This window comes from Anabaena sp. CCY 9402-a (genome assembly GCF_963920945.1).
Lineage (GTDB): Bacteria > Cyanobacteriota > Cyanobacteriia > Cyanobacteriales > Nostocaceae > Trichormus > Trichormus minutissimus.
Window position 1 is genome coordinate 1 of record NZ_CAWUDL010000045.1, and the last position, 54,572, is coordinate 54,572.

Below are 54,572 nucleotides of genomic sequence, written 5' to 3' on the forward strand. Positions count from 1 at the left end.
AGATTCTTCGAGAGTTTGGTACAAACTATGTAATTAATTTTGTTTAGCTACTTACTGAATTAAAAGTAAGAAGTTAGACATGATTATTGATTTGGGAATACTGAAAATTAGGGTGATAAATTGCTGGAATATTTTGAATAATTCCTAGTTTTAATCTCTCTCCTAAATACAGTCTTTCCTGGTTTCTACTAATTATGAAAACTGCTCAAGTTACTTACGCAGGTCGGATTAACGTTGAAAGAGGTGATAACCCTAGAGAGTTATATGCCCATCAAAATGAAGCAATCCAATTTTTGGATGACATCAATAAAAATCCCTTTGAAGGTTTGTTAGTTCTTCCCACAGGTGGCGGAAAAACATTGACCGCAGTTCACTGGCTACTACGTAATTTTATTAACAATCAGAAAAAGGTTCTATGGATTGCTCATCGTCATGAATTACTTGACCAAGCACTTGAAACTGTTAAACTTAGTGCTTATCCATCAGTGTTGAATAATGTATCAGGGTTTAGATTTCGCATCATCTCAGGTCATCCTAAACATGGAAGACCTGTACACATTGAACCAAGTGATGACATTATCATTGCCAGCAAAGATAGTCTAAACAGTGGTCTTGAACACTTGTTAAATAACTGGGTTCGTCATTTACCAGAAGTGCTTTTAGTAGTAGATGAGGCGCACCATGCAACAGCTAAAACCTACCGTAAACTAATTAATGCGGTTAAAGATGAGATGAAATCACGAGGTCATGAAAATGGCTTTAGAATGCTAGGTTTGACAGCTACCCCTTTCCGCACAGATGAGGGGGAGCAGGGGTTACTAAAATTAGTTTTTCCAGGTGACATAATTTTCAAAGAAGACCTAAGAAATCTAATTAATAAAGGAATACTTGCTGAACCTATTTTTGAAAACCTAGAAACAAAGATACCTATAAAGAAAAAATTGACAGCAAGGGACATCAAAACTATTGAGGACTTTGACAAACTGCCAAAAGATGTCGCTGAACAGATTGCTAAGTCTTATGAACGAAACAGGATAATTGTTAGTCATTATCTTAACAATCGGAAAAAATATAAACCTCTTCTAATTTTTGCGATTGATGTCATACACGCAATTGCGTTGAACAAACTGTTTAGAGATGAAGGGATTAATTCCGATTACGTGGTTGCCGCAGTTAAAGATGCAAACACAGGTGCTTCAATTGATGTAAAAAATAATAAAGAGAAAATACAAAAATTCAGGAATGGAGAACTTGAAGTATTAATTAACGTAGAAATATTAACTGAGGGAACAGATTTACCTAACGTACAAACTGTTTTCCTCACACGACCTACTGCATCTACAATATTAATGACACAAATGATAGGTCGAGCTTTACGTGGTCAAAAAGCAGGTGGCACGGAAAAAGCTTATGTAATCAGCTTTATTGATGAATGGGAAGACAAAATTAACTGGGTTAATCCAGAAAAGCTTCATGTGGGAGAAGGGGATTTTCGTCCTGATGGGACACTTCCATCTAATAATAGAACGGCTAGGCTTATATCTATTGAGATGATAGAGGAATTCACTCGTATCATGGATGAATCAATTGATACCACTGGGCTAGAAGCTCTAGAGTTTTTAAAGAGAGTTCCTATCGGAATTTATCGTTTTTCTATTCTCGAAACGGCTCAAGAATCTGAAGCATTTGAGCCTATTCCTAGAAATTATGAGGTGTTATTATATGACGACACAGAAGAAACATACGATAACTTTGTAAATGATTTAAAAATTCTATTTCAAGGGATTGATTTAAAAGACAGAGAAATATTAACTAAAGCAGAACTTGAATATCTATTGCAAACTGCAAAGCAAATTTATTTCCCTAACTGCCAAACTTTACTGGGCTACAGAGATGAAGATGTAGAAAATATCTTGCGTTTCTATGCGCACACTGGAGAAAAACCAGAATTTCTAGCATTCAGCGAGAGAAGAAAATGTGATTTATCTATCGTAGCAAGGCATATTTACGATAATTCTTTAGGTGGTAGAGCAAAATCTGACTATATTGACTCTCTCTGGAATGATCGGAAGTCTTTTTGGCAAGTTTTATTTAGTTACAACAAGCTATATTTTAGGAAGCAATTGGATATTGAAACCCTTAAAATTGAAGGGTTATATCCTAATATTGAAGTATCAATACCAACTGTAATTCATGATAATGTGCCAATAGAGAAATTAACTCTATATGAAATTAAAGAGCGCGATATTGATGAATACATGAAAATTAAAAAAGCTGTGTTTGCAAAACATACAGATGCAAAAGGCTTTATAACTTGTGCAATTACTAGATTTAGAAGCCAGATGAGACGAGATTTCCAAATTGATCACATTAAACCCATGTCTGAAGGTGGTTTAACCACAGTCAATAATCTACAAGTTCTATCACGTAAAGCCCATACAAAGAAGACAGCTTCAGAGAATACAAAGCGATAATCCTTATTCCTCACTTCTTGTAAAAGTCAATAATTGAGAATATTCTCAAATGCACCAAAAAAAACTCCATCTTCAATGAGATGGAGTTTTGACGTATTAGAGATAAGGAAAATCTGATGTTGATTTTAATTCGCAGTCCGTTTTTGCTGTTTCAGGATGAATATAGCGGCCGCACCAATAGCTAAAATCCAGCCGCCGGAAGGTTCGGGGATGCTGGTGCTGGTTTTCAAGGGATTATTGGGTTTGGTGAGGGTTTCTTTACCATCTTCTATTTTGCGGTCAAAGCGATCGCTAGCGGCTTCGGCTTCTTTAAGTAACCGTCTTTGTTCATCGTTGACTAATACCAACATAGAAGAGTATGGACTAACAATCTCATACTTTTTGGCGATCGCGTGAATTGCATCTAAGCTTTTGAGATTGTCTAACTTGATTTGTTTACTCAAGCTTAAAATTAATTGTCGGGCGGCTAATGGTTGTAAACCTGCTGGCTGTTGAGGGTTATTTACCTCTGCGGTATCAGTTTTTTGCAGATACCACGCATAATTATCTACTACACTCACAACAGAGTCACCTAACGCTGATTTCGTAGCAATTCGTTGCAATACCTCTGCAATATCTTCCGAGACTCCACCGCCAGTATCTTGGATCGATTTGATCATCCCATCGTTGTAGGCTGCGGGTAATCCACCTAAATGCACCATCCATAGAGGCGCAGGTGAGGCAACTACAATCTTATTCTTACGGGATAACTCATAACTCCCCTCATCACTAATGAGTAATACTGCATCATAGGCTGTGTCACCGCGCAGTTGATTAAACTGTTCCAACATTTGTTGGGGTTGAAGTGTACCGTAAAAGGTAGTTTTTTCTGATTGGAATTGTTGGATATCATCTAGCCGTTGGGGTGCTGCACCCTTAGCGACACTGATGTATAAATCAGCATCATTATTAGTTAAATCCTTGTCTGCAAAGCCATGCTGTTTTAACCAATCCCAAGTTTGTGCTAATTCCTTGGTATGACTACCCATACTGCGGGAAGTATCCAAAACTAAGGCGATGCGTTGGGTTTTGGGTAAAGCATAATCTTTTGGGGATAAAGGCTTGGCGATAATGCGATCGCCATTTTCTAAGTTCACTTCATGGAGTGCAGGCTGTACTTTACTACTGGCGGGGACAAATTCTTCTAACCAATCATCCTGTTTAAAGTTGATAGCTTTACCGTTACGGGTACGTTTAGTATCCTGACTCCAGAAAATATTGCGTTTTTCCCCTAAATCTGGCATCGCCCAACCTTGATCTTTACCCATCACCTTGTAAGTTAGCCATAGGTGCATTTCCGTGGGGCGAGGTGGTTGTCCTTGGATTTGTAGCACATTATTGGGAGGGATGGGAAAAGCCCTCAAGCGATAATGTCTTGGCCCTACTTGTTCCAGTAAAGCAGGATCTACAGGGCGTTCTCTTCGCACCTGGGAATTGTAAACTTTTTGGGCAGCACCGCGAGGAGAAACAGTGAAAGGGAAACGTTGGGATAGTTTGTTAGTATCTCCCAACCATAATCCGGTAATTACAGCACTTTCTGGTAAAGAAAAGGAGTAAAAAACTTCTTGAACTTCTCGAGTTTGGTTTTTGTAAACTTCGTATAACTCCACATCAGCCCAATCACCATCTTCTTTAACTGTGACTTGTTGTGATGCTAACCAAACTTTTTTCTCGTTGATATTTAATAAACCAGCCTTAACTTCTTGCTGGTTAAAAGTAGATTGTACAGCATGACTAACTGCTGCTTTTTCTGCTTTTTGTAGTGGGGTATCAAAAAATTCTGCATAAAGTTTTTCGGCTTTTTCAGCATCTTTTTCTGAACCTTGATATAAAAATGGTGACATCAAGAAGTTATAGCCATTTTGGATGTTATTAGCTACTGATTTGTCTAAGCCTAGTACCTGCCGATACATGGCACTGATATGATTATTTTCTTCTCTACTACTGAGATAGCGATAAGAAGATAAATAAGCGTTGACTAAACCATCGCGAATTTCGTTTGATTTAGCTAAAATGGTTTGGCGATTGCGCTCATTATTAGAAGAATTAGCTAATAGAGAAAAAGCCAAAACTTGAGGCTGTTGTTGTAGAGATATAAAGGTGATAAAAAAAGCAATTACAACAGCACTAGCACCGACTAAAGTCTTTTTATTTCCGTAATCTCTAGCAAAAGCTTGTAAAATTCTAGAGCCAGAATTCACATACATCGCTGCTAGTGCGGAAGGCATGAAAATAAACAAAGTGGCACTAAAGGCAAAGAGAAGTAACCAAAGAGCTACTAACCATAAACTACCAATTAACGAAAAATCAGTCAATAAATACCATAAACCTTTTAACCATTCAAATTTAACAAACTCCTGCACCAAAAACGCTGCTAAAGGCAAGGCATAAAATAGTAAGATTACACCTGCATAAATGCCGAATAGCAGCATTAAACTATGTGCTAGCATTTGCACCCATTGCAGAGCATTTTTTCGTCTAGAAGCATACCCAAAAAATAATTCTCCGCAAAATGCTGCAATACATATACCAATTGTGGCGATAATCTGGGTACTAGCGGGTGTCAATTCCCGAATGACAAACAACCGCAACAAACACAAAACAAATAGTGGTGCTTCTACCCCATAAAATAAGCGGATGAGTTGTAGGGGTTGTGTGATGAAAAACTTACCTCCAATAAGAGAAGAAATTGTTGGTATGGCGATTAAGGTAACTAGAGTTAGAGAAAATTCTGCGGGGATATCACCCTGTAAGGTGGCTTGGAATAATGGTACAGCTATCCAAGGCATTATCCCGAAATAGACAAACATTAAAAATGTTAAGTTCCACAGCCAAAATATGGCGTAAAAGGTAGTATTCCAAAAAATCTTCACAGCTTGATACCCTCCTATTAGCAGTTATTAATGCTTCTACAGAATCCAGTTGTCACATTCCCAGTTTTGGATCGATAAATTAGATAAATGTTTACAGTGTTGTCAGAAAACAAGACTGTAACTTTATAGTTCCCAAAAGTTGGGGAGAGTGGAAATTTAAACGCAGTGGGGAAGAGAGGTAAGTGCGGAGGTACGCGGAGGGTTGACTACGAATTTCATGGAATGCGGAATGCTGTACTTACTTAATTAGCGATCGCCTCATGAGTTTGATTCACTATTGCTGCGTCATACTCCAACAAAACACCCACAGACGCATCTGAATCATGGGTTTGTGATCAAGCTTTGCTGTTAGACTGCAAGGGATAAGGGGAATCATAGAATCAACAAAAGTCCTTTTAGGTAGTGAAGATTCTATGCTGAAAATTAAGTTAGGAATTGGGCAAAGGATTAGTCTAGGATATGCTATTACCCTAGGTATTGCTGTTTCTGGAACGGTGGCTGGTTTTGGTATTGGTCGTCACTATTACCAACAAGCTAGCGAAAGGAAACAACACACCCGCAATGAAATTGAATTACTGCATCGCTTGCAAGCTGGTGTTCTTCAGGCGCGTACCCATCAACAACAACTCATTCCCTTAGTCAAAAACCCAGAAAGTTATAATGAGGAATATGCTCATTTGCTGCACCATGAATCTGAAATAAAAAGTCATTGGGCTGAGTTAAAGGCTTTTGTGAAGATAAAGTCTAAACCTGCGGGAGACATAAACCTTACAGAAATACCAAAATTTTTGCAAACTTATAATGATATTCCACAACAGTATTTTCAAGAACTAGAATACCGGAGAAAGCAGATACAGACATTAAATTTGAATACACCAAAAGATATTGAACAAGCTCAAAAAATATTAATTGAATTTACAAATAGTGATTTAGCACTTAATTTTGATGGCATTTCTGATGATTTAGTAGATATTATTAAAAATTCTTATTTAACAACAAAGCAAACTAATGAATTGCATGAACAATCCACCAAATTATCTCAACAAATTGTTCTTACTAGTATTACCTTATCAGTGGGTATTTCAATTCTCTTAGCACTTTTTACTAGTCGAGCGATCGCTCGACCTATTCAAACATTAACTAATATAGCTAGACGTTCTACAGAAGAGTCGAATTTCAATTTACAAGTGAATATTGATAGTAATGATGAAATTGGTGTGCTTGGCAACTCTCTCAATCAATTAATTGCTACAGTTAAACAACTATTAAACCAGCAACAGGCAGCGAACGAACAACTAGCAGCTTATAACGAAACTCTAGAACATAAGGTAGAGACAAGAACCGAAGAACTCAGCGAGAAAAATATCCGTTTGCAACAACTACTAGAGGAATTACAACGTACTCAATTGCAAATGGTGCAAAGCGAAAAAATGTCTGCTTTGGGGCAAATGGTAGCAGGGATAGCCCACGAAATTAATAATCCAGTTAACTTTATCCACGGCAATTTGGCTCATGTCCAAGAATATGCCGGAAATCTCTTAAATTTTGTACAATTGTACCAAAAATATTACCCTGAACCAGTATCAGAAATAGTAGATGAAGCAGAAAATATCGAACTGGAATTTATCCAGGAAGATTTACCAAAAATGTTGGATTCAATGAAAATTGGTACAGATCGGATTCGCCGGATTGTGCTGTCATTAAGGAACTTCTCTCGTCTTGATGAATCAGCATTCAAAGCGGTAGATATTCATGAAGGTATTGATAGCACTTTGCTGATTTTACAACATCGCTTGAAAGATACACCAGAATACCCCGCTATTCAAGTCATTAAAAATTATGGTAATTTACCTTTGATAGAGTGTTATCCTGGGCAACTCAATCAGGTATTTATGAATATTTTAGTCAATGCTATTGATGCTCTAGAAGAACAACAAAGTAGGCAACAAAAGAATCAGATTACTATTAGTACATCCATTAAAGATGCTCAGTGGGTGCAAATTGCGATCGCTGATAACGGTTCTGGTATCCCTGAAGATGTTCAAAGCAAAATTTTTCAGCCATTTTTTACTACGAAGCCATCCGGTAAAGGTACAGGAATGGGAATGTCTATCAGCCTGCAAATTATTACCGAAAAACACGGGGGGAAATTAGATTGTTTCTCTACTATTGGTCAGGGAACAGAGTTTATTATTCAGATTCCTGTAAGCCAAAATTTCACACTTGCTACCGTTAAGGAATGCTAAGTAATATAAATTCAATAATTTATCTAAGCTAAACGCTGAACGATAGGAATTTCAATGACAAATTCTATGCCTTTTGGTTGATTAGAATTACAATATAGCTTTCCAGAATGTTTCTCCACAATAATCTGGTAACTAATCGATAATCCTAGTCCTGTACCCTGACCCACAGGCTTAGTAGTAAAAAATGGATCAAACAATTTGTCACGAATATTTTCTGGAATACCTATACCATTATCAATAATCCGAATTTGTATCCAAGATTCATTTAGTTGATAAGTGCAAATACGAATTGCAGAAGGGTTATTTTTAATTTCATCACTTGTACGTTGCAAGTTATATTCATGTAAAGCATCTATGGCATTAGCCAGAATATTCATAAATACCTGATTCAGTAAACCAGGGTAACATTCAACCAATGGTAATAAAGCATATTCTTTGATTATCGAAATTTCTGGATTTTTGTCCATAGCTTTCAGACGATGAGATAAAATCATCAAAGTACCATCAATACCTTCATCAATATCTACTGCTTTGATTTCCGCTTCATCCAGACGAGAAAAATTACGCAGAGATTTAACAATTTTCTCAACTCTGTCAGTACCAATTTCTATAGATTTAAGGATTTTGATAAAATCTTCTTGAACAAATTCTAAATCCATCTCTTTGATTTGGGATTGAATATGATCTGGAGGTTGGGGATAATATAGCTGATAATTATGTATAAGCTTTAATATGTTAGATGAATATTCTTTTACATAGTCAATATTGCATTTAACAAAAGTGATTGGATTATTGATTTCATGGGCAATCCCAGCTACCATCTCACCTAATGAAGACATTTTTTCTGTCTGAATTAATTGGATTTGTGCTTGTTGTAATCTTTGTAATGTTTGAGTGAGTTGAGTATTTTTATTTTGCAATTCTTTGGCTCTTTTTTCTACACGCACTTCTAATTCATGATTGATATTTGTTAATGCTTTTTGAGCAATTTTACTAGATTTTAAATAGTTCTTTAATAAACGCAAAACTAATAACCATGAAGGGATAAGGAAAGCTAAACTAATAAAGGAAGCACAAATTGACCATAATAAATATCGGCGATATTGGAATATTCTATTATATATCTGAAGAGAAATATTTTTATTTATTCTATCAACTCCTGATGCGTATTTTTGCTTCTCTAATTCGTATTTTTGACTTAGCAAAAGGGATTTAGCTGCTAGTTTTTGACCTGTTCTAACTAAATCAAAAGATTTATATTCCATTGCCACCAAACGCTGATTCGCAGCATCAGTCTCTTGTGCATCTTGATTATTATAAGCTTGGGGAGCAAGTTTAATTGATTCTTTAATGGCTGCATCTAGTAAAGGTTCAAATTTACGATATCTTATTTCCCAAATGGAATCACCTGTAGCAGCATTCATGCGGGCTGACATCGTAAGAACTTCATCATAATAAGTAATTTTTTCATTCAAACTTCGTAGTTTTAATTCGTTTTCAAGAAGATTATTAAAATCATTATAAGCTCGCCAAGTAATCCATGTTTGAGGTAAAAATAAAACTAGAGCTAGAGTTAGTATAACAGTGATAGTAATTAACTGAGATGGAAGGAGTTTAAATGGAAGCCGAAATAATTTTAAACATATTGATTTAATATTTGTTTTTTGAAACATGATAAAAATCTATATTACTTTTCTAAAAATAGTGATTCTAGATGAATAGTTGTCAAAGGATTTAGGTTGAACTCATTATGAAGAAATGAATATAAATTCTATCTGCGATCGCATAAAAATCAAATTTTTCTAGGAATTGCAGTTACTACTTCCAAAGGAAGTATTATTATTGTTTAACCATAAATAATATTGTCTGTTTTAATAATTATACGCACCTCCGTATTTTTTCTTAATCTTGCGAGAAAGTTAAACAACAAGAATCAAGGAATAAAGGAAGAAACATCTTCTTAAATTATCTTTTCCATGAAAAACACAAGCAATTTTTATATAAAAATTATTAAAAATGTGAATTTTTAAGCTAGCAAAAGTAGTAAATAATGACATAGAACAACCCTTTCTCTCTTAACTCAAACTTATATCTGGCTGAGGATTCCAGAAACCATCGCGTTCTGGTAATAAGTTGTCATCAAAATTTTATTGGAAATGCGTCACTAGTTGCGGATTCCGTGTGCGTCAAGATGGTACAATCACCATAGTTGAAGGATCATCAAGCACTCAAGAAATTCACTTACTGCCTAGTAAGCAGACACTAATAATAAAAATGACGCACTCACCAAAATCAGGAAATGATCAGGAGTCAGCGAACCGTCGTTTATTAAATCTTCTCCTTTCAAGACGTACCAGCCTAGTTGTAGGAATTATTTTGCTCACTGGAATCGCATCTGGTACTTGGTGGGTAAGACAATATGTATACAACGATTTAGCCCCGTTAGTAGAAACAAATCTGGAGCAATTGCTGGGGCGACCGATAAAATTAGGTAAAATTGCAGCTTTTTCACTCTCTAGTCTGAGATTTAGCTCTCTATCGATACCAGCAACTTCTACAGATCAAGATTGGGTGAAAGCAGAGAGCGTTGATGTGCAGTTTTCACCCTTACAAATATTACTTACCCGAACATTACCATTAAATGTCACATTAGTTCAGCCCAAGGTCTACATCCAACAAGGTCAAGATGGTAGTTGGGTTACGGCTGATGTTAAGAGTGGAGAAGGTCAAGGTGCTATTCAAATTGAGTTACAAACACTCAAGCTTGTTGATGGAAATGTAGAGTTATTCCCAGCATCCACATCAATTAAGCCGAAAGGTTCTGTAGTTATAGATAAATTTAGTGGTATTGCGCGATTTTTACCTAAAAACACAGGGGTTGGTTATGAAATAAATGGTCAACTTACCAGAGGAGGTACAGTTAATATCTCTGGTGAAACAGAATTGAAAACACAAGCAACTAGCCTCAAGGTTGTAGCACAAAGTTTACAAGCATCTGATGTCAGTCGCCTAATTCAATTGCCAATTGTTTTACAAGCAGGACGTATAGATGCCGACTTAGGACTGAAAATCCTCTCCAATTCCGCAGATATAGTAATTACGGGGACAGCTACTCCTAGTGGGGTGACTGCTCAAATCCAAGATATTCCCCAACGGTTTACTAATACTAATGGTAACTTGATATTTAAAGGTCAGGCGATCGCTCTAGATAATCTCACGACCAACCTTGGTCAAGTACCCATCGTAGCAAATGGAACAGTTAATACACAAACAGGTTTTAACATCTCAGCCCAGGTAAAACCAGTCAGTGCGAAAAATATCTTAGACACGCTCAAAGTAGATTCACCAGTGATAGCTACTGGCGAAGTGCAAGCAGATATTAGGTTGCAGGGGACACTTCAGCAGCCAATTCTTAGCGGTACAGCCAGCAACACCAAACCAATTCAAGTTGACCGTGTTCAATTTAAAACCGTCAATACTGATTTTCGTTTAAGTATATCTGAAAATGTTTCCCGAATTGCTGTCTCAAATTTAACACTAGTCCCCGCCGCAGGTGGTGAAATTACAGGAAGCGGTGAAGCTACTCTGGGTGATCAAGTAAATTTTAAGATTCAAGCAGCCGATATATCCGGGGATATACTAGCACGTAGCTATGGCTTGACTCCTCCCATCAACGTGGGTAATGTCTCAGCAGAAGCAGAAATTACTGGCTCATTAGATAAACAATCTTTGGCACTGAACATTTCTAGTGTAGAGGTGAAGCCGCCAGCCGGGGGACAAATCGTGGGGAGTGGTCAAGTTCAGCTAGCACCCCAAGGGAATGTATTATTCAATATTAAAGCCCAAAATTTACCAGGGGATGCGATCGCTAAAACCAACACCCCTGGAGCTACAATCAAAGTCGGCTCTATATCAGCCAATGCGAGAATTTCCGGTACTCTTGGCAATCTGCGGACAGTAGCACAACTGCAAGCACCTACCGCTACCTATCCAACTACGGGGCGAGTTGTGATTACTCAACAAGGGCAGAATATCCTATTGCCAAGTGCTGTTTTTAACGTAGTAGGTGGTACAATTACAGCCAATGGTCAGCTGACTCAACAACGCTGGCAAGCTGCTGTCAATGCCCAAAGTTTACAATTAAATCGTTTTCAGGAGATACCACCACAGTTTCAGGGAGTTGTAAATAGTGCATCAGTAAATTTGTCAGGAAGCACTACGGCTTTTCAACCTGCAAATATTCAAGCTACAGGAGAGGCCAGCTTGAGTTTAGCAGGAGGTGGCGTTAATCTGAGAGACATTAACCTCAATGCTGGTCGCTGGCAAGCCGTTGTCAACGCTGACCAAATACAACTCAACCGTTTCTCACCACAACTCCAAGGACGGCTGAACAGCGATATCAAATTGACAGGGACAACAGAGTCTTTCGAGGTTGCAGATATTCGCGCAGCCGGACAAATCCGCGCTTCCCAAGTCGTACCCCAGTTAGCGCAACCGCTAACAGCCCAATTTCAGTGGAATGGACAGCAGATTATAGTCCAACGTGCGAGTATTCCAGGATTTAGTGCTAGTGGTGCGATCGCTGTACAATTACCCCAGACGGGTACACCCCAAATTACTGGGTTTAATTTAAATGTCCTAGCAGAGAATTTTAACCTGCAAAACACTGGCTTGCAAGTCCCTGGAGATATAGCAATAGCAGGGTTACTTGATTTTAATGGGCAAGTGACAGGGACTCTGGAAACTCCCAAGGCTACTGGTAATATCAGGTTGCGGAATTTCAATGTCGGTAACTTAGCATTTGACCCAGTTTTAACTGGAGACGTGAATTTTCAAGGAGGACAAGGAGCAAGACTGCAACTTGCAGGGAGACAAGACAAAATAGCAGTTAATCTGGGCGCAGATTATCTCCCCACCTCATTTTTACTCAAGCGCGGACAGGCGATTAGCACAGGTAGAATCGTAGCAGATAACTTAATTGTCAACGCCCAACAGTTTCCTATAGCTCTGGTTGGTGGCTTTTTACCTGACAATCGCTTGAAACCTCTAGGGGGAGAACTATCGGGAAATTTAGTTGTTAACCTGAATAATTATGCAGCAAGTGGAGACATAGAGATAATTAAACCCCGTGTTGCTAGAGTCTCAGCAGAAGAATTTCGAGCTAATATCAACTATGCCGATGGGACTGCTAGCTTAACTAATGGTCTATTGCGGTTAGGAAACAGCAGCATAGCTCTCAGTGGAAATTTGCAAACCGGTAATGACCCCAAATTTCAAGTACAAGCTGATTTAGAGCCAACTAAAATTGAGCAAATCTTGCAAGCATTTAATATCTTCGACCTCCAAGACCTTGGTAGTGGGTTGGAGTCTCCAACGTTAGCCGGAGCAGAGGTACTCGACACTACACCTGTGAGTTTACCGAATGCAGACTTGCAAACACAGTTAGAGTATTTTTCCCAAATTGAAACATCGGTAGCACAACAACAGCAGCAAGAGAAAGAACAAGCAACCTCTTTACCTACCCTTGCAGAATTAACAGGTGCTTTGAGTGGGGGAATTACAGCCAGTGGTTCATTAAAATCTGGTTTGAATGTCGGCTTTAATTTCCAGGGTAATAACTGGCGATGGGGTGAATATTCGATTAATCAAGTCACAGCTAAAGGTAATTTTGCAGATGGTGTAGTTACACTCTCACCATTAAGTCTGGGGATAAATCAAGGATTAATCGCTTTTTCTGGACAGTTAGGAACAGAACAACTATCTGGAAACTTAAATGTAGCAAGTTTACCCCTGTCACTTTTACAGCCTTTTATCGAGCAATACCCTGTAGATGTCACAGGTCAAGTCAATGCTGTAGCTAACTTGCAAGGTAGTTTAAATGACCCTAAAGTTAATGGTGAAGTTTCGTTAGCTAATGCCACTGTAAATCAGCAACCTGTGCAAACAGGACAGGTAAAATTTAATTACAACAATGCTCGTCTGGGTTTTGATAGCACCTTGTTATTGACTGGGACACAACCCCTATCAATTACAGGTAGCGTACCTGCACCGCTACCTTTTGCGGCAGTGCCATCAGATAATAATCAACTCAGTGTCAACGCCAGTTTGAATAATGAAGGATTGGCACTGTTAAATGTATTTACCAATAATCAAGTTAGTTGGGTAGATGGTGAAGGCCAAGTAGATGTTAATGTTCAGGGTACGTTAAAAGAGCCAATTATCAATGGAACTACCAGAGTTAATAATGCTACTATTCGCGCTCAAGCTTTATCCGAACCCCTCACAAATGTCACAGGAACACTGCTATTTGATGGTAGTACGCTAAATGTAGAGGGTATTCAAGCCAATTATAATCAAGGGCTAGTAGCTGTCACAGGAATTTTACCTATTTTTACTCCTCAGCCAGACGCATCCAATCCCCTAACCGTATCTATAGAAGAACAACTAGATTTTCAAGTTCCAGGATTGTATCAAGGTGATGTTAGCGGTAATGCCGTAATTCGGGGAACAGCACTAAAACCTGTAATTGGTGGAGAGATAGAACTGAGTGATGGTCAAGTCATTATTGGCAAATCTGCGGCTGATAGCTCAAACCCAGCAAACACGACTGCAACTACACCAGAGCCTACTTCTATTACTCTCAATACACCAGAGGCTAGCAGTAATCCAGTTACAACAGAGGTTAGCACTACACCCAACTTACCTATAGAGTTTGCAGATTTACGATTGGTTCTGGGGGACGATATTCGGGTTACAACTGAGTCTCTACTCAGCTCCATACCAGGAGCATCGGCATTTAGTCAACCTGTACTGAGCTTTGATGCTAAAGGCGACCTGACTATCAACGGTACTCTAGCCAAGCCCCTCCCTCAAGGAGTCATCCGTTTGACAGGAGGACGAATCAGCTTATTTTCTACAGAGTTTACCTTGGCGCGGGGCTATGAACAAACAGCGACGTTTACTCCCAGCCAAGGACTTGACCCTAGCTTAGATGTCCGACTGGTGGCAATTGTATCTGAGACATCGGCAACAGGTAGTCAAATCTTAGAATCACCTTTGTCTTCGGAAATTAGCGATATTTCCGCTAACAACTTTGGGACTTTACGTACCGTTCGCGTCCAAGCAAGGGCGACAGGTAAGGCCAGTGAATTAGCAGACAATTTGGAATTGACGAGTGAACCTCGCCGAAGTCAGGGAGAAATTGTTGGTTTGTTGGGTGGCTCGATTCTTAATTCTCTCAGTCAGCCAGGAGATTTAACACAAGGATTGACTAATTTCGCCGGCTCTACTGTTTTAGGTGGTTTGCAAGGAACTATCACTGCTATCGGACAGGCGGTTGGCTTTAACGAATTTCGGATATTTCCTACCCCTGCTACTAGTCAAGAATCAACTACATCTTCAGTTCTCAACTTGTCAGCAGAGGGTGTGTTTAACGTCAACCGTAACTTATCTGTCTCCTTATCACGCGCTTTTGCTACCAATGAGTCTTTCCGTTACAATGTGCTTTATCGTCTCAATGACGAAATTCTTGTACGTGGCGCGACTAATTTGGGAAATGAAAATCTATTCTTATTTGAATATGAAGCCAGATTTTAGCATCAGTAGCATTAACAATTCAAAATTCAAAATACTCTACGAGAAGCAAGCTACAAAATTAAAGACAGTTGGAGTCGAGGATTTAAACCCCAACTCAACTAATACTACGTGTAGACGTAAGTAAGTCAGTGGTAATAAACCCAACTATGTTAAGTAATGTAAGGTTCTTGTGATCGAGTTCGTAGTAAGGACTTTAGTCCGAAAAGAAGGACTAAAGTCCTTACTACAAACCTTTGATTATTTACGCCGTTCTACTTAGGGGTCTTAAACTCTTGAATTTACGATAATATTTGATATCCAATACTTTAATTTAAAGAATTTGATACACTAGCTTAAATTTAAAAATATCCAAGCTGGTGGCTTTGGGCTGATAAATAAACTATGAGTAAAGAGTTATTTTGTATCGAAAATTTGCGTGTCGCCTATCCGCAGCGTAACGGGGAAGAACTACAGTGGGCAGTTGATGACGTATCTTTTACCTTACAACCTGGTGAAAAAATGGGGTTAGTTGGTGAATCGGGTTGTGGTAAGTCTACCTTGGGACGGGCGGCAATGCGTCTGCTACCAGCCTCTAGTCAAGTGGAAGGGCGGGTAACGTTTCAAGGAGAATCGGTATTTGATTTAACACCAACCCAATTGCGGAAATTTCGGGGAGAAGCGGTAGCATTAATTTTCCAAGATCCGATGACGCGGCTTGATCCTCTGATGACGATTGGGAATCATTGCATCGAAACTTTGCAAGCGCACTTACCAGAGTTATCAGCCAAGGAAGCGAAGGAACAAGCACTGGCTACTTTAGAGAAGGTGAATATTCCCGCTAGTCGGTGGAATCAGTACCCCCATGAGTTTAGCGGCGGGATGCGTCAACGGGTAGCGATCGCATTAGCTTTACTTCTTAATCCTAAATTAATTGTCGCAGACGAACCTACCACTAGCTTAGATGTCACTGTCTCCGCCCAGATTTTACAAGAATTAACCCGCCTTTGTAGTCAGGAAAATATGGCACTGCTGCTAATTTCTCACGATTTGGCAATGGTGGCGGAATATTGCGATCGCATTGGGGTAATGTACCAAGGCAAAATGGTAGAAATGGGTTATACAGATACTGTCTTTAAGAATCCCCAACATGAATATACGCGATCGCTTTTGCAAGCAGCGTTACACATTCAATCCGTTGATGAGGTGGGGACTGGCGACTGGGGACTGGGGAACTCGGGGCCCCCTCTGGGGATAAGGGGTAATGGAGAAAATCACACTCAATCCCCAATCCTGCGAGTAACGGAACTTAAGCAGTATTACACTATCGAACCTAACTTTATAGAACGACTGTTTAAGGCGGAAAGTCAAACTATTAAGGCTGTAGATGGGATTAATCTGGAATTGTATCCAGGGGAAATTCTGGGATTAGTGGGTGAATCTGGATGTGGTAAAAGTACACTATCGCGGACAATATTACAGTTAATTCGTCCGACATCTGGGAAAGTAGAGTTTTTAGGACAAGATTTAACTAAGCTGTCCCGTTCAGAAATTCGTGCTTCCCGGCGACAAATCCAAATGGTGTTTCAAGATCCTCATGCTTGTCTTAACCCAGCTATGACGGTGGGACAAAGTATAGGCGATCCTTTATTAATTCATCATCTAGCTGATGCAGCTAAAGCCAAAGAACAGGTGTTATGGATGTTGGAGAAAGTCGGCTTAACACCAACGGAATTATATTATCAACGTTATCCATCAGACTTGTCTGGGGGACAGCAGCAACGGGTAGCGATCGCGCGGGCTTTAATTACTCGTCCTAAACTATTAATCTGCGACGAACCCGTGAGTATGTTAGATGCGAGTGTACAGTCCCAAGTGCTGGAATTGATGTTGCAATTAAAAGATGAGTTTGAGTTGACCTATTTGTTTATTACTCATGACCTGTGGTTAGCGAGATTTTTGTGCGATCGTATAGCCGTGATGCACGGTGGTAAAATTGTCGAACTTGGCCCCACCAAACAAATATTTGCTAACCCACAACATCCCTACACCCAAACTCTCCTAGCTGCTGCTCCCCTACTAGCACGAGCTTAGAAAAATCAACCGCATTGCGCCAATAGTAGATCCAAGAGGAGTATATATTTCTAGTAGCCAATCGCTACGCGAACAACCACCTCACTCCCTGAACAATCTGACGGTTGATATTGGTGGATAGGTGTTTCGTCGTCGTCTGGTCATTCATCCCCCGCTCGGCGTAGCCCCAGACGTGAGGCTTCTGCCCGTTTCAACGAAATCCTTTGTGGGCAAGCTTTTCAAGACTTAACGGAAAAATTGATTTTGAGGATTTAGTGAATGGCGGCGGTATGATTGTGCGGGTTAATTTAAGCTTTGCCTAAGAAAGTTATCAGTCATAGAGATAACCCGTCTTAATCTGTCGGAACTCAGTTTCACATTGCTTTAGCGAATTAGTACCACCAAAATCTAGGGCTAAGATTATATATTGACAATTATTATTGATAGTATTGATCTTTTCAATGGGTCATATAATAATTTTTTTAGGAAAATCGCCTGTAAAGCTTGATTTAGCAAGCATCTAGCCTGAAAAAAAGTTGGCACTACCGTTATAAATATCAACAAAGACTTGCATTAATATTGAATTTGAGTTTTAATTAAATTAATTGTCTCAAAAATTATCTAACTTGCAAAAGTTAAAAAGAGTTAGTAGGATAGCTACCTATTTTTCTCACTTATCTGTTAAAAAGTTGGAAAAATTGAGTAAGAGAACCTGTAATCCGGGCATTTCAAGCATAAGTAAATACTCACAGCGCAAGTAATAACCTAGCTAGTGAGATACATAATTCATAGAGTCTAACAAGATACTCTACCCCTAGATATCTATATTTTTTTAGAAAATTATTGAGAATCTTTATTGATAATATTTTTAAAGGTGTAGATCAGTTGCACAACATCTAAAAAAGGATTCGCACACAAAGTTTTAGTTAGAGGTAGCCAAGAAGAAAATCAAAAATTTTTAGTTAATAAAAAATTAACGGAACTACCTTTAGGAAGATTTGATCACAAAAATGTTAATTTTTTTATTATGCTGGTCACATATCTTTCTTTCAAAACTTTGAATACCCCCATTATGTAGATATAAATACACAGTTGATTATGCTTTGTGGAGATTATTTAGTAAAAAAGTTTAGCCAGTATGTTAGATCGAAAACTTCCTGAAAGCTAAATATTGAGTCTTCTGTACTAGATAAGATTAAACACTTTTCTACTTCTATTCTAGAATTATTCTTAATAGGGAAGACGTTTTTGAGAAATAATGCTATAAAGTGGCTACCAGGGTTTAATCAAATAATGGGGTTAGTGTAAAAATTGTAGTTTCTACTACAACTAATTCCAGCAAAATATTGTCTATAAATATCGTTATTCAGTATAGATTAATGGATAGTTTTTTTTGTTCTGATTCTACACGCGAACTGGGAGAAGATGTTATTGGTAGTGCGACTGACTACCAAACTTATATTCTTGTTGAATGCCCTTTACCTTGGGTATCAAATGCCTTTAATTCTAAATGGGTTCCTCGTAATTTACAGATTTTGGTAGAAGAGGTTAAGCAAGCTAAATTATCAATCAGATTTCTCTTAATTGCTAATGATTTAACCCACAAAGTAGAACATACAACTCTTTTGATTTATCAAAAACAAGAAGGATTGAGTTCTGGATATATTAAGCATGAATTTAGAGTGCCACATATCGAGCAGGTAGCATCAGTTGTCAAAAAATGGTTATGGGGAAAAGTGCCTAGTTATGAAATAGATAACAGTATCAGTAGAGATATTTTAATATGTACCCACGGCAGTCATGATAAATGCTGTGCCAGATATGGTAATCCTTTTTATTTCTATGCTACAGATACTATTGCTAATTTAAACTTGAAAAACGTGCGGATCTGGAGATCCAGTCATTTTGGTGGACATCGATTTGCGCCCACAGCTATAGACTTACCACAAGGTAGATATTATGGGTGTTTAGATGAGCATTCATTCCAGGCACTTTTGACACATACTGGTGATATTCAAGGCTTAAAGAAAGTGTATAGGGGCTGGGGAATTTTGCATCCTGCATTACAAGTTTTAGAGAGAGATTTAATGTTGAGTCAAGGATGGAATTGGTTTAACTATAAAGTAGCAGGTAAGATTTTAGAGCAAAGTTTAGACAACAATACAATTTTAGGTGAGCTAACTTTTAGCAACAAAAGTGATTCGCTGTACACCTACCAAGCTAAATTGATTAAGGATAATACCAAGACAATCACAGTCAAAAGTTCTTGTAATGCTACCCAAAGTTCAGTTTTTGTAAAATATACTGTAGCTGATCTCTGTTTAGTTGCTGAGAATGTGCTGACTTTTAGTAAATAAATTTTACTCTCTCTCTTAAAAGGGTTTCATCTACCAAGCATCGGTCTTTCAAATGCTTTAACAATTCAAAATTTAAAAGTAAATTGCGTCTCTACATAAGTGCTTTAGCAATTCCTTTTTCCCCTTGCCACCTGAAGCGAAAGGTATGAAGATTAACCCCAAATTCACCGCAAACAACGAATCGCTACAAGCAGACCTCTAGCTTTATTTAAAGTCTCCTCATATTCCTTTTCTGGTTCAGAATCAGCTACTAAACCTGCACCAGCTTGTACTGTGACTGTATTATCTCTAACTACCATCGTGCGAATTGCGATCGCACTATTTAATTGTCCTTCAAAATCGTAATAACCATACACTCCAGAATACACACCCCGGCGACTCGGTTCTAATTCATTGATAATTTCCATCGCCCGAATTTTCGGTGCGCCGCTAACTGTCCCCGCAGGGAAGCAAGCTTTTAATAAATCCCAGGCGGTTTTATTGGGTGCTAATTTACCTACCACATTACTCACAATGTGCATAACATGAGAATAACGCTCAACTACCATTAATTCATCAACTTTGACGCTACCACTTTCACAAACTCGCCCCAAATCATTTCGTCCTAAATCGACTAGCATGACGTGTTCAGCAATTTCTTTAGGGTCTTGCAATAAGTCTGTAGCAAAAGCTAAATCTTCCTGAGTTGTTTTACCCCGTGGACGTGTCCCCGCAATGGGACGGACGGTGGCTATGACCTCACCCTCTGCATCCCGTTCTGCTTTCACCATAACTTCGGGACTAGAACCAATAATTTGCCAGTCTTGGAAGTGAAAATACGCCATATAAGGCGAAGGATTAATTTGACGCAGGGAACGATAGAGAGAAAAGGGGTCGCCTGTGTATTGTGTAGAAAGACGCTGAGAAATGACGACTTGAAAGATATCACCAGCTTTGATGTAATCTTTTGCTTTTTGGACACTGGCGCAAAATTCTGGGCGGGTAAAATTGCTGCTATATTCTGGTGCTTCCCCGACCTTAGCTTGGCTGGGGGGTGTCCACTCCAAGATGGTTTTTTGTGGCGATAAGGGTAAAGATAACTTACTTACCATCTGGGTAACGCGATCGCACGCTTGTTGATATGCTGATTTTATATCTACTGCTGGATCACGTAAATCAGCATAGGCGATCGCCCAAATTTTCCGCTTTACTTGGTCAAATATCAATAGATGGTCTACCTGCATCCACAACCCATCCGGGATGTTGCGCTCATCTTGGGGATGCACTGGTACACGCGGCTCAATCCAACGAATTAACTCATAGCCCCAAAAGCCAAATAACCCCCCAATTCCTGGCGGTAATTCTGGTAGCTTGACTGGTTGAAAAGGCGCAAGACAGTTAGCTAAAGCTGTAAACGGGTCGCCTGCAAACAACACCTGAGAACCGTCGCGGTGTGTCTGGGTGGTAGTGTCGCCCCTGGCTTCTAAAATCCACAGTGGATCACAACCAACTAAACTATAACGCCCGATTTTTTCCCCACCTTCCACCGACTCCAGCAAAAAGCTGTAGGGCTGTCCTGCACAAAACTTGTACCAAGCGGAAACAGGTGTATCTAGGTCTGCTACCCATTCCTGATACACGGGGATGAAATTACCTTGTGCAGCTAGCTGAGAAAATTCAGAAAAATCGGGAAAAATCATAGGCATATTGGCGACAAATCAAGTCAAAAGTCAAAAGTCAAAAGTCAAAATTAAATAACTAGAGACAGAGGACTGGGGATTTTAGATTTCGGATTGAATAATCTAAAATCCACTCATTGCAAATCCACTCATTGAAAAGCTGTGGATTGGGGACTTGGCTAGTGCTGAGTAATGAGTACCGAGTGCTGAGTGAAGTTCTTAACTCAGCACTCAGCACTCAGGACTCAGCACTAATTTGTCCCCAGTACCTATTCCCTACGCATCATGGGTAGCTTTACCAGAAAACTTGAGTTGTGCAGGGCTGGGATTTTCCCCGATGCTGCGGGGAACGTGACGTACTATCTCACGACCAGGGTTCACTTTTTCTGGGAATACGCCATCAGCTGGGTGAATGAATGTGGTTTCACCACTGGGCAGAATCCGGTAAATTTTGTAGTCTGTGATTTTGAATTTACGGAGTTGACCGCCTAAAGCGATACCATATTCTTTCCGAGCTATGTACAACAAGTTTTGACCTTCGTGCATGGTAGCTGCACCACCGGTGGGTAGTTCAAAAACTTGAGCCTTGGGGCTAGTCCAAGTGATAGCGTATTTTTCTTCTACTTCTGCTTTGGTGAGCAAGCCACCAGTGCTGCCAGCAAAGAGTGGAGTTTTGCCAGAAAGTGTTTCTGCCATAAGGGATTCTCTCAACGTTTTTAGGGCATCGTAACACCGCTATCATGATCATATTGCGATCGCGTCACAGTCTGTAACAGTCTTTGGTGAGTGCTGAGTGCTGAGTGCTGAGTAATGAGTAATGAGTAATGAGTAATGAGTAGGTAGGCATTGTATTTTGCTCCCCCTGCTTCTACTGCTTCCCCTGCTTTCTTTTACCCCAGTACCCAGTCCCCAATCCCCAATCCCTATTTCCTATTCCCCACTTTCTTGACTTTCGGCTTCTTTTCCTCTTGGCTACCCTGAACAATGGGGATGGTGAAATGAAACTGACTGCCTTGATCTTTACCGCTTGACTCTGCCCAAATTTTCCCACCCCAACCGTTAACGATTTGGCGGCAAATAGCCAAACCTAGACCTGTCCCGCCCGCCGTGCGCCGTAATGCCCCTTCTTCTTGGTAGAAACGGTCAAAAACAATTTCTAGGCGATTAGGTTCAATGCCGCGCCCTGTATCAGTCACGGTGACTTCTACTACCATGCGATCGCTGTTGTAGTCGGCACTGATATGTATTTGACCTTGGGTGGGGGTAAATTTACAGGAGTTATCCACCAGTTTGGCTAAAACTTCCACTAACCAATCACCGTCAGCTCTCACTAGCGGTAAGTTTTCGGGAATGTCCGCCGTGATTTGGGGGGGTTTTTCGACTGTGGGACGCGTGCGAATACGGCTGAGTGATAAATCTACACATTCTTGTAAACTTAGGGATTCTGGATGCCATTCCACGCGACCGCTTTCTAGGTTAGAAAGGGTTAAGAAATCTTGTACTAGTTTTCGCATCCGTTCTGAGTCAGCCAAAGCCGTGTTAAGCATGACTTGCTGCAATTCCAGAGGCATATCTGGCTCAGTAGCGAGACTTTCAAGGCACACTTGAATGGTAGATAAAGGGGTGCGGAGTTCGTGGCCGGTGATGGCTATCAGGTTACTGCGGGTACGATCTAATGCTTCTAGCTGTTTATTGAGTTCTTCTAAGTTGGCGTAGGCTTCAGCCTGAATTAAAGCAGATCCAATGTGGGTAGCGATCGCCTCTACTAAATCCAGTTCCCCTTGTTGCCATTGGTGCGGCGGTAGAGAGCAATAATGTAGTTCCACAATCCCTAATAGCCGTCCTTGAAACAATACTGGTTCGATCAACCACGAACGCACGGCAAATTTTTTGATGATTGAGGATAGTGTGACTGAATTAGTGACACGAGAATCATTCAAGGTATCACTGACACAGACACCCTCACCATGATCTACCACTTCTTGAAATAGGGGATTACTATTTAACTCCCAGGTTTGCCCAGCAATAGATACCACCCCAGGCATTAAAAACTCATGTTCGATAGCAGCTTGAGCATCCGAGGCTTGAGCGCGGTAAATTAAACAACGACTTGCCCCTAAGTGTTGCCCTAGTTCTTGGGCAGCGATTTGTAGTACCTGATGGGGGTCTAGCGATCGCCGAATTGCTGTACTAATTGAGTTGACTAAGCGTTCTTTCCTCGCTTGGGCAGCGATGGAACGGTAAGCTTTATGCAGTTTGTACTGACTAGCTTGTAGGTAGGTAACTAGACGTTGGACAAAGGGGTCTGTGTCGATGTCACAAGCATATTCACTAATGACATTGGAGACGTAAGCTTTGCTATCTCCTATGCCAAATCTTTGCCGCGCTTTCTCAACTTTACCCGCTAAGTTTGGTCTATACACCGCAATCCTGTCTAATAGCAACTGCGCGGCTTTAATACTGACTCCCCGTTCTGATGTCCAAATTCCTTCAAATCGCCGCCCCGTATCCATATCCAAACTAGGAAGCCAATCAGGGACTTGCTGATTTTTAGCGATCGACCCCAAGCTTTCACGGCAAACTAAGCAAGTAGCATAGTTATCAGCAATTACTACCAAATGCCACTCTTGACTTAAAGCATCATCTGGCTCAAAGGCTACCTTTTCATAGTATTCGGAGCTATTAGCAAAATCAGTTTCCGGCGCAGACAATACGTATATTTGGTTACTTCGCTGCGCCAAACGCTGATAGCGATGAGCTTCTTGACGATAGAATCTCTCTCTCTGAAAGCTAGCAATTATTAGAGGCTTGTCTAAAGTCGCAGCCAACACCTGATCTTCCATTGCGTGGGAGAGGGCCGTTAATGAAGCTTTAAAGTATAGCTGGGGCCGCAGGTAAGGTAGGGACTGTAGCAGATCACTCAGCACGGAAGTCGAAATGCTCATGAATATCTTTTAAAAAGCCCAATCTGAACAAGATCCACGTCACAGCTGCATTTTACAAGTTACAGCTGAATCTCAATTTAAGTAGACAGGTGCAAAATGTAAATAATTTTGAACAGCACTTTCTCTCAAGGCATTGGCAGTAAATTTACTCCCACCTTTCAGGAGTGCTTGTAGCCTTCTCTACATATTTAAAAATCTAACGTTAGAAATAGACCAACAACAGCAATATATTTTGTCGTTCTAGCCTTGATGTGTCTTAGGGTATAGACACGTCACAGCTACTTTGGTCTTCACCCAAGTTTTCTTGATCCATTTGCTGGCATCGTGATGTTTAAAAAAAAGAGGCTACTAAGCTCAATATACATTCTCGAACACCTCTCCTATCAAGCTATTGGGAAGTTTGTTAGCTAAAAGTTATTCATATACACAAAATCTTACTTTCCCAGAAAGTTGAAGACAATCCCTCACGATACACCTTAATCACTGATAAATGCTCACTGTTCACTGATTTAAAGATGAGGCTCTGGAGGAAGTTCTGCCTAAATTTGGATATTGTTGTATCTTGGTTAAGTATTAACACCAATTCCGAATACTATTAGCTGTCTCGGCAGAAACTAACTGAAAATTACAATTTTTCAGCCTTGACTTCAGATTTAAACAATATACATTGGTAAAGATTTGTTATGTATGTTGGATTAACTAGTCATTAGTCAAAAGTCAATCGTCAATACTACCAAGCTCTTTAACTATTGGCTCTAGACTATTGACTACAGGACTGTTTGCCTGTTGATGCTGATACGATCGCAAAAATTTAGACCTGTACACGGAATTTTGGCTAATGACACCGGATACCCTGACAACCCCAGAAAAAGTTTTATTGGATGGAAAAACTTTTATCCCCGCCGAACAATTACCTATCCCAGAGTGGCCTTGTGTGGTAAGTGAAAGACCACAGCCAACTCTGACGGTTAAGGATGATGATCTATTCTTGGTGACAGACACAATGGGGAACATTTCTGGCTGTTCCCTCAATGATGGTGGTAATCCCAGTATGGGGCTGTTTTGCTGTGATACGCGTTTTTTGAGTCGTCTGGAGTTGCAAATTGATGGGCGATCGCCTGTACTCCTCAGTGGTACGGCAGAAAAAGGTTTTGCACTGGCGATTTTGTGTACTAACCCCAAAATAGATGACCGTATGACAGCTGATAGTATCGGTATTCGCCGGGAAATGGTACTGAATGGTGCTTTATTTGAAGAAATTGAGGTAGCCAATTACAGCACCACCAGTATCAGTTTTGAACTAAGTATTAGCTTTGATGCCGATTTTGTCGATTTATTTGAAGTCCGGGGTTATGAGAGAGAAAAGCGGGGGAAACTTTTACGCCTTGTAGAACCTATATCGGAAGACTTAGCCGCTTTTCACCCTGATAGCCATACCCAAACTCAGCCCTCAGCAGCAAAGGAAAATGTTTTAGCCTTGGCTTATCAAGGTCTAGATGGTTTGATAATGGAATCCCGCATTCAATTCCAACATCGCCAACCAGACTATTTCAAGGGATACACTGCGGTTTGGCGGTTAGAAATGGCTTCTCATTCTACCCAAAAGCTAGGCTATCGGGTGAATCTTCTCACCAATAACACTTCTACTTCTACAGTGAGTGCAGCTGTGACTTTAGGACAGGCTAAAGCAGCTGAGATGATGGAGGAACAGCACTGGGTACAACAAATTACCAGTATTCGCACCGATAAAAGTATTTTGAATCGGTTAATTGAACGTGCTGAACAAGATATGTATTTGCTCCGCCAGTCTTTTGGTGAAAAGAAGACTGTCTCGGCTGGTGTTCCTTGGTTTTCCACACTGTTTGGGCGAGATTCGCTGATTACAGCTTCCCAAACCCTGATGCTGAATCCCGAAATTGGCAAGGAAACCTTGATGTTACTGGCAGCTTACCAGGGTAAAGTGGAGGACGATTGGCGGGAGGAAGAACCAGGTAAAATTCTGCATGAGTTGCGCTTGGGGGAAATGGCAAGATGTCAAGAAATTCCCCACACACCCTATTACGGTACAGTGGATGCTACTCCCCTATGGTTGATGCTGTATGCCGAATACTACGCTTGGACTCATGATCTAGAAACCTTAGAGCAACTTTGGCCCAATGCCTTAGCAGCGATGGATTGGATTGATCGTAATCTTCAACCAACTGGTTATCTGAGTTACCACCGCAAATCTAAACGGGGACTAACGAACCAAGGTTGGAAAGACTCTGGTGACTGTATTGTAGACCGCAAGGGGGAACTAGCCAATGGTTCTATTGCCTTGAGTGAGGTACAAGCTTATGTTTATGCTGCCAAAACCCGTCTAGCAGATATTGCTAGAACGAAGAAACGACTTGACTTAGCAGAACGCTGGCAAGAAGATGCTAAAAATCTCAAGATGCGTTTTAATCAAGATTTTTGGATGGAAGACCAAGATTTCTGTGCTTTGGCTTTAGATGGCGATGGTAAGCACGTTGATAGCATTACTTCTAATCCTGGTCATTGTCTGCATTTGGGGATATTTACACCAGAAAAAGCGTACAGTGTGGCGGAAAGATTACGCGCACCCGATATGTTTAATGGCTGGGGTATCCGGACTTTGAGTAGTTTGTCCCCAGCTTATAACCCAATGGGTTATCACATTGGCTCGATTTGGCCTCATGATAATGCTTTGATCTCGATAGGACTGCGATCGCTGGGTTTGATTGATCAAGCTTTGGAACTATTTCAAGCTTTGTTTGACATGACGAATCAGCAACCTTACCAACGTCCCCCCGAACTTTTCTGCGGATACGAACGTAATGGCGATCGCACCCCTGTACAGTATCCTGTTGCTTGTACTCCCCAAGCTTGGGCTACTGGTAGCATTTTCCAGCTATTGCAAATGATTGTTAATTTAGTACCTGATGCGCCTAATAACTGTCTGCGAATTATTGACCCTGCTTTGCCAGAATCAATAAGTCGTCTGTCACTACACAATCTGCAAGTCGGTACTACTATCCTCGATTTGGAATTTGAGCGTTCTGGTAGCACTACCGCCTGTCGTGTTGCTAGAAAACGCGGCAATTTGCGTGTGGTAATTGAAGCATAAAAAGTAGGTAGAGCGTGATGATTTTGCTGATCACTACTCTCTACCTACTAAGACTTGAAGTATATTGACTATATAGTAGGAAATTTACCTGTTTAATCTACCTCTCTTTTATGCCCTGGAGAAGATTCATAAAGTGCATCTAGTTGTTGACGCGCATCTTCAACATTGATAGAACGCATTACCAATAAAGGCTCTTTGATCATATTGCCTGTGCTATCTAATAACTCTGGATGGGGTACGAAGTTGTTTTTAGATCCCAAATAACCAAAGCCGCCTTGATTGCCAGTTTGTGAGTTTCTGACTGGGTAATTGCGATCGCGATCAAAACTGAACATGATTAAATTACGAATCAAGTTAGCAACAGCTATCACCGCAAGAATAGTAAAAGCGAGAATGTAGAGTAGGTGTAACATCAATTTTTCCTCCAGGGCAGCAAATTTTAAAAAGTTTTAAAACTTCATATTTTAACGGTTCATCTCGCCAAAGTTTGATTCATCGGCAAGGAAAGATATCTGATGCATCTTGAGCGCATCTATTTATAGGTAGGTTAATTTGTCAACATTTATTTAACTTATCGTAGCATACGATACATTAATTGTTGATAAAAACAATGTTAAGGATTTTTGGCAATTTTTACGAGTTGTATCCCTTCATAGATATCTATCTATGTGGCTTGCTCAGAATGAAAGCGTCTAACTACACTCCAGCACTCAGTTACCAATTGATGCCAGGGCGTTAATGTTGCCATATCAATCCCGACTTGTCCTTCGGTGACGTTAAACAGCATCTTTGCTGTCTTTAGTTCTTCCTGGGCTTGCTGAATCCGTATTAGCAAATCAGACTGCTCTTGTTCGTGCATAAATGAGAGCCGCTCCTTTTCCAGAAAGTCACGCGATCGCTCAAACCAATACTGAAAATCGTCTAACAAGGGTTCTAAAACAGTTTTGAGTATATGGGTATCCGGTAATTCCGAGTTTCGCATAAATGAGAGATATACTTCTAATTTCTTTACTAATATTAACTTCTTTTACAATTCTTAACATTACTATAAGCTATTTCTTCAGAAAGATTTCTCAAAAATCAGTAGTGTATGTGACAAAACTGTAGTATTCCACCTCCATAAGTCAATACAGTTCAGTGAAGAGAATAGTAGTTAGGGAGTTTCTCACCCCAGAGTAGGCGATGAGCTACGGTGGGCGGAACGCCAGCGCAGTAGAGCGATAACCTTGTGTTATATTTGGGTAGCTTTTTCACAAATGTAATTGTCAAATTTACAATTACCTCGCCAATGGTTCAGCAGCCAATGTCGCCTAATCAAGCTCCCAACACATCAGCACAACCTGAAAAAATGTATTTACCGCGTACCAGCGAATCAGAAAAATTAAAGAAGATTCGCCATACTGCTTCCCATGTGATGGCAATGGCAGTGCAGAAGCTGTTTCCCAAAGCGCAAGTGACAATCGGCCCCTGGATTGAAAATGGCTTTTATTACGACTTTGATAATCCAGAAGCATTTAGCGATAAGGATCTCAAAGCCATCCAAAAAGAGATGGTGAAGATTATCAACCGTAAACTGCCAGTAGTTCGGGAAGAAGTCAGCCGCCAGGAAGCAGAACGCAGAATTCAGGAAATCAAAGAACCCTACAAATTAGAAATCCTGGGAGATATTAAAGAAGAACCAATCACAATTTACCACCTGGGGAATGAGTGGTGGGATTTGTGTGCGGGGCCTCATGTAGAAAATACCAGTGAACTAAACCCCAAAGCCATAGAACTAGAAAGTGTTGCGGGTGCTTACTGGCGTGGGGATGAAACTAAAGCCCAACTACAACGGATTTATGCTACTGCTTGGGAAACCCCCGAACAGCTAGCTGAGTATAAGCGGCGCAAGGAAGAAGCCATACGACGTGACCACCGCAAACTCGGTAAAGAACTAGGATTATTTATATTCTCTGACCAAGTAGGGCCGGGTTTACCCTTGTGGACACCCAAAGGCACTTTGTTACGCAGCATTTTAGAAGACTTTCTGAAACAAGAACAACTCAAGCGGGGTTATCAACAGGTTGTTACACCTCATATTGGCCGAGTGGATTTATTTAAGACTTCTGGACACTGGCAAAAATATAAAGATGACCTATTCCCCATGATGGCAGAGAATGAGGAAGCGGCAGCACAGGAGCAAGGCTTCGTTCTCAAAGCCATGAATTGCCCCTTCCACATCCAAATATATAAGAGTGAGTTGCGCTCTTACCGGGAATTACCAATTAGGCTGGCAGAATTTGGTACAGTTTACCGCTATGAGCAATCAGGAGAATTAGGTGGTTTAACTCGTGTACGCGGGTTCACTCAAGATGATGCTCATATCTTTGTCACGCCAGAACAGTTAGACCAAGAATTTCTCAATGTTGTAGATTTGATCTTGTCGGTAATTAAGACCTTAAAGTTAGGTAGCTTTAAAGCCAGACTCAGTTTCCGTGACCCAGATAGTGATAAATATATCGGTTCTGATGAAGCTTGGAATCAAGCCGAAAATGCCATTCGTCGAGCAGTCGAAACCTTGGGGATGGATCATTTTGAAGGTATAGGTGAAGCTGCTTTCTATGGGCCGAAATTAGATTTTATCGTCAAAGATGCCTTAGAAAGAGAATGGCAGTTGGGAACTGTGCAGGTAGATTACAACCTACCAGAACGCTTTGATTTGGAATATGTTGCTGAAGATGGAACTCGCAAACGTCCAGTGATGATTCACCGTGCGCCGTTTGGTTCTCTGGAACGCCTGATTGGTATCTTGATTGAAGAGTATGCGGGGGATTTCCCCTTGTGGTTAGCACCAGTGCAAGCTAGATTGTTGCCTGTTGGTGAAGCACAGTTAGACTTTACCAAAGATGTGGCTACTAAGATGCGGCTGTTGGGTATTCGTGCAGAAGTTGATACTAGTGGCGATCGCTTGGGTAAATTAATCCGCAACGCTGAAAAAGATAAAATACCTGTAATGTCAGTCATAGGTGCAAAGGAAGTGGAAACTAACACCTTAAGTATTCGTACTCGTGCTTCTGGAGAATTGGGAGCTATCCCTGTGGATGAGGTGGTGGATAAAATGAAAGAAGCGATCGCCAATTTTGAAAACTTCTAGCAATCAGTAGCCTGGATAATACCAGCCCTTTCCACACCAACAAATAAACTAGTACCGCCACCGCCGTAAATTCAAAATTCTCCTCCGGAGTGCATCCTACGTATACGCTGCGCGTTCACGCAGTGTTCCGTAAAACCTGCGGCATAGCTACGCTTAGGGTGCAGCCTCTCTTAGAGAAGAAAGCGCAGTAGCGTTGCGTAGCAAAGTAAGCTACAAAATTCTGTTAGGAATACAGCGTAAGCATTTTGTTGATTTGGAATGGGTTGTTCTTTTACAAAGTTTGGCGGTAAGGCTAACTGGGTAATACCCACAACTTTAAAACCAACAATGATTAAACTTAAAACCCCACTTACCCTGAAAGAATTTCTCGCACTTCCGGAAACAGACATTATCTATGAATTAATTGACGGAGAAGCTGTTCCTAAATTCAAAAACGATGAAATGTCACCCAAATTTTTTCATAGTTCTATAACAGGTGCGTTATTTATATTATTGTCTACATGGGCTGAAGGAAAGGGGCGGGTGGTAATTGAATGGGCAATTAAGCTCACACGAAATCAACAAGACTGGATTCCTGTAGCAGATTTGACATATGTTTCTTATAATTGTCTTCCTGCCGATTGGTTGCAAGATGACGCTTGTCCTGTCGCGCCCGAATTAGTCATTGAAATTATCTCCCCTGGTCAAACTTTTGGGGAAATGACCGAAAAAGCCACTGATTATTTGCAAGCTAAAGTTCAAAGAGTTTGGGTTATTGACACCAAGGCAAAAACTATTACCATTTTTTACCCGGATGCTCTCCCTCAAACCAAACGCAGTCATGATAGTTTGGCAGATTCCCTATTTGAAGGGCTAAAAATTACACCGCAACAAATCTTCCAACAAGCAAGAATTCCCTAATTTATACATAAACGGGCGTAGAAAAATTCAATTTTCTACGCCCGCAAAGATCACATAGGACTGCTGTCAGCTTTCTGATGCAGCTTCATCAGATGTCGCTTCAGTTGAATTTTCGCTCAAGGGACGGATGCCAACAATCTTGCCGCCTAAGCGGGTAATACGTCGCATCTCATCATTCATGCGGCTGTAGGGGACTTGAACCAGAATTGTACTGCTATTGCGAACCGGATACTTATTGTTCTCGGTTTGATCGTTCTGCTTTAATCCTTCTACTTCATAGAGAAAAACGCGATTGTCTGAGGTTGAAGTTGACACTCTCATCCGTGGCTGTACCAACATGATGGTTCTATCTCCTATTGTGCGAGGGTGATGCTGGCAACCTTACCGCCCAGCTTATTAATTTGCTGGAGGGTATTAGATAGCTGTTCGTAGGGGACAATGAACTCTTTATTGCTACGACGCACTTTGGGATATCTTGGCAAACTGATACCCGTAACTTCAATGCGGTAGAGACCTGGGTTAGAACCCGCAGAGGATCTGCCAAAGGTGCGACTGGGTGCAGTTCCTTGTTTGGAAGCTTGATAAGCCCAACCTTCACTACCACCAGAAGGAGCGATGATTGCCGTAGCACTATTTTTCGCTAAGTCAGAGGCTAGACGAGAATTAGTACCAGCTAGCTGGGAGCGATCGCTATTGGCATAGCCGCGATAAAGGCGGAACATCCGCGTGAAACCAACGGTTTTCTGACCAATTCCTGTGGTTACGAAGTCACGGTAGTAAGGAACGATCGCATCTCCAAAATAGGTATCATATTCTACAGAATCGATATAAGAATCGATGTCTGCGTCGAAGCCTTGATTTTGGTAGCGATCGAGATGCTCAATCACTTCCGATTCATCGTAAGGAGCGCGTCCCAATAAATGTTTACAGTTCAATTCAATTACCCGCGTTTGAAAATGAGGGTAAAGAAATTTGGTTTTGTATAAGTCAGATTTAGCTACTGCTCGGACAAAATCTCTGACATTTATTTGACCATTAGTCAGCAAAGACTCCAAGCTAGTGAGACGTTCTGACTGCATCAGGTAGTCGTTGCCTAATACCTGACGATAAACTGACTGAATCACAATCTTGGCATCTTCTGGTGTCCAGTTTGGACGCAGTTCAATCGGCCGTGTTTGGTCAAAAGCCGCAGTTCCCAAACGAGATGCGGCAGTTGTAATTGCCATTGATATAGTTCTCCTTTTAGACTTGGTATCGCAAAATTTATCGGTTTAGGCAGGAGAAATATTTACTACTCGGCTACCCCGTTGATTCAGCCGTTGTAAAGTGGGCGATAGTTGATCATAAGTGACTAAATACTCACTCATACTACGCCGGATCTGGGGAGCGCGTCCTCTATCTGCTTGCATAAATCGCACGCGGTAAAGCTGTCCGCGATCGCCTGCGACAGTTCCAGTCAATCCCTTGCCAAAACCAGGGGTCTGCACTGGACTCGCTAAATTCCGGGCGAGATCCTCGGTTAACCACGCAGATTTATTTTTACCTTGGGCGCGATCGCTGTTAGCATATCCGCGATATATCTGAAACATTCGGCTGAAGCCTACGGTTTTTTGTCCCGGTTGAGTTTCAAATCCGCGATAATAGGGAACAATCCATTCACCAAAGTTTTCTTGATATTCGACTGAATCAATATAAGAATTGATGTCTGCTTCGTATCCTTTCTCTGTATAGAGATTGACGTGGTAGGCGATCTCTGATTCATCGTAGGTCGCACGACCGAGCAGGTGCTTGTAGTTCAATTCGATCAAGCGGACTTGAGGTGTAGAATAAAAGAACTTTTGCCGATATAGCTCAGATTGTGCCAGCAACCGCACAAAATCCCGAACGGTGATATTACCCTGCTGCAATAGTGATTCGGCACTGGTGAGGCGTTCGCTTTGCATCAAATGTTCATTACCAAACACTTGACGATAGGCAGCATGAATCACTGCTTTTACATCTTCATTTGCACGCAACTCTGTGGGAGATGTGTTAGCAAATGGCTCAAATCCTAGCTGACTGGCTGCCGTAGAACTAGTCATGATTGATAACCTTAATTTCTACAAGGAAAAAACAAGCCCAGAACCCCATAAAACTGCCCATGCTAGAAAATTAGCATTCACAGCCTTTAGTTGTTCTGGGCAAAAGCAAACCCTTAGCTTAGGGCGTTGATTGCATAGTCAATGTAGGAATTTGCTTCTACAGCTGGATCGCCACTCAAGCCATGATTTGCTTTGATGTACTTGAGAGCTTCAACGTACCAGCTAGGAGACAAATCAAAGGTACGGTTGATTTCTGTCAAACCACCAATTAAGTAGTCATCTAGAGGGCCTGTACCACCTGCAATTAGACAGTAGGTGATGATGCGGATGTAATAACCAATGTCTCGCGCACACTTGGCTTTGCCTGTGGGAGTTGAAGCAAAGTTGTTACCCTGCATTTGGGTGGTGTAGGGAAACTTTTGATAAACTGCATTAGCTGCACCATCAGCTAAATTTTGAGCTTTAGAGCTTAAAGCTTTAGCAGCATCAAGGGTAGCAGCAGCTTGACGGAAGCGACCAAATGCGACTTGAATTTCTGTGGAGCTGAGAAACCGACCTTGTGAATCTGCGGTAGCGACTGCTTCGGTTAAAGGTGTTTTCATGCTGATAATTCTCTCAACAAATATGTAAAGTTGTGTGGCAGAAAATGAGAACGGAATGAAATAGTGAACAGTTTACTAGCTCACTGCGGCAGCAGCGCGATCAAAGTAGCTTCCTAATTCAGCCATTAAGGAGCTACAATCACCACGGGTAACACCGCTAGGATCGTTGGCGATCGCGATCGCAGCTTCTTTCATTTTGCTAACGCCAGTGGCTACGGAAGGGCCGGGAACGCCTAGTGCTTGATATGTTTCACGTAGACCGTTCAAACAGCGATCGTCTAAAACGCTGGCATCACCTGCAAATACAGCGTAGGTAACATAGCGCAAAATGATTTCCATATCGCGCAAACAAGCAGCCATGCGGCGGTTTGTGTAAGCATTACCACCTGGTGCAATCAATTGGGGTTGTTCTGCAAACAATCCTCGTGCTGCATTAGCAACGATTGTAGAGGCGTTGCCGGTAATACGGTTCACAACATCCATCCGCTTTGTACCAGCAGATACCATATCTTTCAGCGCATCGATTTCTGCATCGCTGACGTATGTGCCTCTGGTATCAGCCTGGGAAACTACTTTAGTAAAAGCGTCAAGCATTCCAGCATCTCCTAATAATTATTACTATGCTGTAGATTCAAATTCGGTTCAAAGCCGAAGTTGTTGATTTGGATGACTATAGTTATTGACTGAAATATAGTTCCGCTATCATCAGTAAACAGGCAAAAAATATCGAGCGAGTTACACTCACTTGACCATAACGGTAATTTAACCGTTATACTTTTACCTAGTTATGATTAACTAGGGAACAGCTATAAATCAATACTGCTGATATCCACAACAACCATTTTTCTAATACTCTCAAGCCCAGATTAATGAAATGGCTAATCATCAATTTCTCAGAAACTGAATCCGCTCCATCAAGGGCAGGGAGTGCAGTTGGTTTTTTGAACCTACAATTTGATTAAAGCAATCAATTTGTGCAAAATTTGTGCAATTTTGATTTTGTCTCCAGAGAATTAGTTAAGAAATATTAAATAAACGCGGCAACCCTTTGATAGTAAGGATTTATTGTATTTTGATTTTGTCTTGAGACTTAATATCTCGTTACTTTTAGTAATATTCAGACACAATTCGGCTCACTAAAATCTGATTACCCAGTTTATTGAAGAAAGTGAGATTTTCTTAATATAAATTAACCTTAATATTTGTTAATATAATTTCAACAAACTTCTCTTCCCGACCTCCCTTTGTCAACGCTACGGTGTACACACAAGTTGTTTTACCCCCCTTAATCCCCTATCCATTAGTCGCATCTTTCTTAACAAAAGCTGAAAGCTAATTTCCAAGAGGATTCGAGACGATGATTACAATACTGGAGTTTAGACAAACAGCAGAAAGTATGAGTGTTAGCAATGATTGGCTAATTTCCAAGTTGCGGCGATTACACGATATCGCCGCAACCCTTTCCAAATATTTTTCACACCAGGTTCTCCATCAGCTTTACAACCAAGAAAACCAATAAGGAGTGCCTGTCAGATCGTATTCAAAATTGGGGCCAAAGTCTTCTCCTGTCCAAAAAGCTAAAACTCTAGCTCGTGGCGACTCTTGATCAACAAACTCTGCAATCAAGGCATACTGAATTTGGAGTACCTCAGCCAAGTAATGAGCGCAAGCTTGGAAAAAAGCTTCACCCACTTGAGATGCAATCCCTTCTACAATCAGTTTTAGGTTAATATTTTCTTGGTGAAACGTTTGATTTGGTAACGTAATTGTAGTTTCTGTTGAATGGGGAGTTAGCATAACAGTAGGTTCAATCTTGAGGATGCTTGAACAAGGTAAATTGCTCTCAAGATTTAGTTTTCCCACTTAAAAGGGATAACTTTTAATACCAAAGAAAATTCATCCAAGGTTCATACAAAGTTCATTGGTAACGGTAGATGAATGGTAAAGGTAGTACCTTGTCCTTCGCCTGGGCTGGTAACGTCAATTGTCCCGTCATGCAATTCTACTAGATGACGAGCGATCGCTAAACCTAATCCTAAGCCCCCTTGTGTATAATGGTGATCTGCCTGATGATAACGTTTAAAAACGTGGGGTAGAAACTCTGGGCTAATGCCTATACCTGTGTCAGTTATTTTAATTTGGGCTTCAGAATTTTTTGCTAAAAGCTGTACTAATATTTTTCCCCCTGGATGCGTGAACTTAATGGCGTTGGAGAGTAAATTACCTAACACCTGTAGTAAACGGTTGATATCGCCAGTAATAGTGGGAATTGATTGATCTATTCTAGATTCTAGAATGATATTTTTCGCTTTGGCTGAGGGGTAAGCTGTCTCTATGGCTACACCGATAATTGCGGCTAGATTCACTTGGTTGAGTTCTAACTTTAATTTGCTCCGCAGGATACGTGATATATCCAGCAAGTCTTCTAGGAGTTTTGATTGGAATCTAGCATTGTGTTCAATAGTTTCTACAGCACGGATAAAATTAGTCTGATCAAATTTCCGAGTTCGTAAAAGTTGCGCCCAGCCGAGAATAGCATTGAGTGGCGATCGCAAATCATGGGATACCATAGCCACAAACTCATCTTTAGCTTGGTTGGCGGCTTCAGCTTCATTCCGGGCTGATTTTTCTAGTTGTAAAAGTCGGTCACGTTCGGCTTCTAATTGTTTGCGATCGTCAATATCTGTACCTGAGCCAAACCACTTGACAATCTGTCCTTGCTCATCTTGGATGGGAACAGCTCTAACTAAATGCCAGCGATAGCTACGATCATATTTTCGATATCTAATTTCCTGTTCATAAGGTTCTCCTGTTTTGACAATTTTCATCCATTCGGCCATCACGCCTGAGATATCATCTGGATGTATAACTTCTTGCCAACCAAATCCCAGTGATTGCTCAACGGTTCTACCAGTAAATTCGTACCAGCGTTGATTGAGATGTTCATATTCTCCCTGAGCATTGGTAATCCAAACCAAGTGAGGTACAACATTTGATAAATAGCGATAGCGTTGTTCACTATCCCGTAATTCTTGTTCTGTTTGCTTACTAGCAGTAATATCAAAGGCTGTGCCAACTATTTGATATGGTGAACCGTCCGCATTTCTAGCAAATATAGAGTTGCGACTACAAAACCATCGCCATTTACCGTCGGCGTGTAGCATTCGGTATTCATGTTCTAAAACTTCACCATCCTTAGCCGAATCAAATCGTTGGAAGACGTTAGGAAGTTCAGCAAAATCATCAGGGTGCATGAATTGAGATAAAAATTCTTGTCCCAAAGTTTGAATTTGTTCGGGAGTATAACCAAGTAAGTTTTTTACCTGTCCGTTGAGATAGACATTTTGCCCTTCTACCAAATCGTGAACATACAAAATTCCTGGTGTTGTTTCGGCGATGCGTTCGATCAGTTTTTGCGATTCCCGTAACCGTTCCTCACTCCGGCGCAACTCAGCACTTAACTGGGCTTTTTTGATAGCTGAGTAGACAGTTAAACGCAAACGTTCACCCGTAGTCTGTCCTTTAACGAGATAGTCATGAACACCACTTTTCATAGCTTGGACTGCGATCGCCTCATTACCGTAGCCTGTTAACATCACTACAGCAGGCATCTTGTCCTGGGTTAGTGTTTTCAGTTCTGCTAAAAATTCCAGCCCATCCAAATCGGGTAATAAAAAGTCTAATAAAATCCCGTCAGGTTGTAATTTTTGACATAATGCCAATGCGTCTTCACCTGATTCTTGTTCTAAAATTTGGTAGCATTGCTCTTGATCTTGCTGGAGATAACGACGATAAACCTGACGGTCTTCAGGACAATCATCAATAATTAAAATAGTTAGCGGTTCTGCCATGACTATTTGCTAACAGCATCAGGAAGAATCACAATATCTAACCAGTAGGTTAAAAAGCTGTGAATTGTTATTACTAATCGATTGATATCAATTGGTTTTAAGATATAGCTAGCAACGCAGTATTGATAACATATTTCAATATCCTTGGGGTTAGAAGAAGTAGTAAATACAACTATAGGAATAGATTTGAGGTCTGGATCTTGTTTAAGTTGGGCTATAATTTCTCGCCCATCAGTACCTGGCAAATTGAGATCCAACAAAATAATTGATGGCCGTGGGGCAATTTGAGAATCACTATAAGCTCCGTTATGGTAGAGAAAATCTAGGGCTTCATCACCATCTACACAACGAAACACAGGGTTTAATATGACTTCTTTTTGAATGAATCGCCGCAAAGCTTCAAAATCTTCATCGCTGTCTTCAATTACTAGTAAAGGTTGGGTGATGTTGCCAATCATGAAGAAGGAGTGTAGTGATAGGTGACAGGTGACAGGGGATAGAGGACAGGGGAAGCAGGGGAGGCAAAAACCAATGAATGCTCAATACCCAATTGAGTAATGAGTAATGAGTAATACCCATTGTGAATTTTTTACTCTGTTTCTTGTAATGTGAAATAGAACGTGCTGCCTTTACCATAGGTTGACTCTAGCCAAATTGTACCGCCATGCCGTTCCACAATTTTTTTAACAATAGTGAGTCCTGCACCTGTACCACCTCCGTATTTGCTGGGGCTGTGTAGTCGTTTGAAAATGCGAAAAACTGAGTCAAAATGTTTCTCCTTAATGCCTATGCCGTTGTCTTGGACGTAGAATGTGATTGGTCGTGGTACATTATCCAAGTAGCCAATTTCAATCCATTTGTTGGGCTTGTCGTTGTATTTAATGGCGTTGGCGATGAGGTTGCTAAAGACTTCGCCTAATTGGACGCGATCGCCATACACTGTTGGTAGTGGTCTGGGAATACGGATTTCTACGCCTGATTCCTGAATGCGTAGGTTTAACATATCTAAAATCCGATGTACCAAATCATTCAGGTTAGTCGGCTGCATCGAAAGATCCACTCTTCCTAACCGAGAAAAATGCAAGAGTGAATCAATTAAATCCTCCATCCGTTGGGTAAGACGAATGAGAGTCATTAACTTCTCTTTACCTTCGGCATCGATAATTTCACCATAGTCTTCGATTAAGAAATTAGAGTAATTGTGAATCCCGCGCAGTGGTTCTTTTAAATCGTGAGATGCAATATAAGCAAAAGCATCTAATTCTTTATTGCTCCGTTCTAGTTCTATATTCAATTGAGCTAATTCATCAGCCTTTCGCAGCACCACACTAATAATTGCGCTTCGTAATTCTATGGCTGCATTGACTTCATAAGATTTCCAAGGTAGGGATTGGAGAAGGACTGTTTCTTTCCATAAATCAAAAGATTTTCGTGGTGATAAGCGCACACTTCCATTAGCTACTACCTCTACGGGTTTATGAGGATTACCTCCCCAATTTACAGTCTGCACTACCTCTGGACGAAACCACAAAATATAGTTTTTTTGACTTTTAGAAATAGAAAGTATCATCAAACCACTAGCGACATTCCGCAGTTTTTCAGCTTCCGGATAAATTTTTGCTAGGGAATCAGTATAGAAAATCTCTTCATGCAGATTTTGACTAATCCAATTTACTAAATCATGAATATCTTGAGTTGTTGGAGTCTTACCAATAATATGATATTGATCATTAAAACAGACAGCAGCACCTGCTGCATTTACTAAGTGCAGTATATTCGGCTGATGCTTAATTAACGCATCAATAAAATTATTATCTAGCGACATATATTCTATTAACTTGCCATGCACAGATTTAACTTTTATTTTAGATTCTGTGTTTTCACTATCTTCTTTTACACTCATTTCTAGAGAAGTCATTTGTCCTAAAAATTCGCACGCACTACGAATTTCATAGGGGACATATTTAGGTGACTGATGATGGCAGGAAATTAATCCCCACAGTTGTTTATTTTTGATAATAGAAATAGACATAGAAGCAGTCACTCCCATGTTCTGCATATATTCTATGTGTAATGGTGAAACACTCCGCAATACTGAACTACTTAAATTGAGAGGCTGATTATTAACAGGATTATTTGTTGGTATAATTGTTGCTGCTTGATAGTTAACATTAGGTATTAGTCTAAGCCAGTTTTCAGTGTAGAGCTTTCTAGCTTGTTGAGGAATATCAGAAGCTGGGTAACATAAACCTAAATATGATGTGAGATATTCCGGTTTTTCTTCAGCAATCACTGTCCCATTCCAATTTTTATCGAAGCGATAGACCATCACTCTATCAAAGCCAGTAATTCTTTTTACTTCTTTTGCTAAAATTTGGCTAATTTCAGAGACATTTGTCGCCGCTTGTAATTTTAGCATTGCTAGTTTTACCAAGTGGTAAAAATTAAAAAAAGCATGATTTTTTTCTGATAAAATTGGTTCTAGCTCTAGGATAATAAACCCGTTAGAACGGTGAATAATACCATCAAAATTTATACTTTTATCATGTAATTTAATACAAAATTCTATGGGATTAACAATTGGTAAATCAGTGTTTTTTAGACAATCTTTTAATAGATTTATTTGTTCTTTTCCCAATAAAATATCTAAGTTTTGATTAATTAAGTTTTCTGGATGTATACCAAAAAAACTAAATGTATTATTACTAACTTGGAAAATAGTTAATTCTGCTGACTCTAAAGCTAAAATAACTCCATGAGGTTGAATAGAACCAGGAATATGAATTGGTTCTTTATTACAGTTACTGAGGTCAACTTCAAATGTTGTATCAGTATTGTCAGTGTTCACTTTTTAGCCCTCATGATGATGACTTAATATGAGACTGACTCTAATATACTGTTGATTTAGTTACTAGATTGATTTGATCAAAGCAGAGTAGGGTTCTGTGATTCACAACAGTCTACAAGCACAGCATAAAAGCTAATACAGATGTGATTAATTTCATCTGCGCTCATGACTAATAGCTGACTACAGGAGTAAGTTAAAAATACCTGTATTTACAATTAAATCTCTGTTTATGCTAACTTTTAAAAAGTTAAATTTTGTAAACTAGTGATGAATTTTCCTCTTCTTTCACCTACTTCTTTCTAGCTTCCAGTCCCTAAACCCCTATCTTTCTCCTGAATCAAAACTAATTTGTTCCGATTCATATGTTGGTGGCTCGACGTGAATTAAAATTCTGACTGGGGTAAAGCGTGTCTCTAGTTGACGTTCTACTTCTTCAGTGATGCGATGAGCCGTTTCTACATCTGGCGCATTGACAATTAAGTGCATTTCAATGAATACTTGACGACCTAAAACGCCGCGTGAGGCGATATCATGACAATTAATTACCCCAGGGACAGAAGTAGCAATGGCGTGGATTGCTTCAGGTGCGATCGCCATTTGATCCACTAACCAAGGTAAACTTTCTTTTAAAACTGACCAACCACTCCAAAAAACCAGCAAAGCCACAGGAAAAGCTAATAAAATATCTAACCATTGATAACCAAACCAAACCCCAATCAAACCACCAATGACTGAGATTGTCACCCAGACATCACTCATGGTATGGGTAGCATCAGCGATTAAAATTTGGCTACCGACGCGCTTACCCACATTGCGCTCATAAAACGCCACAAAGATATTCACACCCAAAACAAGTAGCAGTATCCACAATTCAGGTGCAGAGATTCTCACAGGTGCGCCACCTTTAAAAATACGCTCAATTGCACTTTGGAGAATTTCAAAGCAAGCAATCCCTAGAAACGCAGCGATTCCTAATGCTCCCACAGCTTCAAATTTGTGGTGTCCATAGGGATGCTCGCGATCAGGGTAGGGAGAAGAAAATTGACTAGCAACTAGTCCTAAAATGTTGTTGGCACTATCTGTCACACTATGCAAAGCATCAGCCAATAAACTGAGAGAACCTGTTAAATACCCGACAAAGGCTTTTAATCCCAGCACAAACAAGTTGAGAAATAGGGTAATAATTAAAACTTTTCTTACTTCGGCACGGTTATCGTAAGTCATAGATATTTTTTGACATAAAGCTCTGTGACTTTTAAGTGTACTTTTAATATCAATTTTTAAACACCTATAAATTGTATCAAAGTCTTACGCAGTAACAATTATATATGGCTATAATTGGCAAGTTATAACTATACCTATTGAGATTAATTTGCTTTATGCCCTACTTACATCAATCCCATTTCCCGCAACCCTTGGCGGAGTCTATTTGCTTCTGGGGGGTTGTTTTGCTCATGTAGGAGAATGGCATTTTTAAAAGCGGTGACACTAGCTTGTACATTGCCCACTTTTAACTGTACTACCGCTAAATTTTGATAAGCTTCTGCATATTTGGGTTTGAACCGAATCGCTTTTTGGTAAGCTGCGATCGCATCGATAAACATCCCCAAACCTTTGAATATCATCCCCAAGTTGTAGTAACCAATAGCAAAAGAGGGGTCAATATTTAATGCTGTTTCGTAAGCCTTTTTCGCACCATTGATATCCCCGCTTTCTTTGAGTAAGTTACCAAGATTATTGTATGCGCCTAACTTCAGTATGGGGTAAATAGGTAACTTAATCGCCGCTTGGTAATGAGAAATCGCTTGTTGAGGATTATTCAAACGATTGAAAGCAATGCCTAAATGGTAATATAGTTCGTATAAAATTTCGTAATTTTCCTCATATTTGTTATCCTGGCGAATTATCTGAGCCGAGTTTAGACCCCGTTTTAATAATTCCATCCCTTGGTTAACTTTGCCAGTTTCCACATATAAAGCCCCCAACTTACTGCAAACATAGGGATCATGGGGGTGAGTTGCCAAAAAGCCTTCCATTGTAGCTTGGGCTTTAGCGTGTTTATCATTTTGAGCGATCGCGCTTTTTTGATAACCTGAGTGCAGAATCGCTACCCCTGGTAAATAACCGATTTCCCAATTAGGGTCTTTTTGCAGGATGGCTGAGATACTATCATCGATTAAAGCATGATAGGGACGGTCAAAACGAATATCTGGATGGTTGCGAAACAGACGAGACACCAGAGAATAGGGAGATTGTTCCGCATCGATTTCATGACGCACAAGATTAATTAACAGATATTCATCTTGTGCGATCGCATCCTTAATCTGTGGCACAATTGCTGGTGTCAAAGTCTCATCCGCATCCAAAACTAAAACCCAATCACCAGTGACATATTTTAAAGCTGCATTACGAGCTGCACTAAAGTCATTACACCAGGCAAAATAATGCACCTTCGCACCAAATTCTTGGGCAATCTGAGGCGTGCGATCAATAGAACCTGTATCCACCACTACCATTTCATCTACAATATTTTTAACGCTGCTTAAGCATTGAGGCAATGCTGCCGCTTCGTTTTTTACAATCATACACAGGCTAATAGTCATAAGATAATTGTTATATTATTTACTTAGAAATACAGGTGACAGGGAACAGGTGACAGGTGACAGGAAAGTAGAGGAAGAAGAATCAAACATTTGCGATACTCCCTCACCGCCAAAAATGTATTTTACATTTGAGAAAGCAAGCAGAGTCCTTTTTTTCGGATTTGGTTAAGCATCGCAAATTAGATTATGTGTAAAAATCAAGATTAACGAGTCAGTGAATAAAATTACTTTTAGGGGAAATGGTAAATTTAATGCTGGGTCAGACAGTAGGTGGACGCTACCAAATTCTCACTCAGTTAGGAGGGGGGGGTTTTAGTACAACCTTCATAGCTCAAGATATACAACGGCCGGGGAATCCGCAATGCGTTGTTAAGCATTTTAAACCAATCTCAACCGATCCATACACCTTACAAGAAGCTAAACGGTTGTTTCACTTAGAAGCAGCCACTTTAGAGAAGTTAGGAAAACATGACCAAATTCCCCAATTATTGGCTCACTTTGCAGAAAATGAGGAATTTTACTTAGTTCAGGAACTAATAACTGGTCACGACCTCTCCCAAGAATTACCTCCTCTAAAACAGCCATTGACTGAGGCTGAGGTCATCAAACTTTTAAAAGATATTCTCGAAGTTTTAGCATTTGTACATCAGCAAAATGTAATTCACCGCGATATTAAACCCGCTAATATTCGACGCAGAGATACAGATGGCAAAATAGTATTGATTGACTTTGGAGCAGTTAAACAAATCAGCGTTCAAAAGACTAATATTCAGGGGCAAACAAGCATGACTGTTGCTATTGGTACTCCTGGTTATATGCCTAGTGAACAGGCTAATCAAGTACCAAAATTAAGTAGTGATATCTATGCAGTCGGAATTATTGGTATTCAAGCTTTGACAGACACTAATTTCTCTAATTTTGGCATTCAAGGATTACCAATACACCCTAAGACGGGAGAAATTGATTGGCATAACCAAGCAAAAGTCAGTCCTAAATTAGCCAATGTTTTAGACAAAATGGTACGTTATGATTTTCGTCAACGCTACCAAACAGCCGATGAAGCTTTGCAAGCCATTCAAAAACTACTTCCCAAATCTCCACCCTGGAAAATTTGGATAGGAGTAGGAATCATCGCTGCGATTATTCCTGTGGTTTTACTGTTATTCCAAGGGATAACTCCAAAAGAAAATTTATTAATTTATGAAAATGCCAATGCAGGTGTAAAAATAAAATATCCTCAAGCTTGGGAAAGACAAGATATCCAAAATATTCTCACCCAAGAATTAGTAACATTTTTATCACCGCCAGAAAATGATGCTGATAAATTCCAAGAGAAACTGACAATTAATGTCGGCGACTTTCCCGGAACATTGGATGAATCTAAAGATGTTTTTATTAAAGAAATCCAGAATACTGTATCAGAAGCTAATATTGTAAATACAAGTACGGCTACTCTGGCAAATAAACGCGCAAATCAATTAGTTTTTACTGGTAAAAATGGAAAAAATAGGTTAAAGAATCTGCAAGTTTGGACTTTAAAGGATAATCAAGCATATGTCATTACCTATACAGCAGTGATAGATGATTATGATAAATTTTTGCCAATAGCAGAAAAAATGATTCAATCATTTCAAATTGAATAACAAATTCTGGTTTCTAGAATAATTGTAGGCTTTAGAATAGTAGCGATCGCCTAACTTGAAAAACATCTACAAATTAACTGAACTTAATTTTCATTACACCACTATCTGATGTATTTTATGATTCAAGCATTAAGCAAACAAGTCACATTTGATGAATTTATCGAGTGGCTACCAGAAAACTCAGAGGTACGCTACGAACTGCATGATGGGGTAATTGTTGAAATGCCAAAGCCGACTGGAAAACATTCAAATGTAACTGGATTTCTGATTGAGGAATTAGTTTTAACTATCATCCAAATGGGAAAGCGTGGTATTTGGACAATTCCTAGAGAATCCATTGTCAAACCTACGAGTAAATCTGGCTACAAGCCTGACATTATTGTTTTAGATCAAGACGCTATCAGTAGCGAAACTCGATGGGAACGTGAATCAATTATTGAAAATGCTACAAGCGTGAAGTTGATTGTTGAAGTTGTCAGTACAAATTGGCGTGATGATTATCACAAAAAGCTGGCTGATTATGAGGAAATGGGTATTCCTGAATACTGGATTGTGGACTATGCTGCGTTGGGCGGACGGGCATTTTTGGGCAATCCTAAACAGCCAACTATATCTATTTATGAATTGGTTCAAGGTGAATATCAAGTTAGGCAGTTTAGGCAAGGCGATTCTTTGATATCACCAAGATTCCCCGATTTAAATTTAACTGCTGACCAAATTTTTCAGGTAGGTCAGTGACGCTATCACACTTCTGCAATAATTGGTTATTGATACAAAAACATTTTCCAATCGAGCCATTTTTGATTGAGTTTTAGAGGGTGTTTGAAAAGTCCCCTTTTATGTCATGCTGACGAAGGAAGCATCCCAGTATAACGGTAAAAACGCGGATTCTTCCTTCCGCAAAGCTCCACTCAGAATGACAAATGATACCTGACAAAACTTTTCAAACAGCCTCTTAGACCAGATACACTATTTCATAGTCTAAAACTAACGGAAATAGATCCCCATTCCCTACGGCTGAAGCTTTTTAATTAATTCTAATAACTGTTGATAATCATCGACTTTCCCTTGTTCTAAATTGAGACTAGCAGCTTTTTGTAAATCCGCGATCGCACCTTGTTTGTCTCCCAATTGATAACGAGCAATCCCCCGTCCAGCATAAGCTCCAGCTAGGTTAGGATTGAGCCGCAAAGCTTGGTTAAAATCAATAATTGCTCCCTTCGTGTCTCCCAAATCAAAGCGGGCAATTGCCCGACTGGCGTAGGGTGGGGCTAGGTTGGGATTAATTTTCAAAGCGGTTGTAAAATCTGCGATCGCTCTTTTTTTATCGCCCAATTGATAATAAGATATACCCCGCCCACCGTAGGCTTCGGCATAGTTGGGATTAATTTTTAATGCTTGGTTGAAATCTGCGATCGCTTTTCTGCTATCATCCAGACTATTATGGGCAATGCCTCGGTTATTGTAAGCAATGACATAGTTGGGATTAATTTTTAATGCTCGGTCATAATCTGCGATCGCACTTTTTTTGTCTCCTAAAGCAGAGCGAGCCAGACCCCGGTTGTTGTACGCATCCGCATCTTGGGAATTAATTTTCAAGGCTTGCTCGAAGTCGTCAATTGCGCCGGGGAAGTCTCCCACGTTATAGCGAGCTAGACCCCGATTATTGTAAGCATCGAGATATTTTGGGTTGAGGCGAATTGCTTGATTATAATCGGCGATCGCACCTTTGAAATCTCCTTTGTCGTACTTATCGCCACCTTGAATATAGAAATCGTCTGCTTTCGGTGTCGTGCTTGTAGAAATGCTAGGAGGAACAACACCTACATTTACCCCAGCTTCAATTGACAATCGCAAAAAGGTATTAATGGGAATGCCTAAATTAAAACCTGATTTGACATAAGCAACTGAGGAATTGATATTCGAGGTTTCTATATCCGCTTCATCTCCTCTACCATGAATTCCTACCAATTCACCTTTGTCATTTAATACTGGGCCACCACTCATCCCTGGTAAGGTGACATTGTTGTAGACTAAGGCGTAGCCATCACGTAGAGCTTTAGAAGCATTAGCAGTAATCCGCCCATCAGTGAAATTGTAAATTGTGTTGGAAATTGCTCCTGTCGCTTGGGGGAAACCAGCTACATAAGCTGTACTACCTTCTGCGGCTGCATTGGAGTTGCCGATTGTAGCGATAGTATAACTTTTACTGCTGGTAAACTGCGCCACGGCTAAATCTACATCTGGCAGCTTTTTCACAGTATTGTAATTGAGTTGATAACGTTGCCCATTTGGAGTGACAACTTCATATTTAGCTTGATTGGCTATGACGTGCTGGGCAGTCAAAACTGTGTAAGTATCACCCTCTTTCTTAATAATTACCCCAGTCCCAGAACCATCTTTATGATCAATTAGTACAGTGATTTTCTTAGCTATTTTCGCCACCTCTGCTGAGGATAGTGCTACAGCAATTTGTGGTTGTACTAGAGCAATAGTTACTCCCATGACTGCTGGTGCAAGTACATAATTAAATTTCATCATCTAATATTTATTAATTAAAAGTATTAGTAAATTTACAAAATATCAAAACTTTTCAACCTGGGAAAGACGCTCATGTTCGTAGTAAGCACTTTAGTCCTGATTTTTCTAAGCACTAAAGTGCTTACTACAAACATCTCTATTTCGGCGCGCTGCAAGAACTATTAAACCCAAATGAATCTTGCCAACGTTTGACGTTACTACTACCAATGGGAATGATTTTGGTATCACCATTATCAAAAGTTAAACGCGCCTTAATTTCTTTAGCTGGTGCTGTTCTGAGTAAATTAGCAGCATCAGGACTGATATCAAATAACGTATCGCTCATATACCACGTACTGGAACGTTGGACGTTTCTATTATTCTCGTACACAGTATATGTATAGTTTCCTTGAAATCCTCTGACTTTCATGTTGGGGCTGCGTGTGAGTTGGAGAATTTGCTCGCCAATCCCTAACTCAACCATTTTGGGAGAAATTTCTGTTAATTCAGCTTTACCGTCAGTTGGTGCTGATTGCACAACTAATTTCACAAAACACCCTTCAATTTTGCTTCCCCACAGAGAAACAACGACAAATTTACCAGGACTGGGACTAGCGAAGGGTTCTTTGAAGAGAACTCCTTGAGGATCTTCGCCGTGACGATCAATAACTACTTTACCCAAAGGGGTATTAACTAGAGCGTCTTTAATATCGACAACTTTATCAAAAGGTAAACCATTACCACCCCAACGCATACCATTGACTGAATCTAACTTATCTTCATCAATGGTAGTTTGAGCGATCGCACTATTGGCAGAAAATAATGCTGTCATCACCAGCAAAGTCACAAAACCAGATTTTAAGTATTTTGAAACCATCGAATTTCAACTCAAAGGATTAAAGAAAGTGTCAATTAACAACGTCTACCAGGGCAAACACTAGATCCTGTAGTGCCAGAACCATTGATTGTGGGTGGTCTTCCTGTGATGGGCGTGCTGGGAGATGGGGGCTTGCTGGGAGGTAGTGGAGTTGTTGTCACCACCCCTAAATTTAGACTGTTAGCTACCTGGGAATTGGTGAAGATGTTAATGGGAATGCCCAAATTAAAACCTACCTTCTGACCTTCTTTATCCCGTGCGCCTCGGCCATGAATAGCAACCAACCGCCCATTTTCATCTAAAACAGGGCCTCCACTCATCCCAGGAAAAGTAATATTGTTGTAAATCAGAGCATAACCATCCTGGGGCTTGGCATAAGTCCCCACAATCCGTCCATCAGGAACTAGCACCGTGCGGTTTTCGATACCTTGTACTGGTGTTGGTGCGCCAGACACATACACAGTTGTTCCCTCAATGGCTGCATCTGAATTGCCGAGAGTGGCAACAGTATATTTTTGGCGACTGGTAAACTTTAAGATAGCTAAATCTACCCCTGGCAGACGGGTAATCAGGTTTGGTGTCACTTGATGGGAACTTTGATCTTGAGTCTGGACTGTATAAGTTCCTAGGTCTTCGACAACGTGCCAATTAGTCAGGACAGTGTAAGTATTGTTTTGTTCATGAATAATCACACCAGAACCGAGTTTTGCCCCACTAATCAGGACAGTTACTCTTTTAGCAATATTGCTGACATCTTGAGGTGTTAATGATACCGCAATTTCTAAGGGAAAAACTGCGATCGCTACTCCTAATATTGCTGTTGCTAGCCTACTATCGAGCCTCATAACTTGACCTCTTATCAGCCTTATTTGACATAGCTGGGATCATTTGCACCACCTTATCCATTGGTACAGCCCAACTCAAGCGATTAATCCTCTGATGTAAATTTTCATCTACCTGCAAACCATCAATAAAAACTGATGGTGCATCCCACAGAGGATAGGCGTGCATCCCATTGATACCCACAACCTCACCACGACGATTCAGCAGTGGCCCCCCACTCATGCCTTTTGCTATCTCATTGGTATACCCCACTTGATAACCCCCGTCTAAGGCTTTTTGCAGCACTAGCAACACCTTACCAGTAGTAAACATGAAATCTTTTGCGGTGAGTTCCTCTTGGTCAAAGGGAAAACCAGTAGCAAATACCTCATCTCCCACAACTGGGGAATAACCCAAAGCAGCCACACGATAGTCATCGTTCATACTTTGAAATTGCAATAGAGCTAAATCATGCTTACCAAAACGAACACCCGGCAACAAATTTGCTGGATATATCCGACCGTCTACAGTCTGAATGCGATAAGGGGGTTTTTCTGCTCTTAGTACATGGGCATTGGTCAATACCGTATAAATTTTACCCCTCTTAGTCAGAATAATTCCTGAGCCAAGGAATTCAGTTGACATGACTTTTACGGTTATTCCTTGGGCTTGATGGCGTAATTCTTCTAATGATATTTGACTTACATGAGAAATATTGCTACTAGTAGAAGCCGATTTAGCGCAACCACTCATATCTGCTGATAACAGCATTGATAAACTGCCAATACAGGCAATTACTTTCCAACTGCCCCAAATCATATTAGTTTCAGAATTGATCCCTAGCTGCTGATAGCATTAACTGTGTAGGGGCTTTGAATAACTATCCCCAGTCTCCTGTCCCCTGTCACCTAAGAATTAAGGAATACCAGCTTCAGATGTCGAATTAGTTGGTTCAGAGACAGAATCATCAATTGAGTCAATAGTTGTATTTTGCAGATAAATATCAAAATCGATGTCTACTGCACTACTACCAGCACTTTCATTCAGTGCATTACCAGCAGCCAAACCACGGCGGTCAAATAGCCTACGCACAACCGCGTTAGGATTAACACCACGTTTGAGGGTAAATAACAACGTAGTGTCTGTACACGAACTGTTTTGGTTTACAGCAGCACAAACAACAGGTTCTCCCCTTAATACCCCAGTCTTAATGCGTCTGAGTCTACCGTTATCGTAGTTGATCTGAAATCTGCGTGACACCTCCACACACCGCCGTTGAGCCGTCCAAGGGGGTGGAAAGTAACTACTAACCCAACGAACTATCGGTACTTTCTTTCCGTCTTGGGTGCGAGCAAATGTTATGGGTACGCCTTTGCTCTTTGCACAGTAGAATGTTGTACTTCCAGCATGACTCGGCTGACTTATGCTTATAGTCAACAAAGCTATGGCTAACGTTGTCAAGGATTGACAAAATAACCTTAATTTCATGGTTAGTGCCAGATTTCCTCAAAAATAATAAGTATATTACTGCAAGTGTAAAATTATTTGGTGGCGAATTATAGGTGTTTCTTGCCAAGAATGTTATACATTTACAAAAAATTTATACAATTACACAATTCGGGAGTCAGTGACTTTAACATGGAGTTATTTATAAATCAAATCGGATTCCTATAGCTCAAGTGCGCTAAAAGGTATTGAAAATCTTTACATAAAATTTACCTAGTTTTATATAAAAATTAACCAATAAGTTGTTAACTATTACTTAATTCACTTTTGCTGCAAAATTTGCCCCCCAATCGGCTAGCCTTGACAAGCTTTGGGGGTTATTTAAGTGTGAGTATAGGGGGTCGAGTTTGAATACGATTACTTTCTCACGCGTTATTCACTTAAGCCATGTTATTGACACTAATATTCCCCAATGGCCAGGCGACCCCCCTGTAGAATTTACTCCTGTCGCCGAACTGCAAGATGATGGTTATTATCTACGCTGCTTCTCTTTAGGTGAGCATAGCGGCACTCATATTAATGCTCCTAACAGTTTTTATCAGGCTGGTGTGGGTATTGATAAATACTCTGCTCAGTCTTTAATTGTACGTGCCGTTGTGATAGATATCTGTGCAGTAGCGGCTATAAATCCTGATTATATTCTGACGGTTGCTGATGTTCTAGCTTGGGAGAGAGAACACGGTGAGATTCCCGTTGGTAATATAGTGCTACTGCATACAGGTTGGCAAGCTAAATGGCTTGACAAGAATGCTTTTCTCAACCAGGATACGCAAGGAATTATGCACTTTCCCGGTTTTGGTAGAGATGCTACTGAGTTCTTAGTGAACGAGCGGCGAATTGCTGGGGTAGGCATTGATACACATGGTGTAGACCCAGGGCAGGATCATAGTTTTGCTACTAACCGCCTCGTATTGGCGCAACAAGGTATTGTGTTAGAAAATCTCGCCAATTTAGACCAACTACCACCTCAAGGGACTACCTTAGCTATCGGTGTGATTAGGTTAAGGCGGGGTTCTGGTTCTCCTGTGGGAGTGTTGGCATTAGTCCCTTAATTTTTGTGTCTGTCTTGACTATCTGCCTGCGATTTTCTCTAGTAGACGATAACCTGTAATTCGTAATTCGTAATTGAGAAAATTAGATTTTATTTTGTCTTGTTTGAGAATATTGGTATAGGTAGATGATAACTCCGCTAAAGAGCCAAAATTATATTAATGGTCAGTGGTTGGATGCTAGAGGCGAAAATATCCTGGCTAGTCACAACCCTGCGAATAAAACTGAAGTTGTGGCTACTTTCCCCCGTTCTCAAGCTGAGGATGTAGACCTTGCAGTTGCTGCTGCTAGGCAAGCTTACCGACGTTGGCGGCAAGTTCCAGCCCCAGCTAGGGCAGAATACATCTTTCGCGTCGGGGAATTATTGGGTGAGCATAAGGAAGAATTGGCACAGTTAATTAGTCTGGAAATGGGTAAACCGTTAACTGAGGCTAGGGGTGATGTGCAAGAAGGGATTGACTGTGCTTTTTACACGGCTGGGGAAGGACGGCGACTGTTTGGGCAAACGACACCTTCGGAAATGCCCAACAAGTTTGCTATGACTGTGAGGATGCCGATTGGAGTCTGTGCTTTAATTACTCCCTGGAATTTCCCAATGGCGATTCCTTGCTGGAAAGCAATGCCGGCTTTGGTGTGTGGTAATACGGTAATTCTCAAGCCTGCTGAAGATACCCCCGCCTGTGCTACTAAATTAATTGAAATTTTCGCCGCCGCAGGTTTACCGCCAGGAGTGATTAACTTAGTGCATGGGGTGGGTGAAGAAGTTGGGAAAGCTTTAGTTGAACATCCAGATATTGATTTAGTTTCGTTTACTGGTTCATCAGAAACTGGTGCGTATGTAGGTGCGACTTGCGGACGGACTCACAAACGTGTCTGTTTAGAAATGGGTGGTAAAAATGCCCAGGTGGTGATGGAAGATGCAGATTTAGAGCTGGCCTTAGATGGTGCAGTGTGGGGTGCATTTGGCACAACCGGTCAAAGGTGTACAGCTACCAGCCGCTTGATTTTACATCGTGATATCAAAGAAAAGTTTACGAGGATGCTGTGTGAACGTGCTGGTAAGTTACGTTTGGGTGCTGGTAATGACCCTGAGACAGATATCGGGCCGATAATTAATCACAGACAACTGCAACGGGTAAACGATTATATGAAAGTTGCCCGTGAGGAAGGGGCAGAAATATTAATTGGTGGGGAAATTGCCACGGAAGGGGAGTTAAAACAGGGTTATTTTTTCCAACCTACAGTTTTAGATAACGTCACACCAAATATGCGGGTGGCTCGTGAGGAGATATTTGGCCCTGTGGTGGTATTAATTGAGGTGGGTACATTTGAGGAAGCGATCGCTATCCTGAATGATACCAAATATGGTCTGTCTTCCTCAGTCTATACTCGCGACATCAACCGCGCCTTTGCTGCTATGCGCGATATAGAAGCTGGAATTACTTACATCAACGGCCCTACCATTGGCGCAGAAGTACACTTACCCTTTGGCGGTGTCAAGCAAACAGGTAACGGCCACCGGGAAGCAGGAACGACTGCCTTAGAGGTTTTCACTGAGTGGAAAAGTGTTTATGTTGACTTTTCTGGCAACTTGCAACGCGCCCAAATAGATAATCGTGGATAAAAAATTTCCCCATTTGCAACTTCCCTAAAACCCCGAATTTTCCGGAAATTCGGGGGTATTTTTACTGTAAATCTCATTTTCCAGTCCCCACCCCAAGCAACCCGTTACCAAAACTGCAACCACGGATGAGTTCGCTAGTGATACCCAGTAGAATCAACATTAAAGTTTCAGCAATATCACTGGCGACAATTAAATATTTTACCAACAGAGGGAATTAATATCGGCAGGATAGGGCTGTAACTAATCACTGATTGAGGCTGTGAGGCTAAAGAATGGAGAGGAGTGTAAAGTCTCAAGGGTTATGTTGGTGCTGGCTAGCAAAAGTCACCCGCCACAGTTTAATTTTCTTGCTGAGTGCTGTTTTGCTATCGGAGTCAGTGGGAGCAACCCAGAGAAATCAAAGGTTGCAGATAGCACAGCAACCAGAAAACACAAAACAAGATGCCACTCGCGCTGCTGCGGACAAACTGACACAAGAGGGGTTGAAACTTTATCAACAAGGGACAGCAGAATCACTGCGACAGGCAAGAGAGAAATGGTTGGAAGCCTTAAAACTGTGGCAGCAAATTGATGATAAAACTTGGCAAGCCGTTACCCTTCTTGGTATTGGACGTGTCTACTCCTCATTAGGAGAAAAGCAAGAAGCCCTCAAATACTACAACCAAGCCCTACCCCTATACCGGGCAGTGGAGGACAGGAGAGGAGAAGCTACCACCCTCAACAATATTGGCTTAGTCTACTACTCATTAGGAGAAAAGCAAGAAGCCCTCAAATACTACAACCAAGCCCTACCCCTAAGACGGGCAGTGGAGGACAGGAGAGGGGAAGCCACCACCCTCAACAATATTGGCGGTGTCTACGACTCATTAGGAGAAAAGCAAGAGGCACTCAAATACTACAACCAAGCCTTACCCCTAACACGGGCAGTGGGGGACAGGGAAGGGGAAGCCGCCACCCTCAACAATATTGGCTTAGTCTACTCCTCATTAGGAGAAAAGCAAGAGGCACTCAAATACTACAATCAAGCCCTACCCCTATTCCGGGTAGTGGAGGACAGGGAAGGGGAAGCCACCACCCTCAACAATATTGGCGGTGTCTACGACTCATTAGGAGAAAAGCAAGAGGCACTCAAATACTACAACCAAGCC

Annotated in this window: 37 protein-coding genes; 14 read left to right on the top strand and 23 right to left on the bottom strand. The window is 40.7% G+C overall.

The window, feature by feature from the left end; translation table 11 throughout:
- Window positions 1–194 precede the first annotated feature (194 nt).
- Window positions 195–2,474, top strand: coding sequence for a DEAD/DEAH box helicase family protein (locus ACM0OR_RS17170; protein WP_414577631.1), 2,280 nt, complete (start codon window positions 195–197; stop codon window positions 2,472–2,474).
- 125 nt (window positions 2,475–2,599) lie between these two features.
- Here the strand turns inward: ACM0OR_RS17170 and ACM0OR_RS17175 are convergent, their stop codons facing one another.
- Window positions 2,600–5,386, bottom strand: a complete 2,787-nt coding sequence (locus ACM0OR_RS17175) for a TIGR02921 family PEP-CTERM protein (protein ID WP_414577633.1) — start codon at window positions 5,384–5,386, stop codon at window positions 2,600–2,602.
- Between the two features lie 413 nt (window positions 5,387–5,799).
- Here ACM0OR_RS17175 and ACM0OR_RS17180 point away from each other — a divergent pair, with 413 nt between their 5' ends.
- Window positions 5,800–7,632, top strand: a complete 1,833-nt coding sequence (locus ACM0OR_RS17180; RefSeq protein WP_414577634.1) for an ATP-binding protein — start codon at window positions 5,800–5,802, stop codon at window positions 7,630–7,632.
- A gap of 23 nt (window positions 7,633–7,655) precedes the next feature.
- Here the strand turns inward: ACM0OR_RS17180 and ACM0OR_RS17185 are convergent, their stop codons facing one another.
- Window positions 7,656–9,305, bottom strand: coding sequence for a sensor histidine kinase (locus ACM0OR_RS17185; RefSeq protein ID WP_414577636.1), 1,650 nt, complete (start codon window positions 9,303–9,305; stop codon window positions 7,656–7,658).
- Window positions 9,306–9,906: 601 nt separating this feature from the next.
- Here ACM0OR_RS17185 and ACM0OR_RS17190 point away from each other — a divergent pair.
- The 3 genes from ACM0OR_RS17190 (at window position 9,907) to ACM0OR_RS17200 (ending at window position 19,634) form a co-directional block, all read left to right on the top strand.
- A complete protein-coding gene (locus ACM0OR_RS17190) occupies window positions 9,907–15,228 on the top strand; it encodes a translocation/assembly module TamB domain-containing protein (protein ID WP_414577637.1) in 5,322 nt (1,773 codons plus the stop codon).
- Window positions 15,229–15,609: 381 nt separating this feature from the next.
- A complete protein-coding gene (locus ACM0OR_RS17195) occupies window positions 15,610–17,298 on the top strand; it encodes a dipeptide ABC transporter ATP-binding protein (protein ID WP_414577639.1) in 1,689 nt (562 codons plus the stop codon).
- A 1,358-nt stretch (window positions 17,299–18,656) separates the two neighbouring features.
- Window positions 18,657–19,634, top strand: coding sequence for a sucrase ferredoxin (locus ACM0OR_RS17200; protein WP_414577641.1), 978 nt, complete (start codon window positions 18,657–18,659; stop codon window positions 19,632–19,634).
- 164 nt (window positions 19,635–19,798) lie between these two features.
- Here the strand turns inward: ACM0OR_RS17200 and trpE are convergent, their stop codons facing one another.
- From trpE to ACM0OR_RS17215, 3 genes are all read right to left on the bottom strand, one after another.
- Entirely contained in the window at window positions 19,799–21,313 is a 1,515-nt protein-coding gene (gene trpE / locus ACM0OR_RS17205; RefSeq protein ID WP_414577680.1) for an anthranilate synthase component I, read from the bottom strand.
- Window positions 21,314–21,568: 255 nt separating this feature from the next.
- Window positions 21,569–21,988, bottom strand: a complete 420-nt coding sequence (locus ACM0OR_RS17210; RefSeq protein WP_414577643.1) for a photosystem I reaction center subunit II PsaD — start codon at window positions 21,986–21,988, stop codon at window positions 21,569–21,571.
- Between the two features lie 227 nt (window positions 21,989–22,215).
- Window positions 22,216–24,237: a DICT sensory domain-containing protein gene (locus ACM0OR_RS17215; RefSeq protein ID WP_414577645.1), complete on the bottom strand. Its 2,022-nt coding sequence runs from the start codon at window positions 24,235–24,237 to the stop codon at window positions 22,216–22,218.
- An 838-nt stretch (window positions 24,238–25,075) separates the two neighbouring features.
- Between ACM0OR_RS17215 and ACM0OR_RS17220 the strand changes: the two genes are divergently transcribed.
- The gene (locus ACM0OR_RS17220) at window positions 25,076–27,364 is read left to right on the top strand and encodes a glycogen debranching N-terminal domain-containing protein (RefSeq protein WP_414577647.1); all 2,289 of its coding nucleotides are present in this window, start codon (window positions 25,076–25,078) and stop codon (window positions 27,362–27,364) included.
- Between the two features lie 92 nt (window positions 27,365–27,456).
- Here the strand turns inward: ACM0OR_RS17220 and ACM0OR_RS17225 are convergent, their stop codons facing one another.
- Window positions 27,457–27,777 (bottom strand): DUF2973 domain-containing protein, encoded by a 321-nt coding sequence (locus ACM0OR_RS17225; RefSeq protein ID WP_190698576.1) that lies wholly within the window; start codon window positions 27,775–27,777, stop codon window positions 27,457–27,459.
- A 251-nt stretch (window positions 27,778–28,028) separates the two neighbouring features.
- Window positions 28,029–28,346, bottom strand: a complete 318-nt coding sequence (locus tag ACM0OR_RS17230; protein WP_190698572.1) for a DUF2605 domain-containing protein — start codon at window positions 28,344–28,346, stop codon at window positions 28,029–28,031.
- Window positions 28,347–28,652: 306 nt separating this feature from the next.
- On the opposite strand from ACM0OR_RS17230, the gene thrS reads away from it, so the two are divergent.
- Together thrS and ACM0OR_RS17240 are read left to right on the top strand one after the other, a co-directional pair.
- Entirely contained in the window at window positions 28,653–30,497 is a 1,845-nt protein-coding gene (thrS, locus tag ACM0OR_RS17235; protein WP_414577649.1) for a threonine--tRNA ligase, read from the top strand.
- Between the two features lie 327 nt (window positions 30,498–30,824).
- Window positions 30,825–31,397, top strand: coding sequence for a Uma2 family endonuclease (locus tag ACM0OR_RS17240; RefSeq protein ID WP_414577682.1), 573 nt, complete (start codon window positions 30,825–30,827; stop codon window positions 31,395–31,397).
- Between the two features lie 66 nt (window positions 31,398–31,463).
- On the opposite strand, the gene ACM0OR_RS17245 is transcribed toward ACM0OR_RS17240, so the two are convergent.
- From ACM0OR_RS17245 to ACM0OR_RS17265, 5 genes are all read right to left on the bottom strand, one after another.
- Window positions 31,464–31,736, bottom strand: a complete 273-nt coding sequence (locus tag ACM0OR_RS17245; protein WP_414577650.1) for a phycobilisome linker polypeptide — start codon at window positions 31,734–31,736, stop codon at window positions 31,464–31,466.
- A 14-nt stretch (window positions 31,737–31,750) separates the two neighbouring features.
- Entirely contained in the window at window positions 31,751–32,623 is an 873-nt protein-coding gene (locus ACM0OR_RS17250) for a phycobilisome rod-core linker polypeptide (protein WP_414577652.1), read from the bottom strand.
- 45 nt (window positions 32,624–32,668) lie between these two features.
- Window positions 32,669–33,478: a phycobilisome linker polypeptide gene (locus ACM0OR_RS17255; protein WP_190698560.1), complete on the bottom strand. Its 810-nt coding sequence runs from the start codon at window positions 33,476–33,478 to the stop codon at window positions 32,669–32,671.
- A 113-nt stretch (window positions 33,479–33,591) separates the two neighbouring features.
- The gene (gene cpcA / locus ACM0OR_RS17260) at window positions 33,592–34,080 is read right to left on the bottom strand and encodes a phycocyanin subunit alpha (RefSeq protein WP_190698557.1); all 489 of its coding nucleotides are present in this window, start codon (window positions 34,078–34,080) and stop codon (window positions 33,592–33,594) included.
- A 75-nt stretch (window positions 34,081–34,155) separates the two neighbouring features.
- Window positions 34,156–34,674: a phycocyanin subunit beta gene (locus ACM0OR_RS17265; protein WP_190698554.1), complete on the bottom strand. Its 519-nt coding sequence runs from the start codon at window positions 34,672–34,674 to the stop codon at window positions 34,156–34,158.
- Window positions 34,675–35,437: 763 nt separating this feature from the next.
- Here ACM0OR_RS17265 and ACM0OR_RS17270 point away from each other — a divergent pair.
- Window positions 35,438–35,599, top strand: coding sequence for a hypothetical protein (locus ACM0OR_RS17270; protein ID WP_414577655.1), 162 nt, complete (start codon window positions 35,438–35,440; stop codon window positions 35,597–35,599).
- On the opposite strand, the gene ACM0OR_RS17275 is transcribed toward ACM0OR_RS17270, so the two are convergent.
- From ACM0OR_RS17275 to ACM0OR_RS17300, 6 genes are all read right to left on the bottom strand, one after another.
- Window positions 35,578–35,877 carry a hypothetical protein gene (locus tag ACM0OR_RS17275; RefSeq protein ID WP_414577657.1) on the bottom strand — a complete coding sequence of 100 codons (300 nt, stop codon included), beginning with the start codon at window positions 35,875–35,877 and terminating at the stop codon, window positions 35,578–35,580. The genes ACM0OR_RS17270 and ACM0OR_RS17275 overlap by 22 nt on opposite strands.
- Window positions 35,878–35,987: 110 nt before the next feature.
- Window positions 35,988–37,931 carry a PAS domain-containing protein gene (locus ACM0OR_RS17280; RefSeq protein WP_414577658.1) on the bottom strand — a complete coding sequence of 648 codons (1,944 nt, stop codon included), beginning with the start codon at window positions 37,929–37,931 and terminating at the stop codon, window positions 35,988–35,990.
- Between the two features lie 2 nt (window positions 37,932–37,933).
- Window positions 37,934–38,389: a response regulator gene (locus ACM0OR_RS17285; protein ID WP_323268177.1), complete on the bottom strand. Its 456-nt coding sequence runs from the start codon at window positions 38,387–38,389 to the stop codon at window positions 37,934–37,936.
- 131 nt (window positions 38,390–38,520) lie between these two features.
- Complete coding sequence (locus ACM0OR_RS17290; RefSeq protein ID WP_414577660.1) at window positions 38,521–40,779, bottom strand: ATP-binding protein; 2,259 nt, start codon at window positions 40,777–40,779, stop codon at window positions 38,521–38,523.
- A gap of 321 nt (window positions 40,780–41,100) precedes the next feature.
- Window positions 41,101–42,003, bottom strand: a complete 903-nt coding sequence (locus ACM0OR_RS17295) for a cation diffusion facilitator family transporter (RefSeq protein ID WP_323268175.1) — start codon at window positions 42,001–42,003, stop codon at window positions 41,101–41,103.
- Window positions 42,004–42,167: 164 nt separating this feature from the next.
- Window positions 42,168–43,382 carry a glycosyltransferase gene (locus ACM0OR_RS17300; RefSeq protein WP_414577662.1) on the bottom strand — a complete coding sequence of 405 codons (1,215 nt, stop codon included), beginning with the start codon at window positions 43,380–43,382 and terminating at the stop codon, window positions 42,168–42,170.
- Between the two features lie 239 nt (window positions 43,383–43,621).
- Between ACM0OR_RS17300 and ACM0OR_RS17305 the strand changes: the two genes are divergently transcribed.
- Both ACM0OR_RS17305 and ACM0OR_RS17310 read left to right on the top strand, forming a co-directional pair.
- Window positions 43,622–45,025, top strand: coding sequence for a protein kinase domain-containing protein (locus tag ACM0OR_RS17305; RefSeq protein ID WP_414577664.1), 1,404 nt, complete (start codon window positions 43,622–43,624; stop codon window positions 45,023–45,025).
- A 117-nt stretch (window positions 45,026–45,142) separates the two neighbouring features.
- Window positions 45,143–45,763, top strand: a complete 621-nt coding sequence (locus ACM0OR_RS17310) for a Uma2 family endonuclease (protein WP_414577666.1) — start codon at window positions 45,143–45,145, stop codon at window positions 45,761–45,763.
- Between the two features lie 273 nt (window positions 45,764–46,036).
- On the opposite strand, the gene ACM0OR_RS17315 is transcribed toward ACM0OR_RS17310, so the two are convergent.
- From ACM0OR_RS17315 to ACM0OR_RS17335, 5 genes are all read right to left on the bottom strand, one after another.
- The gene (locus ACM0OR_RS17315; protein ID WP_414577668.1) at window positions 46,037–47,566 is read right to left on the bottom strand and encodes a tetratricopeptide repeat-containing serine protease family protein; all 1,530 of its coding nucleotides are present in this window, start codon (window positions 47,564–47,566) and stop codon (window positions 46,037–46,039) included.
- A gap of 136 nt (window positions 47,567–47,702) precedes the next feature.
- Window positions 47,703–48,422, bottom strand: coding sequence for a hypothetical protein (locus ACM0OR_RS17320; RefSeq protein WP_414577670.1), 720 nt, complete (start codon window positions 48,420–48,422; stop codon window positions 47,703–47,705).
- 35 nt (window positions 48,423–48,457) lie between these two features.
- Entirely contained in the window at window positions 48,458–49,267 is an 810-nt protein-coding gene (locus tag ACM0OR_RS17325; protein WP_414577671.1) for a S1 family peptidase, read from the bottom strand.
- A complete protein-coding gene (locus ACM0OR_RS17330; protein ID WP_414577673.1) occupies window positions 49,254–50,063 on the bottom strand; it encodes a S1 family peptidase in 810 nt (269 codons plus the stop codon). The genes ACM0OR_RS17325 and ACM0OR_RS17330 overlap by 14 nt, the downstream gene beginning before the upstream one ends.
- A 96-nt stretch (window positions 50,064–50,159) precedes the next feature.
- The gene (locus ACM0OR_RS17335; RefSeq protein WP_323268168.1) at window positions 50,160–50,732 is read right to left on the bottom strand and encodes a COP23 domain-containing protein; all 573 of its coding nucleotides are present in this window, start codon (window positions 50,730–50,732) and stop codon (window positions 50,160–50,162) included.
- Between the two features lie 365 nt (window positions 50,733–51,097).
- On the opposite strand from ACM0OR_RS17335, the gene ACM0OR_RS17340 reads away from it, so the two are divergent.
- From ACM0OR_RS17340 to ACM0OR_RS17350, 3 genes are all read left to right on the top strand, one after another.
- A complete protein-coding gene (locus tag ACM0OR_RS17340) occupies window positions 51,098–51,802 on the top strand; it encodes a cyclase family protein (protein WP_414577675.1) in 705 nt (234 codons plus the stop codon).
- A 125-nt stretch (window positions 51,803–51,927) separates the two neighbouring features.
- Window positions 51,928–53,424, top strand: coding sequence for an aldehyde dehydrogenase family protein (locus ACM0OR_RS17345; RefSeq protein ID WP_414577677.1), 1,497 nt, complete (start codon window positions 51,928–51,930; stop codon window positions 53,422–53,424).
- 272 nt (window positions 53,425–53,696) lie between these two features.
- Window positions 53,697–54,572: tetratricopeptide repeat protein (locus ACM0OR_RS17350; protein WP_414577678.1), on the top strand; the 876-nt coding region annotated here is incomplete at its 3' end.

Coding starts and splice junctions, on each gene's coding strand:
- ACM0OR_RS17170 (WP_414577631.1), top strand. CDS start 195: ATGAAAACTGCTCAAGTTACTTACGCAGGTCGGATTAACGTTGAAAGA.
- ACM0OR_RS17180 (WP_414577634.1), top strand. CDS start 5,800: ATGCTGAAAATTAAGTTAGGAATTGGGCAAAGGATTAGTCTAGGATAT.
- ACM0OR_RS17185 (WP_414577636.1), bottom strand. CDS start 9,305: ATGTTTCAAAAAACAAATATTAAATCAATATGTTTAAAATTATTTCGG.
- ACM0OR_RS17190 (WP_414577637.1), top strand. CDS start 9,907: ATGACGCACTCACCAAAATCAGGAAATGATCAGGAGTCAGCGAACCGT.
- ACM0OR_RS17195 (WP_414577639.1), top strand. CDS start 15,610: ATGAGTAAAGAGTTATTTTGTATCGAAAATTTGCGTGTCGCCTATCCG.
- ACM0OR_RS17200 (WP_414577641.1), top strand. CDS start 18,657: ATGGATAGTTTTTTTTGTTCTGATTCTACACGCGAACTGGGAGAAGAT.
- trpE (WP_414577680.1), bottom strand. CDS start 21,313: ATGATTTTTCCCGATTTTTCTGAATTTTCTCAGCTAGCTGCACAAGGT.
- ACM0OR_RS17210 (WP_414577643.1), bottom strand. CDS start 21,988: ATGGCAGAAACACTTTCTGGCAAAACTCCACTCTTTGCTGGCAGCACT.
- ACM0OR_RS17215 (WP_414577645.1), bottom strand. CDS start 24,237: ATGAGCATTTCGACTTCCGTGCTGAGTGATCTGCTACAGTCCCTACCT.
- ACM0OR_RS17220 (WP_414577647.1), top strand. CDS start 25,076: ATGACACCGGATACCCTGACAACCCCAGAAAAAGTTTTATTGGATGGA.
- ACM0OR_RS17225 (WP_190698576.1), bottom strand. CDS start 27,777: ATGTTACACCTACTCTACATTCTCGCTTTTACTATTCTTGCGGTGATA.
- ACM0OR_RS17230 (WP_190698572.1), bottom strand. CDS start 28,346: ATGCGAAACTCGGAATTACCGGATACCCATATACTCAAAACTGTTTTA.
- thrS (WP_414577649.1), top strand. CDS start 28,653: ATGGTTCAGCAGCCAATGTCGCCTAATCAAGCTCCCAACACATCAGCA.
- ACM0OR_RS17240 (WP_414577682.1), top strand. CDS start 30,825: ATGATTAAACTTAAAACCCCACTTACCCTGAAAGAATTTCTCGCACTT.
- ACM0OR_RS17245 (WP_414577650.1), bottom strand. CDS start 31,736: ATGTTGGTACAGCCACGGATGAGAGTGTCAACTTCAACCTCAGACAAT.
- ACM0OR_RS17250 (WP_414577652.1), bottom strand. CDS start 32,623: ATGGCAATTACAACTGCCGCATCTCGTTTGGGAACTGCGGCTTTTGAC.
- ACM0OR_RS17255 (WP_190698560.1), bottom strand. CDS start 33,478: ATGACTAGTTCTACGGCAGCCAGTCAGCTAGGATTTGAGCCATTTGCT.
- cpcA (WP_190698557.1), bottom strand. CDS start 34,080: ATGAAAACACCTTTAACCGAAGCAGTCGCTACCGCAGATTCACAAGGT.
- ACM0OR_RS17265 (WP_190698554.1), bottom strand. CDS start 34,674: ATGCTTGACGCTTTTACTAAAGTAGTTTCCCAGGCTGATACCAGAGGC.
- ACM0OR_RS17270 (WP_414577655.1), top strand. CDS start 35,438: ATGATTACAATACTGGAGTTTAGACAAACAGCAGAAAGTATGAGTGTT.
- ACM0OR_RS17275 (WP_414577657.1), bottom strand. CDS start 35,877: ATGCTAACTCCCCATTCAACAGAAACTACAATTACGTTACCAAATCAA.
- ACM0OR_RS17280 (WP_414577658.1), bottom strand. CDS start 37,931: ATGGCAGAACCGCTAACTATTTTAATTATTGATGATTGTCCTGAAGAC.
- ACM0OR_RS17285 (WP_323268177.1), bottom strand. CDS start 38,389: ATGATTGGCAACATCACCCAACCTTTACTAGTAATTGAAGACAGCGAT.
- ACM0OR_RS17295 (WP_323268175.1), bottom strand. CDS start 42,003: ATGACTTACGATAACCGTGCCGAAGTAAGAAAAGTTTTAATTATTACC.
- ACM0OR_RS17300 (WP_414577662.1), bottom strand. CDS start 43,382: ATGACTATTAGCCTGTGTATGATTGTAAAAAACGAAGCGGCAGCATTG.
- ACM0OR_RS17305 (WP_414577664.1), top strand. CDS start 43,622: ATGGTAAATTTAATGCTGGGTCAGACAGTAGGTGGACGCTACCAAATT.
- ACM0OR_RS17310 (WP_414577666.1), top strand. CDS start 45,143: ATGATTCAAGCATTAAGCAAACAAGTCACATTTGATGAATTTATCGAG.
- ACM0OR_RS17315 (WP_414577668.1), bottom strand. CDS start 47,566: ATGATGAAATTTAATTATGTACTTGCACCAGCAGTCATGGGAGTAACT.
- ACM0OR_RS17320 (WP_414577670.1), bottom strand. CDS start 48,422: ATGGTTTCAAAATACTTAAAATCTGGTTTTGTGACTTTGCTGGTGATG.
- ACM0OR_RS17325 (WP_414577671.1), bottom strand. CDS start 49,267: ATGAGGCTCGATAGTAGGCTAGCAACAGCAATATTAGGAGTAGCGATC.
- ACM0OR_RS17330 (WP_414577673.1), bottom strand. CDS start 50,063: ATGATTTGGGGCAGTTGGAAAGTAATTGCCTGTATTGGCAGTTTATCA.
- ACM0OR_RS17335 (WP_323268168.1), bottom strand. CDS start 50,732: ATGAAATTAAGGTTATTTTGTCAATCCTTGACAACGTTAGCCATAGCT.
- ACM0OR_RS17345 (WP_414577677.1), top strand. CDS start 51,928: ATGATAACTCCGCTAAAGAGCCAAAATTATATTAATGGTCAGTGGTTG.